Here is a 55,785-nt window from a genome sequence, read left to right as displayed (position 1 = left end):
GCTGTCGTCCTGGGTGCGGTCGGTGATCGAGCGCAGGTTGGCGCCGAAGCCGGTGCCGCCCTTGCCCACCCGGGCCTGGACGATCCGGTCGAGCCCCGCGAACGCGCCACCGCAGATGAACAACACGTTGGACGTGTCGATCTGGATGAACTCCTGGTGCGGGTGCTTGCGGCCGCCCTGCGGCGGCACGTTGGCGACCGTGCCCTCGATGATCTTCAGCAGCGCCTGCTGCACGCCCTCGCCGGACACGTCCCGGGTGATGCTCGGGTTCTCCGACTTGCGGGCGATCTTGTCGACCTCGTCGATGTAGACGATGCCGGTCTCGGCGCGGCGGATGTCGTAGTCCGCGGCCTGGATCAGCTTCAGCAGGATGTTCTCGACGTCCTCGCCGACATAGCCGGCCTCGGTGAGCGCCGTGGCGTCCGCGATTGCGAACGGCACGTTGAGCATCCGCGCGAGGGTCTGCGCCAGGTGCGTCTTGCCGCAGCCGGTCGGGCCGATCAGCAGGATGTTGGACTTGGCCAGCTCCACGCCGTCGCTGCCCGAGTTGCCGCCGGACTCCGCCTGGACCCGCTTGTAGTGGTTGTACACCGCCACCGCGAGGGCCTTCTTCGCCTGGTCCTGACCCACGACGTACTGGTCCAGGAAGGCGCAGATCTCCATCGGCTTGGGCAGCTCGTCGAACTTGACGTCACCGGACTCGGCGAGCTCTTCCTCGATGATCTCGTTGCAGAGATCGATGCACTCGTCGCAGATGTAGACGCCGGGGCCGGCGATCAGTTTCTTCACCTGCTTCTGCGACTTGCCGCAGAAGGAGCATTTCAGTAGGTCGCCGCCGTCGCCGATCCGTGCCACCTACGATCTCCCTGCCTTCAGCCGGACTGACTGCCCGGATCGCATCGTGCTGTCGCCGCCTCGCGGCGCTGCGCGTGTGACGCCCGCTGCCGCGTGCGTCCTGCTTCGTGCGTGTTGCTTGGTGCTGCCTCGACGTTACCTGGTGGTCGGCAGTATTCCGACCCCCTGAGCGGTGGTGTCTTTCCGGAGGGCCACATCGGCCCGCCAAACCGTGAAGTGAGGCGGGCCGAGCGGCAATCTTGTGGGCTACGCCCCGGAAGCGACGAGCGCCGACTTCTTGCGGCTGACGAGGATGTTGTCGACCAGGCCGTACTCCTTGGCCTCATCGGCCGTCAGAATCTTGTCGCGGTCGATGTCCTTGCGGACCTTCTCGATCGGCTGCCCGGTGTGGCGGGACACCATCTCCTCGAGATTCGTGCGCATCCGCATGATCTCGCGAGCCTGGATCTCGATGTCGGATCCCTGTCCGTAACCGCCCTCGGTGGCCGGCTGGTGGATGATGATCCGCGAGTTGGGCAGCGCCAGACGCTTGCCGGGCGTGCCGGCGGCGAGGAGCACCGCGGCGGCGCTGGCCGCCTGGCCCAGGCAGACCGTCATGACGTCGGGCCGCACGTACAGCATCGTGTCGTAGATCGCCGTCATGGCCGTGAACGAGCCGCCGGGCGAGTTGATGTACATGATGATGTCGCGGTCCGGCTCGTTGCTCTCCAGCGTCAGCAGCTGCGCCATCACGTCGTTGGCCGACGCGTCGTCGATCTGCACGCCGAGGAAGATGATCCGGTCCTCGAACAGCTTGTTGTACGGGTTGGTCTCCTTGATCCCATACGACGTGCGCTCCACGTAGGACGGGAGGATGTAACGGTTGTGCACCTCGCGCATCGCCGGGGGCAGGCTCAGATCGGTCATCGCTTCGCTCCTCAAGCCAGGGTTCCGGCGCCTTCCGGAGCCTGCTGGGCTCCGGTGATCACCTTGTCGATGAAGCCGTAGTCGCGCGCCTCTTCGGCGGTGAACCAACGGTCGCGGTCGGAGTCGGACTCGATCTGCTCCAGGCTCTGCCCCGTGTGGAACGACACCCGCTCCTGGAACATCCGCTTGGTGTAGAGCATCTGCTCGGCCTGGATCGCGATGTCCGAGGCCGTGCCGCCGATGCCGCCCGAGGGCTGGTGCATCATGATCCGCGCGTGCGGCAGCGCCATACGCTTGCCGGCCGCGCCGGCGCACAGCAGCAGCTGGCCCATCGACGCCGCCATGCCCATCGCGACGGTCGCCACGTCGTTGGTGACGAACTGCATGATGTCGTAGATCGCCATACCCGAGTAGACGGAGCCACCGGGCGAGTTGATGTAGAGCCAGATGTCGCGCTCCTCGTCCTCGGCGGCAAGGAGGAGCATCTGGGCACAGATCCGGTTGGCGACCTGATCGTTGACCTCGCTACCAAGGAAGATGATGCGTTCCTTGAGCAGCCGGTTGAACACCGAGTCGTCGAGCGTCAGGCTCGAGTCCGCGCCACGACCGCGCCCGGAGGGCGCGGGACTGACTGGCGACGCTGGAATATGCAGGTCGGTCATGGCAGCCCTTCGCAAGAGTCTTGTACTTGCCGACCCTAACCGGTGTGGGGAGCGGGAGCTTCCCATGCTCACCGCATTTCGCTATGAGCGCACCGTGGTCGGCCGGGCCCGCTGCGTTTTCACGGGCCCGGCCGCTCAAGGTCAGTGGTTGTGACCCTCGTGGTCACCGTGGTCGTGACCCTCGTGGTCGTCCGCCGGGCCGCGCAGGTCGTCCAGCGACAGCGCGGTGCCCTCGGAGTCGACGATCTTCACCCGCTCGAGCACCAGACCCAGCGCCTTGCCACGCCGCACGTCACCGAAGACCGCACCGGCGACACCGGCCTGGACCAGCTGGTCGTAGTACTGCTGCGGGCCGACCCCGGCGCGCTGCGCCCGGTGCACGATCTCGTGCCCGAACTCGTCATCGCTGACCTGGATGTCCTCGGCGTCGGCCAGGGTGTCGAGCACCAGCTGCACCTTCACGCCCTCGACGGCCGCCTCGTTGAGCTCGGCGTCCATCTCCTCCTCGGTCTTGCCCTCCGTGGACAGGTAGTCCTCGAAGGAGGCACCGATGCGCTGCAGCTGGTCGTTCATCGACTCCTTGCGCGACTCCACCTCGTCCTTCACCACGCCCTCCGGCGCGGGCACCTCGGTGGCGTCGATGACGGCCTTCAGGGCCAGGTCACGGGCCGAGTAGAGCTGCTCCATCCGCTTGACCCGGCTGAGCCGCGTCCGCAGGTCGTCCTTCAGCTCGTCAAGGGTGTCGAACTCGCTCGCCAGCTGCGCGAACTCGTCGTCGACCGGCGGCAGCTGCTTGTCCTTGACCGACTTGACGGACACCGACACCTCGGCGTCGCGGCCCTCGAAGTCCCCGCCGACCAGCTGCGTGGTGAACGTCGTCGAGTCACCGGCCGACATGCCGGCCAGCACGTCGTCCAGACCCGGCACCAGCTGACCGCTGCCGACCTCGTGGGAGATGTTGTTGGCGCTGCCGCCGGGCACCTCCTCGCCGTCCACGGTCGCGACCAGGTCGATCTGCACGAAGTCACCGACGAGCGCCGGACGCTCCACGGTCTTCAGCGTCGCGAACCGGTCCCGCAGGCCCTTGAGCTGCTCGTCGACGTCGTCCTCGCTCACCACGAGGGCGTCCACGGTCACCTCGATCGCGCTCAGGTCCGGCAGCGTGATCTCCGGCCGCACGTCCACCTCGGCGGTGAACTTCAACGGCTGCCCGTCGGCGAACTCGGTGATCTCCACCTCGGGCCGGCCCAGCGTCTTCACCTCGTGCTCGCGGACCGCGGCGAGGATCTGCGTCGGAATGACCTCCTGCACCGCCTCGTTGAGCACCGCACCCCGGCCGACCCGCTGGTCGATCACGGCGGTCGGCACCTTGCCACGGCGGAACCCGGGAATCACGACCTGCGAGCCGATCTCCCGGTAGGCCTTCTTCAAGCTGGGCTCCAGCTCGGCGAACGGCACCTCGATTTCGAGCCGCACGCGCGTCGGGCTCAGGGTCTCGACGGTGCTCTTCACAGAACTTCTCCTCATAGGTCGCGGTCAGCCGCTCCAACGGCTGGGTGGACTGGCGGCTGCCTGGTATGTCCCGGTCGGGGTGGCGGGATTTGAACCCACGGCCCCTCGCTCCCAAAGCGAGTGCGCTACCAAACTGCGCTACACCCCGGTGCTGTGCGTCGGCAAGTGTATGCGTTGGGTCCGACAGCCCGCCGCTCGGTATGGCGGTGTCGCACTGCATGGACCCGCCGTCTGTCCTTCGCGACAGGATTCGGTACGCTTGGAGGCGCACCCAGGACGACCGGGCGCACGCGGGCGTAGCTCAATGGCAGAGCTTCAGTCTTCCAAACTGACGGTGTGAGTTCGATTCTCATCGCCCGCTCCACGTTCGATCCGGGATCCGGGTTCCCCCGGATACCTCCATGTCAGCGCGGGAAGGCACGCAGTGCCAACTCGACGACCTCGGCGAGTTCCTCCCGGGTGGCGCCGGCCGACGCGTGCACGGCGAGCCCTTCCGACACCGTCATGACATACCGTGCGAGCCGGCCGGGATCCTCGTCGGCGGCAAGATCACCCTCTCGGATCGCCCGCCGGAACCGCTCCGCCATGGCCAGTTCGCCGCCCTTGCGGGAGGCGGCGAGGGTCTCGCAGACGTCGATGTTGTCCGGCCCGCAGGACAGGCCGCCCTGGATCGAGAAGCATCCGGCCGGCCGGCCGGGGGTGGTGACCGCTGTGACGTTGTCCCGCAGGAAGGTCTCCGCGACCCGGCGGGCTGTCGGCTCGGCCAGCGCCGCGCCGGCATAGGCCATCTCCACCCGGGCATAGCGGGCGAGTGCCTTGTCGAACAGCTCACGCTTGTTGCCGAAGGCCGCATACATGCTGGTCTTGTTGATCCCCATGGCGGCGGTGAGATCGCTGAGCGAGGCGCCCTCGTACCCCTGCCGCCAGAACACGACGAGGGCCCGTTCGAGCGCCTGATCCGCGTCGAATCCGCGCGGCCGGCCGACCGCAGATGTGTTCACGACCTCAAGAGTACCGATCGGTACACAAGTCTCGACGGGCGTGCTACGTTCTCATTCGGTACCGATCGGTACGGAACTAGGGAGGACTCCCATGGCACAACTGGCAGGTAAGACCGCCGTCGTCACCGGCGCCACGAGCGGCATCGGCCTGGCCGCGGCGCGGCGCCTCGCGGATGAGGGCGCCACCGTCTTCATCGCCGGCCGGCGGAAGCCGGAACTGGACGCCGCCGCGATCCACGTCGGCCCGAACGCGATCCCGGTCCAGACCGACGTCTCCGACCTTGACGACCTGGACCGCCTGTACGCCGCGGTCCACCAGCACGGCAAGGGCATCGACGTCCTGTTCGCCAACGCCGGCGGCGGCGAGTTCGCCACCCTGGAGCAGGTCACCGAGCAGCATTTCGACCAGACGTTCGGCACCAACGTCCGCGGCACGCTCTTCACCGTGCAGAAGTCCGTCCCCCTGCTCAATGAGGGTGCCTCGGTCATCCTGACGTCGTCCACGGCCGCCTCGACCGGCAGCGCCGCGTTCGGCGTCTACGCGGCCTCGAAGGCGGCCATCCGCTCCTTCGCCCGCACCTGGGCCACCGAGTTGAAGGATCGCGGCGTACGGGTCAACGCGGTGTCTCCAGGCCCGGTGGACACCCCCGGCCTGACCGGCCTGGCCCCGAGCGCCGATCAGGCCGGCGCCCTGAAGGACTTCCTGGTCAGCACCGTGCCGCTGGGCCGGATGGGTCGCCCGGACGAGATCGCCGACGCGGTCCTGTTCCTGGCCTCGCAGCAGAGCAGCTTCATCACCGGCTCGGAGTTGATGGTCGACGGCGGCCAGAACCAGGTCTGATCGACCGCCGAGTTCTCCACGGTGGGCGCCGCCCCACTGCCGGAGTCTCCGGACGCACCACGCTTCGGACGGCGACCTTCGCGCGGGGCGGCGCGTGGATCGCGCGCCGGCGGAGTGGTCAGTAGTCGATCGCCACCCGCTGGATCGCGCGGGCGAGTCGGGTGAGGTCGACGCCCTCGAGGTGGTCGAGGAAGTGCCGCCGGACGCTGGCCAGGTTGCTCGGCCATGCCTGTTGCAGGCGGGCACTCCCGGCGCCGGTGAGGATGGCGGTCCACCCGCGGGCGTCGTCGTCGCTCCTGACCCGTTCGATCAGCCCCTGGGCCTCTAGGCGGGCGACGATGCGGGTCATGCCGCTCAGTGAGAGTTCGCAGGCGGCGGCGAGCGCGCCCATCCGCATGCGCAGCGACTGCGCTTCGGACAGCCGCATCAGGGCGGTCCACTCGCTGAGCGACAAGTGCTGTTCGCGCATCAGGTCCGCGTCGATGGCGCGGGGGAGCGCGTAGATCAGGCGAGGGAGCGCGCGGACCAGCGCGTCCTCGTCGGGGGTCATCGGCGGCGTCGGGCGCGCTGTTGTCATGGCCACACTCTACTTGCTTCGCGAAGCAAGTTCTCCCGGCTAGGTTGGTACTTGCTTGGCGAAGCAAGCACTTACCTCACAGAAGCGGAGTTCCACCGATGACCAGGATCGGCATCATCCTCGGCAGCACCCGTCCGGGCCGCAACGCAGAGGCCGTCGCCCGCTGGGTGCACCAGGTCGCCGCGCAGCGAACCGACGCGGAGTTCGAGCTCGTCGACCTGCTCGACTACCAGCTCCCCCACCTCGACGAGGTGCTGCCGCCCTCCATGGGCCAGTATGCCCAGCCGCACACCCTGCAGTGGGCGAACACGATCGCCTCCTTCGACGGGTTCGTCATGGTCACCCCGGAGTACAACCACTCCACGTCGGGTGCACTGAAGAACGCCATCGACTTCCTGTACGGCGAATGGAACAACAAGGCCGTCGGATTCGTCAGCTACGGCGCGGCCGGTGGCACCCGGGCCGTGGAGCACCTGCGGCTGATCGCTGGTGAGCTCCAGATGGCCGACGTGCGCGGCCAGGTGGCGCTGTCGCTCTTCACCGACTTCAAGGACTTCAAGGACTTCGTGCCCTCCGATTTCCAGGTCGAGTCGCTCACCGCGATGTTGGGGCAGGTCGTGGCGTGGAGCACCGCACTCGCGCCGATGCGCGCCCACTGAATCGAATCAGGAGGTACTTCCATGGGAACGCTTGACGGGAAAGTCGCGCTGATCACCGGCACCGCGGGCGGCCAGGGTCGCGTCGCGTCGCTGATCTTCACGCGGGAGGGCGCAACGGTCGTCGGGTGTGACATCCAGGCCGCCGCCAACGACGAAACGGTCGAGCTCGTGCGTCGCGCCGGCGGGGAGATGACCGGCATCGCACCGGTCGACCTCACCGATCCGGAGCAGGCGCGGCGGGTCGTCGAGGACACGGTGGCCACCTACGGCCAGCTCGACGTGGTGTACAACAACGCGGCCATCCAACGCTTCGGCCCGATGCCGGACTTCTCGGTCGAGGACTGGCGGACGACCATCGCGGGCGAGCTCGACATCCCCTTCTTCGTGTCGAAGTTCGCGTGGCCACACCTGGTCCGGCGCGGTGGTGGCGTCATCATCAACGTCGCCTCCATGGCCGGCATGATCGGCGGTCAGGTCCCTGCGATGGTCGGGCACAGCGCCGCGAACGCCGGCGTCATCGGCATGACCCGCCAGCTCGCGCTCGAAGGCGCACGCCACGGGATCCGTGCGGTCGCGATCAGCCCCGGGCCGGTCCTGACCCCGGCCAGCGACCGCGATCTCGGTGACAACCAGGCGGCCCGGGACGCGATCACCGGCAAGACGCTCCTCAAGCGCTTCGCGCAACCCGAGGAGATCGTCGAACTCGCGGCGTTCCTCGCCTCCGACCGGGCGTCCTACATCACGGGCGCCAACTACCCGGTCGAGGGCGGCGCGACCGCCTGGTGACGCTACCGGACCTGCGCGCCGGGCCGGCCGGCCCGGCGCGCAGGCATACACCGCAGGACCGCCGCCGAACGACGTCAGACGGTGACGGGGCGGGCGTTGAGGAGGGCGGCGTGTCCGCGCTGGGCGGCGTCCAGCAGGGCCTGCAAGGCGTCGGCGCCGATGGGGAGGCGGGTGGGGCGTTCGTCGGAGGCGATGAGCCGCAGCACCTCGTCGGCGAACAGTGACGGTGGGTTGGCCATCGGCAGCTGCTTCATCGCCCGGGAGCCGGCCAGCATCGGGGCGGTGACGTCGCGGTACGGGTCGAGGTGGCTCGACTCGGTCAGCGTGGTGCCCCACTCGGTGGCGAACACGCCGGGCTCGACCGCCACGACGTGCACGCCGGTGCCGGTCAGCCGCCACGGCGCGAAGAGGTTCGTGGCGAACTGGGCCTCCAGCTCGGCGTCGGTGACCTCCTCGACCGCGCCGAAGTGGCCGTATCCGGCGTTGTTGACCAGGACGTCGATGCCGCCGAAACGGGCGATGGCGGCGTGTACGGCGTTGTGGCAGTGTCCGGGTCCCGCACGTCGAGCGCGCAGGTGGCGAGGGTCTTCGGGTACGTGTCGCGGAGGCTCTCGAGCGTCTCGGGGCGGCGGGCGGTGGCGAGGACCTGCTGGCCGGACGCGGCGACCGCCTCGGCGAGGGCGCGGCCGAGGCCGGTGGAGCATCCGGTGATCAACCAGCGGCGAGTCATGTTCGACATAGTGACTCTCAGTATTCGCGCGAGAACAGGGCGAGAACGTGAGTGACCGTCATTCACCGGCGGAAATCCGCCGTTCGTGGACACGGAAGCGAGACGGAAGCGGGACGGCGCGGGACGGCGCGGGACGGGGCAGGACGGTCGTACAGTTGCGGCATGCGCTCGCTCGCCGAGCTGATCTCCGAGGACCGGTCGGCGTGGGCCGAGGTCGAGGCGGCGGTCAGCGGGTCACCGTTCGCGGTGGAGATCCTGTCGACCGATCCCGATCGGGCGGCCGCCTGTCTGCAACGGCTCCAGGTCACCACGAAGTCGTGGCTCGGCTCCCTGGTGTACCTGTCCGGCGGGCTCGTCGTCGACGACGGCTGGCTCCGGGTGCTCGGCTCCGGCCACCCCCAGCGCCGGCTGCCGGACATCCACACGGTCAACGCCGGGTTCACCGGTGCCGGGCTGGTCGTCGCCCAGGACGTGATGGGCGGCGAGTTCGTGTGGCGGCAGGGTGAGGGGCCGGCGCCGACGATCCACTACTTCGCGCCCGACACGCTCGGCTGGGAGGACCTCGGCCTCGGGTACACCGACTGGCTCTACGGCATGCTCAGCGGCGCGATCGACCAGTTCTACCTGAGCTGGCGCTGGCCGGGCTGGCAGGACGAGGTCGCCGGGATCCCGTTCGACGCGGGGCTGCACACGCTGCCGCCGCTGTTCACCGCGGAGGGCAAGGACATCGCCGAGGTGAGCCGCCGGCCGATCCCGATGACGCAGCTGGTCAGCGTCCTGCACGACTTCGCCGACCAGCTGGGGGCCTGAGTGGCCGTCGCCCTGCACCACCGGGTGGACGGGCCCGCGGACGCGCCGGCCGCGGTCCTGCTGCACGGCGGTGGCAGCCGCGGAGCGACCTGGGACCTGTTCACCCCGGCGCTGGTCTCGGCCGGATACCGGGTCGTGGTGCCGGACCTGCGCGGGCACGCCGGCAGTCCGCGCTGCCGCCCGTACACCTTGGAACACCACCGCGACGATGTCCTCGCGCTGCTCGACCGGCTCGAACTCCACCAGGTGACGCTCATCGGGCATTCGCTCGGCGGGTTCGCCGCGACGCTGGTGGCACAGGAGCAGCCGGAGCGGATCCGCCGGCTGGTGCTGGAGGACCCGCCGGCACCACCGCGACGCAGCGCGGGGAAATTGTCGCTGGGCCGCCTGCTCATGCTGTCGATCGGGACGGCCGACCCGCGCCGCCGGTACGACCGGCTGGCGCTCACCTCCGCGATCACCCAGCTGCGCCAGGCGCACCCCGGGTGGTGGGACGCGCTGCCGGCGATCACGGCGCCGACCCTCCTGCTGTCCGGCGGGCCCGGCAGCCACATCGCCCCGGCCCGACTGGCCGAGGTGGCGGCGCTCATCCCGCGGTGCGACCTGGTCACCGTGCCGGTCGGGCACCGCATCCACAGCACCGCCCCGGAGGACTTCCGCAAGGCGGTGCTGAACTTTCTCGGCGAAGCTGTCCTGGACGGCGACCCCGCTCCGACGTCTCCAGCGGAAGATGCCGTTCGAGAGGGGCAACCGTGAAGTACATGATCCTGAGCTACGCGTCGCAGCGGGACTACGACGAGATGGCCGGCAGGCCCGGGGACGCCCCGGTCTGGTCCGGCGAGGACTTCGCCGCCATGGGCGCGTTCATGACGAAGTTCAACCAGGACCTCGAGGCGTCCGGCGAGCTGGTCGAGACCCGGGCGCTGGGCGCGCCGGTGCACACCCGGCGCATCAGCGGCGCACCGGCGCTGGTCACCGACGGGCCGTACGCGGAGACGCAGGAGGTCCTCGCCGGCTACTGGATCATCGACGTCGACAGCTTCGACCGGGCCACCGAGATCGCCGCCCGCCTCGGCGAGTGCCCGGCGCCGCCGGAGGTGGCGAAGACCGCGTACGCCGACGTCCGGCCGATCATCGAGCACGCGAGTGAGATCGGGCTCTGACGCCCGGCTCGAGGACCTGCTCCGCGAGCTGGCGCCGCAGGTCCTCGGCGCGCTCGTGCGCCGCTACGGGCACTTCGACCACGCCGAGGACGCCGTCCAGGAGGCCCTGATCGCGGCCGCGGCGCAGTGGCCGGCGGCCGGTGTGCCCGACTCGCCCCGCGGCTGGCTGATCACCGTCGCGGCGCGGCGGCTGACGGACCTGCTGCGCAGCGAGTCGGCGAGGCTGCGCCGCGAGGCGGAGTGGGTGCCGCCCCCACCGGCCGACGCCCACCAGGACGACAGCCTCATCCTCCTGGCCATGTGCTGCCACCCGTCGCTGCCGGCACCCGACCAGATCGCGCTGACCCTGCGGGCGGTCGGCGGGCTCAGCACCGCCGAGGTGGCCCGGGCGTTTCTGGTGCCCGAAGCGACGATGGCCCGCCGGATCGGTCGCGCGAAGCAACGGATCAAGAACAGCGGGGTGCCGTTCGCGCTGCCGGTGGCGTACTCCGCCGCCGTGCTGCACGTGCTCTACCTGATGTTCAACGAGGGGTACGCCGCCACCGCCGGGCCCGACCTGCACCGGCCCGACCTCGCGGCGGAGGCGATCCGGCTGGCGCGGCTCGTGCACCGGCTGCTGCCGAACGACAGCGAGGTCGCCGGCCTGCTCGCGCTGATGCTGCTCACCGACGCGCGGCGGGCGGCCCGCACCGCACCGGACGGCACGCCGGTCCCCATGGACGCGCAGGACCGCACGCTGTGGGACGCGGAGCTCATCGCCGAGGGCGTCGCCCTCGTCACGGCGGCGCTGCCCCGCGGGCCGGTCGGCCCGTATCAGCTGCAGGCGGCGATCGCGGCCCTGCACGACGAGGCGCCGTCGGCCGCCGAGACCGACTGGCCGCAGATCGTCGCCCTGTACGAACTGCTGCTGACCCTCACCGACAACCCGATGGTCGCGCTGAACCGCGCGGTGGCGGTGACGATGGCGTCCGGTCCGGCGGCGGGCCTGGCGCTGCTGTCGTCGCTGCCTTTGCACACAGATCACCGTTTCCATGCCGTGCGCGGCCACCTGCTGGAGATGTCGGGCGCGATAGAGGAGGCCGGCGCGGCGTACACGACCGCGGCGGGGCTGACGGGGAGCGTGCCGTTGCAGCGCTACCTGCACGGCCGCGCCGCCCGGCTCCAATCCGGACGCCCGGGCACGTAGCGGACGTTTGCCCAGGTCAATTCCATGATCATGCTGATTTCGAACGCGTGTACGAGTATGGTTCCGGGACATGGAGATCACCTGCGCCGCCGTGAAGCTGACCCCGACCGCCACCGGGGACCTGCCGGTCCGCTGCACGAAACACCCGGACCACGTCAGCGCCGGCGACCCCGTGCACGAGGCGCGGGTCGGTGTCTTCCCGGTCCGGTGGACAGACCCCCGATGACAGCTGCCCGGCGTGTCCGTCCGGACGACGGTGGTCAGGCCACCAGCGCGGCGCGCAGGGCGGACAGGTCGTCGTCCTTCAGGCCGTGCACGTGGGCCCAGTCCTGGATCGAGCCCCACCGGTCCCTCGCCAGGTCCAGGGTCTCCCGCATCATCGCCGCCTGCGGGGTCCAGTCCAGGACGGACGCCGGGCGGGGTGGCAGGCCGAGGCGGTCGACGACCACCGCGACCCGCTCGTGAATCCGGGGCATCGCGGCCGCCGTGGCCGCGTAGTCGGCGGCGATCACCTCGTCCGGCACGCCGAGCAGGCTCAGCACCACCGCGGCGAGCACCCCGGTGCGGTCGCAGCCCGCCTCGCAGTGGAACACCGCGGGCAGGGTCGCGGGGCGGGTCAGGAGCTGGACGGCGCCGGCGAGGACGTCGCCCTTCTCGGCGAGCATCGCGATGTAGTGGCCGACCAGGTCGGTGGCGCCGCTGACGTCGGTGATCGGGGCGGAGACGTAGTCGACCGGGGCCTCGGCGAGGGGGCCGCGGCCGAGCTGGGTGACCTCGTGCTCGCCGCGCAGGTCGATGACGGTCGCCAGGCGGAGGTCCTGGACGAGGTGCGCGGCATCGGACTCCGTCGCGTACGCGAGGGAATCGCTGCGGAACAGGCGACCCGGGCGGATCGCGCCGCCGGCCGCGGGAAGGCCGCCGAGGTCGCGGAAGTTGATGAGCCCTTCCAGGCGACGGCGACGGTGGCGGCGCCAGCGCATCACCCGGACAGGCCCGTCACCCAGTGCCAGAAGTTCATGAACCAGCCGACCTCGCGCAGGTAGGCGATGCCCGCGCCGGCGAGGAAGAGGCCGGTGAGGGCGTGGGCGCCCTTCGCGCTGCGGCGGACCCGGCCGAAGCGCTGCTCCAGGACGAGCCGGCCGACGAGGCGGGTCAGGGCGAAGACGCCGACCGCGACGGCGAGCACGACCAGGAACGCGAAGAACGGGCCGCTGAGGCTGCCGTCGCTGTCCAGGGCCCACAGGCCCCAGCAGATGAAGGCGATGAACGCGCCGGTGCCGGTCAGCTCCCAGCCGATCTTCAGCGTGCGGGCGCGTTCGCCGGGTTCCGGGCGATACACGGGGCGCTCGAACTCCGGCTCGGACGGCATCATGCCGGTCGGGTCGGGAGCGGGACGGTGGATGACCTTCGCCCGGCCGCGCATCTGGGGCACCCCGGTCTCGGAGACCTGCACGGCGGGCGACACGGGCGCGCCGCTGACCGGCGGGGCCGAGACCGGCGGGGTGGCAACCGGCGGGGCCGAGACGGGCACCGAGGTGTAGAAGGCCGTCGGGGCGGAGCTGCCGGCCCTGAGGGCGACAAGCTCCCGTTCCAGGCGTTCGATGCGCTGGTACGCGTCCGTCTCCGTCCCCGTCACCGACGGGCGGGCCCGGCCGATGGCGCGCGACGTCTCCGAGCTCTCGGGCTCGACCCAGTCGCAGCCGACGTCCGGCAGCCCGGACCGGCGGACCAGCTCCGCCAGGTGCGCCAGCCAGGCCGGCAGTTCCCTGGTGTCGGGCCGCTCCGACGGGCGGTCGGCGAGCGGCGCGTGCAGGTGGTCGCGCAGGGCCGGGATGCGCTCCAGCAGCGGGTGGCGGCGCAGCACGTTCCACTGCGGCGGGGACGCCTCCTGCGGGCCGCGCTGGTCGGTGCGGCCGTCGACCCGCGGATAGGCGCCGGTGACCATGAAGTACGCAACGGCGCCGAAGCCGTGGACGTCATACGCGGGTCCGACGTACTTCACGCCGCCGAACGCCTCCGGGCCGCCGGACTCCGGGGTGTACGCGATCTGGGTGATCTCCTCCTCGCGGAAGTAGCGCGCGCCGGTGAAGTCGATCAGCCGCACCTCGCCGGTGGCGAGGACCATGACGTTGGACGGCTTGACGTCCATGTGCAGGACGGCCGTCGCACCCGACTGCTGCGGGTGGTGCAGCGCCTGCAGCACCGAGCTCAGGGTCTTCAGCGCGCCCACGGCGTTGAGCCGGCGTCCGCCGGGTGCCATGCCGGCCCGCTGGGCGATGTACTCGCGCAGGTTGACCCCGTGCAGATAGTCATAGACCTGATAGGGCACGGCGTCACCCGGTGCGGGACGCTCCCCCGGCCGGTGCGGCGGCGGGCCGTAGAAGCCGTCGGCGCGCCGGCAGATGCCGCCGACCCCCCGGTTGTTGAGGTCCATGAGTGCGGCGTCGCCCTTGTCCCAGGAGCGCAGCTCGTCGGCGATCGGGCGTTGCGGGTCGATCCGGAACACCTTCACGGTCATCGGCGCGGAGGTCACCCCACCGCAGATGCGCACCGCCCGATAGACGTCCGCCTGCCCGCCGGAGCCCAGATGGGCAACGAGCCGGTAGCGCTGAAACGTCTCCGGCAAAGGGCTCGCCGGACCACATACCAGGTCCAGCAACGCACCCTGCGTCATCGTGCGACTCCCCCCAGCTGAACTTCCGCCCCCGGACACTTCTGAGAGTAACCAGCCCACGAAATCGGTCGCGCTCAGTGGAGGTCACGAGGTAGACACGACTGCGTGACCGGATACTCGCTGCGTGCCGCCACCACCGCCGACATCGACGCGTTCAGCCGGGTGATCCGCGCCGCGTTCTTCGTGACGAGCGAGCCGGATCCGGGCGACTCGATCCGCACCGTGCTCGATCCCTCCCGATACACCCTCGCCGAGTTCGACGGCCAGATCGTCGGCACCGCCGGCATCTTCACCCGCGATCTCGCCGTGCCGGGCGCCGTCATCCCCGCCGCGCACGTCACCGGCGTGTCGGTGGCCGCCGCGCACACCCGCAAGGGGCTGCTGCGGCGCATGATGACCGACCAGCTGACCAGCGTGCCCGAGGCGATCGCCGTGCTGTGGGCGTCGGAGGGCCGCATCTACCAGCGGTTCGGCTACGGTCTCGCCACGCAGAACGTCACCCTCCGCGCCGATCGCCGCGAGCTGTCGATCCGGGGCACCGTGGGTGGCGACACGGGCACCCTGCGTGCCGCGGTGCCGTCCGAGGTGCTCAAAGAGCTTTCCGAGGTGTACGGGCGGGTCCTCGCCGAACGCCCCGGCTGGTCGAGCCGCGACGACGCGTGGTGGGGCCACCTGACCAGCGATCCGGAGAAGCACCGGGAGGGGTTCACGGCGACCCGCGCCGTGCTGTACGAGAACGCCGCCGGTGTCGTCGAGGGCTTCACGCGGTATCGCGTGCGCAGCGAATGGGACGACAACGGCCCGAAGGGCGAGGTCAACGTCATCGAGCTGGTCGCCGCCACCCCGGACGCGGAGGCCGCACTGTGGCGGTTCCTGCTCCGCGTGGACCTGACCCGCACCGTCGTCAAGGGACTCTCGAGCGTCGACGAGTCGATCTTCCACCTCGTCGACGAGCCCCGCCGGCTCGGCGGCAAGGTCGGCGACGGCCTCTGGGTCCGGATCGTCGACCTGCCGCGGGCACTGGTCTCCCGCCGGTATGCGGCCCCGGTCGACGTCGTCCTCGAGGTCACCGACGAGCTCCTGCCCGCCAACGCGGGCCGCTGGCGCCTGCGCGTCGGCGCCGGCGGCGCCCTGGTCAACTGCTCGCCCACCGACGCGCCGGCCGACCTGAGCTGCGACGTGCTCGAGCTGGGCGCGGCGTATCTCGGCGGCACGAAGCTCGGCGCCCTCGCCGCGACCGGCCGGGTCAGGGAGCACCGTCCCGGCGCCGTGGCCGCGGCCAGCACCGCCTTCGGCTGGCACGTCACCCCGGCGTCGATCGAGATCTTCTGATACCTCGGCTGGCGGGCGTGGAGCGGGTAGGGTCTGGGGTGTGGGTGGGATCCAGCGCCGGCGGCGCCGCATGCGGCATCACCAACCGGTGACCACCGACCTCCAGTCGCCCGGCCAGGACCCGCCCGCCGGCGACCCGGCCGTTGACCCGGTGGCCGACCCGTCCGTCGATCCTGCCGCTGACCCGGCCGCGGTCGCTGCGACCACGGACGAAGTGACCGGGGACGCGGCGGTGGCCGAGGCGGTCGACCCGGTCGCGGCGAAGCCCCATCCGCCGGTCCCGCGGCCACCGATCCATCCGCCGGTCAGCACCCAGCCGGCGTCAGGCCCTCCGGCGGCGCCGGGCGCGTTTCCCCGCGACGCCGACCCAGAGCCCGCGGTGCCCGCGCCGGCATCGCTGAGCGCGCCGCCGACCAGCCCCACACCGGCCGTGGTGTCTCCGCCGAGCGCCGCGCCGACCAGTCCGGCGCCGCCGAGTCCCGCGCAGCTGGCGGAGCTGTCAGGGGCGTTCGCGATGACCGCCAACGTCCACGACCCCGAGGCGGCGGAGGCGGAGACCCCCGCGGGCGAGCGCCCCGGCGGGCACGCCAAGGACGACCACGACCATGACCACGATCACCACCACCACGACGCCCACCATCACCATCACCACCACGACGAGGTCGTGTCCGAGCGCGGCCTGCGCGGTCTCGTCGGCGGCGGCGCCTCGCAGGTGAGCGTCTCGGCCGCGATGCGCGCCCGGGACGCGGCCCGCCCCAGCGACGACGACCTGGCGGCGGCCGACCGTGACCTGCAGATCGTCCGGCGCGGCTGGGTGCCCCGCGAGGAGCTGACCCGACCGGGCCACCGCCCGCGCACCTGACCACCGGCGCCGCCCGCGCCGCCGGGCGGGCGCGGGATCAGGCGTCGGGCAGCGGCGGCAGGACGCGGGTCGTGTCGTACTCCAGGACCTGCGCGATGCGCCGGGCATGCCGTTCGTTGCCGGAGAAGGCCGTCGACAGGAACGCCGTCACGAGCGCCGTGGCCTCGTCGAGGGTGTGCTGGCGGGCCCCGACGGCGACGATGTTCGCGTCGTTGTGCTCGCGGCCGAGCCGGGCCGTGTCCAGGTTCCACGCGAGCGCGGCCCTGACCCCGGGCACCTTGTTGGCCGCGATCTGCTCCCCGTTGCCGGAGCCGCCGATGACGACGCCGAGGCTGCCCGGGTCGGCGACGACGCGGGCGCCGGTGTGGAAACAGAAGACCGGGTAGTCGTCGTCGGGGTCGAACTTCGCCGGGCCGACGTCGACGACCTCGTATCCCTGCAGCCCCAGGGCGCCGGCCAGGTGCACTTTCAGCTCATAGCCGGCGTGATCCGAACCAAGATAGACGCGCATACCGGAAAGTCTGTCAGAACTGGATCAGGCCCAGGCAGGAACCCACCACCAACGCGAGCCCCACGAACAGCAGCCCGGACACCCACCCGGCGGTGGCGCCCCCGGTGAGGCGCCAGTGCCGCCGCCGGTCCCAGACGAGGGCGGCGGCAGCGAAGGCGCCGATGCCGAAGGCGGCCACCATGGCCGCGATGAAGATCCGCATGTGCACACCCCAGGCCGTAGACGAAGCGGCCTAGTGTCTACCACGATCGGGTGAAACTACGACAGTTGGGCGACGACCAGTCCCGCGCGGGCCTTCGGGGTGAACCAGGTGCTCTTGCGGGGCATCTTCTGCCGGGCGAGATTGACCGCGACGAAGTCCTCGACGGTGACGGGGGCGATGAGCACCGCCAGTTCGGCCCGGCCCGCGTCGACCTCGTCACGCAGCCACGACGCGGGGTAGTCGCCACCGACGTACGTGATGCGCTTGTCGCCGGGCTCCAGTCCGAGGGTCTCGGCGAAGAGGCGGCGCTCGACGAGGGCGTGGTCGAGGTTGTCGATGACGCCGCCGGCGGCGTCGCGGGGCAGCTCGACCGACCAGGCGCCGCCGCGGGTGTAGAGGTGGACCCGGCCGCCGGTCGCCGGGATCTCCGCGCCGTCCAGCTCGGCACCGGTGAAGGAGACGCCGTCGGGCAGCTCGGAGACCAGGCGGTTGTAGGGCTGGATCGCCACTGACTCGGGTGTGGTGACCACGGCGAGGAAGCGCGGGTAGCCGGCGGTCTGCGCGGCGAGGCTGCGGTGGTTGCCGTCGGCGACGACCAGCTCACCGCCGCCGGCGAGGGCGAGGATCCGGTCGCGGGTGGTGCCGGCGGAGACGGGCCAGATCTCGTGGGTGCGCCCGGCCGGGTCGGTGTCGGTGACCACGGGCGTGCCGGCGTCGGCGCTGGCGTGGGCGAGGGCCGCGTGCAGGGCCTCGCCGTGCGCGGTCTGCAGCAGCAGCACCGGCGACAGCAGGTGCTGGGTGGCCTCGGCGAGGGCGACCCGCTCGCGGACCTTCTCGATGAAGACGTCCTCGTTGCGGATGACGGCGCCGGGCTCGTCGGCGCTGGTGGAGATCTGGTCGGTGGCGACCATGCACCACAGCCCGTACGCGCGGGCACCGTCGGGCGCGGTGATCCGGTAGAGCACCACCACGTCGGCGGCGGCGGCGTAGTGCCCGTCGTCCTTGGCCGCCTGGAGGCGGGTCACGGCGTCGGGGAGGCTGTCGCGGAAGGAGCGGCCGACATTGTCCGGCGCCCGGTGGGGCATCTCGATGGCGAGGGCGCTGGACGGGTTCGCCGCGATGATCGCGGTGATCTCCGCGTCGTCGGCGAACTCGTCGTAGTTCTGCGCGCCGGTGCCTCCGGTGGAGAGCCAGGCGTGGGCGATCGGGTACGCAACCGTCATGGACGAAACGGTATAGCTCAGACGGCCTGTGGCACGGCACGGGGGACGGCGCGTCCCGCGATGGTGGACGCGAGCACCACGACCGGCGGGGCGAGCAGCGCGATCACGTCGTCGGGCAGGTCGGGCAGTTCCTGCTTCCAGGCGCGTTCCTGCACGGTCCAGCAGGTGTCGGCGGAGTCGTCGAGCTCGGCCGGGAGAGTGGCGGTGGTCATGATTCGGAATTCCTCCGGTGTAGCAGGGTGACGTCGCACACTGCGCAACGGCTCCCAGGTGTGCGGGAGTCGCACCGGCTGTGCGGATCCATTGCAAACCCACGAAGGAATTGACGGCACGGTTCTGTCGAGAAATCACCAGGACGTGCTCAGGCGGTCGCCGTCGTCACCCTGGTCAGCATCTTCACGATCCGCAGCGCCACCCCGTGGGGTTGGTGCCGGCGGAACTCGACCATGTCGGCGAGCGCATGGATGATGCGCAGCCCCCGGCCGCTCTCGGCGTCGATCGCGGCGTGTGCGTCGGCGTCGGCGCCGGTCACGGCATCCATGCCGATCCCCTCGTCGACCACATCGATCACGCAGCGGTCCTCATGGATGGTGACCGTGACCTGGTAGTCGGCGCCGAGGTCGGCGTGCTGGACGGCGTTGGCGCAGGCCTCCCCGACGGCGAGACCGATGTCGTCGCGGCAGTCCCGGGTGACGGAGAACACCCCGAGGGCGGCGTCGAGAACCCGGCGGGTGAGCGGGACGGTGGACCGGTCGCGTGGCAACGAAAGTGTCAGGCGGATTTCCATGCCCACAGGCCCTGCTCCTTCCTTCGTCACTGCGTGCAACCTCGTACCTGACTAGTGCCCCGGCATACGGTGGCAGAAACGACTGCCGTCATATAGCGAAGTACGCATAAGATGTCGCACATGGGTCACGACCACGATCACGACCACCACCACGCGCCGTCGGCAAACGCCGACCGGCGGCTGCTGGCTGTCGCGCTGGTGCTGATCACCGGGTTCATGGCGGTCGAGGTGACCGTGGGCCTGCTGGTCGACTCCCTGGCACTGCTCTCGGACGCGGCGCACATGCTGTCGGACGCCGCCGCGATCGCGCTGGCGCTGTTCGCAACCCGGCTCGCGGCCCGGCCGCCGTCGGGCGGCTTCACGTTCGGGTTGAAGCGGGCCGAGATCCTCTCCGCGCAGGCCAACGGGTTGACGCTGCTGCTGCTCGCGGCCTGGATCACCTACGAGTCGGTGGTCCGGCTGATCCATCCGCCCGCGGTCGGCGGCGGTGCGGTCCTGGTCACGGCCCTCGCGGGCATCGCCGTCAACCTGCTCGTGGTGTGGGTCCTCGGCCGGGCGGACCGGTCCAGCCTCAACATCGAGGGCGCCTTCCAGCACGTGCTGACGGACCTGTTCGCGTTCGTCGCGGCGGCGGTCTCCGGCCTGGTCGTGCTGCTCACCGGCTTCCACCGGGCGGACGCGATCGCGTCACTGGTGGTGGCCGCGCTCATGGTCCGCTCGGGGGTCGGGCTGGTCCGCGACTCCGGCCGGATCTTCCTGGAGGCGGCGCCGACCGGGATGGACCCGGCGGCGCTCGGCCGCGAGCTGTGCGGCGTGCCGGGCGTGGTCGAGCTGCACGACCTGCACGTCTGGCAGGTCACCTCGGGCTATCCGGCACTGTCCGCGCACGTGCTGGTGGCGCCGTCGCAGGACTGCCACGCGGTGCGCGGGGCGATCGAGGTGCATCTGCGGGAGCGCTACGCGATCGAGCACACCACGCTGCAGGTCGACCACACGCTCGACGCCGAGCACTGCGTGGACTCACACGGCGCTTCCTACAAGGGGTCGGGCTGACTGCACCCGGCGGGTGACGACCCGTTCGGCCACGAAGGACAGGAACGGCACCGTGCCGGCCAGCAGCACCAGGACCGTGAAGCCGAGCTTCCACTTCGCGCGGCGGGCCAGGTCGGCGGCCAGGACCAGGTAGGCCATGTAGAGGAAGCCGTGCGCGGGGCCGACCAGGGCCACGATCGTGTCGTCCTCGGTCGTGTACTTCAGCACGGTGCCGACGGTGAGCACGACCAGCAGGACGCCGACGATCCAGGCGATGACCCGGAAGCGGGTGAGCGCGTTCTTCAGCGGCATGGGGTACCTCATCCGGGGAAGTCGCCAGGGCGGCGGTCAGGGTTGGCGGCGAGCCAGGCCAGCATGCGGTTGTATTCGGCGAGCTCCGGGTCGTCCTCAGCGGCGGCGGGAGCGGCCGGAACAACCCGGGGGCGCAGCGGCTCCTGGGTCTTCACCGGCCGCGGCCCGAGCACATCCCGGATGGCCCGCACCCACAAAAACCCCACGAAAAGCGCAAAAAGCGGCCATTGTACGGTGTATGCCCAGCTCAACATGTTGCCGGCGGTGGCCCGCTGATACTGCCAGCGACCGGCGAGCAGACACACGGCAATCCCGGCGAGCGCCAGGACATGCCAGAGCACCCACCGGGGAGTCAGGAACCGCCGCACAGGTAGGCAGCCTACCGTTAGACCGGTCAGTCGAAGACCGGCCCCACGTCCCGGCTGCGCTTGATCTCGAAGAAGCCCGGTGTCCCGGCCACCAGCAGCGTGCCGTCCCAGAGCCGGCCGGCCGCCTCACCCTTCGGGGCCGGCGTGATGACCGGGCCGAAGAAGGCGATGAGCTTGCCGTCCTCGCCCGGCACGTGGATGACGGGCGTGCCGACGTCCATGCCCACCGGGTTCATCCCGGCGAAGTGGCTCTCCCGCAGCTGCTCGTCGAACTCGGTCGAGTCGGCGTAGTCCGCGAGTTGCGCCGGCAGGCCCGCGTCGGTGAGCACGGTCTCGTACAGCTCCCGCCCGAGTTCCTGCTTCTCGTGGTGGATCCGGGTGCCCAGGGCGGTGTACAGCGGGCGCAGCACCTCGTTGCCGAACTTCTGCTCGGCCGCGATCGCCACCCGGACCGGGCCCCAACCCTTGGCCAGACCCTCTTTGTATCGCTGCGGGATGTCGTCGCGACCCTCGTTGAGGATCGACAGACTCATGACGTGGAACCGCACGTCAACTGGGCGAACCTGCTCCACCTCGAGCAGCCAGCGGGAGGTGATCCAGGCCCACGGGCACCGCGGGTCGAACCACATGTCTGCGATGATGCGCTCTTCTGCCATGGCGGCGACACCTCACTCCAGAGAAGCACTCCGGAAACGCTACTGAAAGAGTCGGAAACCCGGTTCGATCCTTACGCTTCGGGGGCTTCCGGTGCCAGCCGGGCTCGGGGTGACCTGAGCCACTCCCCCGTTGTCCGCCGTGGACGTGGAAGACTCAAGGGTGGCGCCGTCGACGGGGACGGCCACAGCGAACGACAGGAGACGACACGTGGCCGGTGTACGCAACCTACGCCAGGTTGAGGCGGTCGACCGGGCCCGCCTGCTCGACGTTGCGGCGTACGACATCAGTCTCGACCTGACGGACGGCGCCGGCTACCCAGGTGAAGGCACCTTCCGGACGACCACCGAGGTGCGGTTCACCTGCACCGAACCGGGCGCCGACACCTTCATCGAGCTGGCGGTCACGACGGTGCTCAGCGCGACGCTCAACGGCGCCGCCCTCGACACGTCCGACTGGACCCCGCAGACCGGGCTGCGCCTGCCCGGCCTCGCCGCCGACAACCTCCTGGTCGTCGAGGCCGAGGGCACCTACTCCACGACCGGGCAGGGGCTGCACCGCAGCGTCGACCCCGTCGACAAGGAGGTGTATCTCTACAGCCAGTTCGAGACGACCGATGCGCAGCGCGTCTACGCGTGCTTCGACCAGCCCGACCTGAAGGCCAGCTTCACGTTCCACGTGACCGCGCCGGCCCACTGGCGGGTCATCTCCAACATGCCACCGGAGCGGCGCGACGACCTCACCGTGCACTTCCCGCCCACGCCGCGGATGAGCACCTACGTCACGGCGATCTGCGCCGGGCCGTATCACGAGGTCCGGGACAGCCACGACGGCATCGACCTGGGCGTCTTCTGCCGCCAGTCGATGAAGCAGTACCTGGACGCCGACGACATCCTGCTCATCACGAAGCAGGGCTTCGACTTCTTCCACCAGGAGTTCGGCATCCGCTACCCGCTGCCGAAGTACGACCAGGTGTACTCGCCGGAGTTCAACGCCGGCGCGATGGAGAACTTCGGCTGCGTCGTGCACGCCGAGCAGCACTACATCTTCCGCTCCCCGGTCACCGACTTCGAATACGAGCAGCGCGCCAACACGATCCTGCACGAGCTCGCCCACATGTGGTTCGGCGACCTCGTCACCATGCGCTGGTGGGATGACCTGTGGCTGAACGAGTCGTTCGCGGAGTGGGCGAGCCACTGGTGCAACACCCGCGCGACCCGCTTCACCGACGCGTGGACGACGTTCCTGTCGATCCGCAAGAACTGGGGCTACCGGCAGGACCAGCTGTCCTCCACCCACCCCGTCTACTGCGAGATGCCCGACGTCGAGGCGGTCGAGGTCAACTTCGACGGCATCACCTACGCCAAGGGCGCCAGCGTCGTCAAGCAGCTGGTGGCCTATGTGGGGATCGACCCGTTCCTCACCGGCCTGCGCGCCTACTTCCAGCAGCACCAGTGGGGCAACGCCACGTTCGACGACCTGCTGTCGGCGCTGGAGTCCGCCTCGGGCAAGGAGCTGCGCAAGTTCGCGGCGCAGTGGCTGGAGACCGCCCAGGTCAACACGCTGCGGCCCGAGCTGACCATCGCCGCCGACGGCACGTATGAGCAGGTCGTCGTCCTGCAGGAGGCCCCCGCCGCGTATCCGACGCTGCGCACCCACCGCATCGGCATCGGCCTGTATGACGTCGTCGACGGCGCCCTGATCCGCCGCGAGCTCATCGAGGCCGACGTCGACGGCGAGCGCACCGAGATCACCACCCTCGCCGGGCGCCGCGCCGCGGACGTCCTGCTGCTCAACGACGACGACCTGACCTACGCGAAGCTGCGCCTCGACGCCCGCTCCATGGACACCGTCGGCGACCACATCCTCGGCATGGACAACTCCCTCGCCCGGGCGCTGGTCTGGACCGCGGCGTGGGACATGGTCCGCGACGCCGAGCTCGCCGTCCGCGACTACATCAAGCTGATCGCGTCCGGCCTGCCCGCCGAGCGCGACATCAACCTGGTCACCGCCACCATCCGGCAGGCCCAGTCGGCCCTGGTCTTCTACGCCGACCCGGCGTGGGCGCCCGAGGGCTGGCGCGTCCTGGCCGCGACCGCCCGCGACGCGCTGCGCGACGCGATCCCCGGCAGCGGCTTCCAGCTGGCGTGGGCGCGTTCGTTCGCGGCGGCCGCCCGCACACCCGACGACCTCGCGGTCCTGACGGGCTGGCTGAACGGGGTCGACGTGCCCTCGGGCCTGACGATCCAGGCGGACCTGCGCTGGGGCATCCTGCACGCCCTGATCGCCAACGGTGCCGCCGACCCGGCCGAGATCGAGTCCGAGCTCGACCGGGACCGCACCGCGAGCGGCGAGCGCCAGGCGGCCCTCGCCCGCGCCCTGGTCCCCACCGCCGAGTCGAAGGCCGAGACGTGGCGCCGCCTCGTCGAGGACCACCACCTGCCGAACTGGTTGCAGCGCTCGCTGCTGCAGGGCTTCCAGCACTCGGCGCAGGTTCCGCTGACGGCGGCGTTCCTGCCCGCGTTCTTCGACGCTCTCATGCCCGTGTGGGAGCACCGCGACTCGGAGCCGGCCGCCGAGTTCGTCGAGCTCGGCTACCCGTCGTTCCAGGTCAGCGAGGACACGGTGGCCCGGACCGAGGCGTGGCTCGCCGAGCCCGGCCGCCCGGCCCCGCTGCGCCGCCTGGTCGGCGAGGGCCGCGACGGCATCGTCCGCGCCCTGAAGGCCCGGGCCAAGGACGCCGCCGCAAGCTGACGCCGCAACACGCCGAAGGGCGGGCGCTGGTCACACCGACCAGCCCCGCCCTTCCCTGTCCCACCCCTTCACGACCCGAAGCCCTTGTACACCCCTGGCAACACAGAGCCTTCCGGATCACGAAAGCCCGAGCGGCGCGGAAACAGCCACCCCCATGATCCCGAAGAGCTTGTGCACCTCTGGGTACACAGGGTCTTCCGGATCACGGAAAGCCCGAACCCAGCGCCGAGGCGGCCAACCTCGTGATCCAGAAGAGCTTGTGCACCCCTGGGTACACAGAGTCTTCGGGATCATGGGAACAGCGGGCCCGGCGCGGAAGCGGCCGACCTCGTGATCCAGAAGAGCTTGTGCACCTCTGGGTACACAGGGTCTTCGGGATCATGGGAAGTGCGGGCCGGCATCGAAGCGGCCGATCTCGTGATCCGGAAGGGGTTGTGCACCTCTGGGTACACGGGGTCTTCGGGATCACGGGGAAGACGACGGCGCGCCGGTTCCCTGGGCGGGAAGCGGCGCGCCGTCGGACAAACGGTGGGCGGCTGCGGTCAGTGCCGGCCGGCGTGGTCGGCGAGCTGGGACAGCCCGGCCACGAGGCCGCCGGCGAGGTCGCCGCCGCCGAAGGCCGCCGCCATCGACAGGGCGGCCAGCTTCGCCGCGCGGTCGGGCAGCCGGCGGCGGGCCTCGCCACCGGTGATGATCTCGAGGGTCCGCTGGTTGGGCGAGACCGCGATGAGCACCGAGTGCGGTGGGTCGGCGAGCTGACCGTGCAGCTCCTCGGCGTAGGCCCGCATCGGCTCGGCGAGGTCGCCGACGTAGATGCTGAAGGTCAGGCCGGTCGACGAGTCGGCCAGCCGCAGTGCCTCGTCGAGGCGGAGCAGCTGGCGCGTGGTGAACGGCCCGTTGAGGACGTCGGGCTGGCCCTTCAGGCCAGCTCCGTTACCACCGGTCACTTGCGCCTCCCATGACGTGCGGCTGCGCCCGGTCGCCGGACCATTCGGTCACGGCCGGCGCACCGGTGGTCAGTTCGGCCCGCCGCGCGCCGGTGAGCTCACGGGCATTCGCCGTCTGGGTCACCTGCTCGGGCACGGACAGGAACCAGACCGGCGTGAAGTCGAACGGCCGGCCGGGCCGGTAACGCTTGCTGCGCCGGGCGCTCCCGGCATAGCTGGCGCCCGCGATGAGCACGATGACCGCTGCCGGAATGCCGGCGAAGATCAGCGTCGTCTCGATGATGGACAAGCTCAACGCCCCCAGGCGTCGAAGGGACTAAAAGACCGGCTTCACGTTAGCGGGCCATGATGACCAGCGCGTTGCCGGGGGGTATTGCCGATCTTCGGACGATACCGTCAGCTCCATGGACCTCAGCCGCCAGTATGCCGAAACTCGTGACGCACAGGACCCGATCGGTCACTTCCGCACGCGTTTCCACATCCCGGACGAGCGCCTCGTGTACTTCGACGGCAACTCGCTCGGCCGGCTGCCGCTCACCACGCGTGACCGGCTGCACGACGCGATCGACCGGGAGTGGGGCGGCGAGCTCATCCGCGGCTGGGACACGTGGATCGACCTGGCCGGACGGGCCGGTGACGTGATCGCCGAGGGGGTGCTGGGCGTCTCCAGGGGCGAGGTGATCCTGTCGGATTCGTCCAGCGTCAACCTGTTCAAGCTGGCGTCGGCGGCGCTGGACGCCAGCCCGGGGCGGCGCGTCATCGTGACCGACGACGACAACTTTCCTACCGACCGTTACGTCCTGGAGGGCCTGGCCCAGGCCCGGGGACTGGAGCTGCGGATCGTGGCGACCGACATCGACGCGGGCGTCGACCCGGCGCGGATCGCGGCCGCCCTCGACGACGACGTCGCCCTGGTGTGCCTGTCGCACGTGGCGTACCGGTCCGGCGCGCTCGCCGACATGGTGGCGATCACCACTGCCGCGCACCGGGTGGGGGCCCTCACACTGTGGGATCTGTGCCACTCTGCCGGCTCGGTGCCGGTGCCGTTGCGGGAGTCGGGGGCGGACCTGGCGGTCGGCTGCACGTACAAGTACCTCAACGCGGGGCCGGGCGCGCCGGCGTTCCTGTTCGTCCGCCGCGACCTGCAGGCCAGGCTGCGGCAGCCGATCTGGGGCTGGTTCGGCCAGCGGGACCAGTTCGCGATGGACGCCGGCTACGACCCGGTCGAGTCGATCGAGCGCTTCCAGGTCGGCACGCCACCGGTGCTGGGCGGATACGCGGTGCTCGAAGGGGCCCGGATCACCGCCGAGGCCGGAGTACCGCGCCTGTACGACAAGAGCGCCGAGCTCACCTCGTACACCATCCAACTCGGCGACGCCTGGCTCGGCGACCGTCTCGCGCTGGCCTCGCCCAGTGACCCCGGGCAGCGGGGATCCCATGTGACGTTCCGCCACCCGCAGGCCTGGCAGATCTGCCAGGCGCTGAAGGCCGCCATGGTCATCCCGGACTTCCGGACCCCGGAGCGGCTGCGGATCGGGCTGGCACCGCTCTACACCCGGTTTGTGGACGTGTGGGAGGGCATGGCGCGGCTGCGCGACATCATGACCAGCGGGTCCTACCGCGAGTTCGAGGCGGCGCCGGGGCGGGTGACCTGAGCCACCCGCCCGCTCAGGCCGCCACCTCCGCTGCGCTCCGGCATCGACCTGAGCCAAACCTGTCATCCTGATTCGCGGCCGCTCCGCTGCGCTGCGCGCCGCTCACGCCGCGAGTTGCTGACCGTCCAACGGCACGTCGAGCCAGTCCGCCCAGCGCGGGTCGGGGGTGCGGTGGCCGAGGACCCGCCACGCGACACCCTTCGGCGCATGAGGGGTGGCAAGCAAACGCCAGCCGAGTTCGGCTGGCGTTTTGTCACCTTTGGTGTGGTTGCAGCGGGCGCAGGCGGCGACGACGTTCTCCCATGCGTGCCGCCCACCGCGGCTGCGTGGCATCACGTGGTCGATGGTCTCCGCCGGGCCTCGGCAGTAGGCGCACCGCCAGCCGTCGCGGGCGAAGATGCCTCGGCGGGACAGGCCTATGTGCGTGCGGTACGGCACTCGGACGTAGCGCGTGAGCCGGACCACAGAGGGGACCGGGAGCTCATTCATCGCACTGTGCAGGATGCCCTCACCGTCCGCGACGGTAACCGCCTTCGCGGTGAGGACCAGGATGGTGGCACGTCTGACAGACACGACACACAGCGGCTCGTAGGTGGCATTCAGAACCAGCGCACCCGATACTCGTGCGGGTCGTATGTCAGGCATCGCCGTCCCCCTAGTGCGTGAAGGAAACTCCCTGGAGAAGGTCTATGTAGCGGGCCGCCGAGGTGGCGGTCCGTGCGCTAATCGTCCCTGATAGATCCTCGGATTGCACGTACTATTTGCGGCCGGCGGGTGAACCTTCGCCCGCCCGCAAGAGCGTTTGTGCGGACTTCCCCCCGTTCGCACCGGTTTGCCAAGGAGTGCTTGTTGAGCAGCGTGCTCGCCCTGTCGCCCACCCCGGCGCCCGACCCTACCCCGAGCTGCTCCAACAACGGGTTCTGCGAGTTCGTGTACGAGCAGACGAAGATCCCCTGGCTGGCCGAAAGCAGCTACTGGGTGCTGGTCAAACCGCTGACGATCGTCATGATCATCGTTCTGGCGTTCCTGATCCGGGCGATCGTCCACCGGGCGATCGACCGCCTGATCAAGCACACCGTGTCGGACAACGAGACCGGCGGCTCGCTGCTGCGCCCGCTGCGCCGGCGGCTGCCCAACTCGCTCACCGCGCCGTGGGAGCGGCGCAACCAGCGGGCCCGCGCGCTCGGCTCGGTGCTGCGCAGCATCGCCTCGGCGGTGGTGTTCAGCATCTCCGCCATGCTGGTGCTCGGCGAGATCGGCCTCAACCTGGGGCCACTGCTGGCCAGTGCGGGCATCGCCGGCCTGGCGATCGGTTTCGGCGCGCAGAACCTCGTCAAGGACTTCATCGCCGGGCTGTTCATGCTGCTCGAGGACCAGTACGGGATCGGCGACGTGGTCGACATCGGTGAGACGGTCGGCACCGTCGAGGCGGTCGGGCTGCGGATCACCACCATCCGCGACGCCTCCGGCGTCGTCTGGTACGTGCGCAACGGCGAGATCGTCCGGGTCGGCAACAAGAGCCAGGGCTGGGCCGTGGTCAACATCGACGTGCCCGTCGGGTTCGTCGCGGTCGACCAGGCCACCGCGGTGCTGCGCGAGGCGGCCGAGGCGGTCGCCGAGGACCCCGACTTCGTCGACGACTTCATCGACCCGCCGAAGGTCCTGGGCGTCGAGCAGCTCACCGCCGAGGGTGCGGTGCTGCGCACGACGGTGAAGACGTCGACCGAGGCGCAGTGGCGGGTCGGCCGCGAACTGCGCCGGCGGTTGACCGACGCATTGGAGAAGGCCGGGATCGCCGCGCAGATCACCGCGTCGCGGATGTTCATCCGGCCGCCCGCCGACACTGGCGCCGGCTCGGACACCGGCCAGGGGGGCCCGACCTGAGGTTCCTTCGGGCGACGCGCTGACGACACATTTGTCCGATCTTGCGGTTAGTTGCGGCCAGCCCGATGGGTAGGGTCGCGCATCGGGTGGCTAGTCGGTTATCGTCCGTTCGTTCAGGTGCATCGCTGCACGATGTTCCGGTCCGGCGCCGTTGACCCCTCCGACGCCGGAGCAGACCGGTCCGGCCGCGCCCGCGAACGTTCGACGCCGCTGTCGCGACCGATGGAAAGGGGGCTCCGCCGGTGTCCGATCCCGACGAGTCCACCGACGGCCCGGCCAGCGCGCGGGAGGTCCTCACCGACCGCGAATACCTGGCGGTCTTCGCCGCAAGCGCGCTGTCGTGGTTCGGTGACAGCGCCGCGCGCGCGGCCGTCATCGCACTGGTCTACCTGCGCACCGAGTCACCGATCGCGTCGGCCGCGGCGTTCGCGATCAGCTACCTGCCGTGGCTCGGCATCGGCGCGGTGCTCTCCGCGATCACCGAGCGGCACTCGTACCGCAAAATCATGATCCTCTCGGACCTGATCCGGATGGGCATCATGGTCGCGCTCGCGGTCTTCGGCGGCCTGCCGGTCGCCGGGCTGATCGGGCTGCTCTTCGTCAGCGCACTGCTGAGCCCGCCGTTCGACAGCGCCCGCTCGGCCCTGCTCCCCCGGATCCTGCAGGGCGAGCGGTATGTCACCGCCCTGACCCTGCAGCGCACCGCCGGCCAGTTCGCCCTGATCGCCGGCTACGCGGTGGGCGCGGCACTGACGGCGGTCGACGCCAGGTATGCACTGCTGCTCAACGCCGCCACCTTCGGTGTCTCCGCGCTGCTGGTGACGCTGCGGGTCAAGGAGCGCACGCCGAGCCTCACCGCCGACAAGCGCAGCAATCTCATGCGGGAGACCGTCGAGGGCTACACCGTGGTGTTCCGCTCCCCCGTGATGCGCTCGATCGCCCTCGTCGTGTTCTGCGGGGTCTGCTTCGGCGTGGTCCCGGAGGGTCTCGCCGCGGCCTGGTCCGCCGATCTCGCCGACGGCCCCAACGCCGTCTACCTCGGCACCATCATGGTCGCCTCGGCGGTCGGCTTCCTCGCCGGCAGCATCGTGATGACCTGGCTGGTCAAACCGCAGCGGCGCAACGCGTACATCCGGCCGTTCGCGCTCATCACCCCCCTGGCGCTGGTGCCCGCGCTGTTCGACCTCAACATCTACGGCGTCGTCGCGATGACCCTGATCTCCGGCGGGGCGCTGGCCGGCACGCTGCCCGCCACGAACGGGCTGTTCGTGCAGGTGCTGCCGCCGGCGTACCGGGCGCGCGCGTTCGGCGTGATGCAGAGCGGCGTCCACCTCGTCCAGGGCGGCTCGATCCTCTTCACCGGCTGGCTCGCCAGCCACAACCCGCTGCCGCAGGTCGTCGGATACTTCGCGATCGCCGGCGTGGTCATCATGGCGGGCATCGTCGCCACCTGGCCGGCGCAGGCCACCGTCGCCGACGCGATCGCCGCCAACAAGGTGCGGGTCGCCGCCGACGAGCACGCCGGCACCCCCGGCACCGACGAGCAGTTCGGCGAGGTCACCATCGACCTCGGCCGCGCGCCGCTGCCCACCCGCCGCCCCCGGCCCAGCCCCGGGCCGTCGCAACGCCGGATGCCGGCCGTCGACCCGTCGGAACGCACGGTCGACCTCAGCGAGCGCACGGCGGAGCTCGGCGCGCTCCCGCCGCGCTCACTGAGCCGCGGGCGCGGCATAGTTGACGGGTGACGTCCTCCCCGAACTTCTACGAGCTCGTCGGCGGCGAGCCGACGTTCCGCAAGCTGGTCGACGAGTTCTACGCCGGCGTGGCTGACGACCCGATCCTGCGGCCCCTGTATCCGGAGGAGGACCTGGGGCCGGCCAACGAGCGGTTCCGGCTCTTCCTGATCCAGTACTGGGGCGGCCCCACCACCTACTCGGACACCCGCGGCCACCCGCGCCTGCGGATGCGCCACGCGCCGTTCGTGATCGGCCCGGTGGAGCGGGACGCGTGGCTGCGGCAGATGCGCCGGGCGGTCGACGCGATCGCCCTGCAGCCGGAGGCCGAGGCCGTGCTGTGGGAGTACCTGGAACGCGCCGCCCACTTCATGGTCAACGCCCCTGAGAGTGGTCATATCGGACACATAGTGTCTTAGGTAACTTTCCTTCGTTAGTGGGGTATGCGCCCCATGTTGGGCGCATCCCCCTGAACTGACGAAGGAGTCGCACGTATGCGCCGACGATTGCTCGCCGCCGCAACCGCACTGGCCGCGATCGCGGTCGCCATCCCCGCCTCCGCGGCGCTGAACCATGCCGCGACCGTGTCGACGAATCCCGTCGACTACACCCCGAACGTCCTGGACGGCGAGGTGCGCGCGTTCGCGCTCGTGGGCGACGTGGTCGTGGTCGGCGGCGACTTCACCACCGTCGTGCCGGCCGGCAAGAAGGCCAAGCTCAAACGCAAGAACATCTTCGCGTACCGGGCGACGACCGGCGAGATCCTGCCCTTCGCCCCGGAGGCCGACGACGTGGTGCTCACGCTCGCCGCCGGGCCGAACAACACCGTCTACGCGGGTGGCGCGTTCCAGAAGATCGGCGGCGGCGCCCAGCGCGGGATCGCGCAGCTCAGCCTCGCCGACGGTCGCCGCGTGCCGGCCTTCACCGGCGAGATCAACTGGGGCGACACCCGCAGCATCGTCGCGTTCGGCCCGTGGCTGTACGCCGCCGGCTCGTTCACCAGCATCGGCGGGCAGAAGCGCGCCGGCCTGGCCCGCCTCAACGCCACCAGCGGCTGGGCCGACACCACGTTCGACGCGAAGCTCGCCGCGCCGAACCTGACCCGGGTCAAGCTTGAGGACCTGGCGATCAGCCCCGACGGCAACCGACTCGCCGCGGTCGGCGCCGTCGAGCAGGCATTCGGCCAGTACCGCGCCCAGGTCGTCGTGATCGAGAACGCGGCCAATGCGGCGCGGCTCGCCGACTGGTACACCGACGTGTACACCAAGCCCTGCCGCGCCGGGTTCGAGACGTACCTGCGCGGCATCGACTTCGACCCGACCGGCACCTACGCGACGATCGTCTCCACCGGCCGCAAGTGGGGCGACCACCTCATGTGCGACACGGCGTCCCGCTTCGACCTGCGCGGCGCCGGGCTGCACAAGCCGCTCTGGACCAACTGGACCGGCGGGGACTCGCTGTACTCGGTCGCGGACACCGGCGCCGCCATCTACGTCGGCGGCCACCAGCGCTGGATGGACAACCCGTTCGGCAAGGAGACCGCCGGCAAGGGCGCGGTCAGCCGGCCCGGCATCGCCGCCATCAGCCCGACCACCGGCAAGGCCACCGCGTTCAACCCCAAGCGGGAGCCGCGCGGCGTCGGCGCCAGGGCGCTGCTCGCGACGCCTTACGGCCTGCTGGTCGGCTCGGACACCGAGAAGATCGGTGGCGAGTGGCACGCCCGGTTGGCGATGCTGCCCCTGTAACGCCGCTGTGCCGAAGGCCCCCCGCTGCGCTTTGCGACGGGGGGCCTTCTTGTGGACTTCTTGTGGGAAACAGTTCAGCCCCGGTCCTCGGACCGGGGCTGAACTTTCCTGCATGGGGTGACTGATGGGATTTGAACCCACGACACCCGGGACCACAACCCGGTGCTCTGCCAACTGAGCTACAGCCACCATGAACGTGCTCGCCAATAATAGGGCATGAGCACGGGGATCCGTCGACTGGGTTAGCGCGTACGGGTGTCGGTTTCCCGGCTCAGCTCCGCGCCGATGGCCTTGGCCGCCTCCACGTCCGGTCCCGGCAGCGGGACGAACAGCGTCCGGCGGTAATACTCCAGCTCACGGATGCTCTCCCGGATGTCCGCGAGCGCCCGGTGCGCAAGACCCTTCGGTGGCTGGCCGAAGTAGACCCGCGGATACCACCGGCGGCACAGCTCCTTGATCGAGGAGACGTCGATCATCCGGTAGTGCAGGTGGTTGTCGAGCCGCGGCATGTCCCGCGCCAGGAACCCCCGGTCGGTGGCGATCGAGTTGCCGCACAGCGGCGCCGTGCGCGGATCGGGCACGTGGGTGGTGATGTAGGACATGACGAGATCCTCGGCCTCGGCCACGGTGACCGCCGACGCCCGCACCGCGTCGGTCAGCCCCGACTTGGCGTGCATGTCGCGCACCACGTCGAGCATCCCGTCCAGCAGCGCGTCCTCGGCGTGGATCACCACGTCGACGCCCTCACCCAGCACGTTGAGATCCGGGTCCGTGACCAGCGCCGCCACTTCGATCAGCGCGTCCTTACCCAGATCAAGCCCTGTCATCTCACAGTCGATCCAGACCAAAAGATCACCCACATCCCACAGCCTAGTGTTCATCTGGCCGACTTCTCGCACTCAATGACGCCTCGTTACCTTTATCCGTCGCTCGGGACTTCCCGGGCGCGTCCACCGCGGCCCGTCATCACCGCAGGTGTGCCCGCCGGCGGCCTGCTCGGCGCTGCTCCGGCCACGGATCACGGCCGATGAACCCCGCGTTCGGCGGCACGGTCCGACCGCCGGCGGAGTGGCGCGGCTCACGTTCGGTGACGCCCTGCCGGCCATCCCGGCGGTGACGGTCTGCGACGGTGCCGGCACTGTGGTCGACGGCGGGCCGTCGAGCGCTCAGCGGGTGGTGGCGGCCTTCTGCAGCTCGACCTTCTGCGGCTCGGCTTTCTGCGGCTCGCCAGCCCGCTCGTCCGCCCGCTCGTCCGCCCGTTCGCCGACCTGCTCGCCGACCTGCTCGTTCACCTGCTCGTTCACCGCTACGGGTGCCCAGGTGAACTGGAGCTCGATCGCCGGCAGTTTCGGCAGCGGCGGCAGGGTCAACGGACCGGGACCGTCGTCGTCGATGTCGAGGGCGGGACGGTCCAACTCGGACTCGGCGAATGCGGCGCTCTGCACGGGGCGGGTCGGGTCGGCAGCGGTTTGGTCGGCTGCGTCCTGCGGCTCTGGTACGCCCACCGCCGCGCTCGTAGTACCGGCCGCTTCCGCGGTAGCGGGCTCGGCGGGGCTCTCCTTCGTCACCACCACGGCGCTCTCGCCCGTCACCACGACTGCGCTCTCGTCGGTCACTGCGACTGCGCTCTCGTCGGTCACTGCGACGGCGGTCGCGCTCTCGTCGGTCACGACGCGTTCTTCGGTCACCACGACGCCGACGGTGGTGGTCTGGCGGTCGTCCTCGACGTCGGCCTGGCTCGTCACCGCGATCGTCACCGCCGGCTCCGCCTCGCGGTTCTTCGGCACGACCGGATTGAGCAGCGCCGCGATCGGGTCCGACAGCGTGCGCCGCAGGCTCAGCCGGCTCCTGGTCGGCTGGGTCGGCAGCGCCGGCAGCACGAGCCGCGCCTCGGCGCGGCGCTGGGGCCACGCGAGGATCAGCAACGCCAACAGGAACAACGCCGTGCCGAGCATGAGCAGCCCCCCGGCCGTCGGCCCGATCCATGCCGGCTCCAGCCGGGCCGTCACCGTCGCGTTGATCCCGGCGGTGCCGTCCGCGTTCATGACCACGAGCGCCAGGTGCCTCCCCCGCAGCGCCGACGGCGACCAGGTCAGCTGCGCCATCCCGCCCACCGCGACACTCTTCGCCAGCCAGAACTCCTGCCCTGCCGGCGCGCCGAAGTCCGCACTCGGTGCACTGGTGCTCGGGGCACCGCTGCTCGGGTCGACGGCGTTCGGGTTCATTGCGCCCGGGTCCGCGGGGTTCACGTTCGTGGCGCCGGGGTCGGCGGGGTTCGCGTTCGGGTCGATGACCGTGGCGTTCGGGTCGGCGGGGGGCGCGGTCCCATCGCCGACCGCCGCACCCGGGTCGGCGGTCGTCGCGCCCGGGTCGGTGGCGGTCGCCGCGTCGGGGTTGCTTGCGTTCGGGTCGCCGGTGCCGGCCGTCCCGGGACCCGCGGTTCCGGCGCCGGAGCCCGGGTCGATGCCGGGACCTGCCACCGCCGCACCGCCACCCTGCACCGGGCCGGCGTCCTGCGATCTGACACCCGGCCGGCCGGCACTGGCGGCCGCGGCGCGGGTCTCGATCTCGGTGAACTCGACCGGCAGCGGACCACGCGCGAGGCGGACCCGCGACACCCGAGCCTGGACGAGCCCGTCGAGGTACCGCTGCACCGCCGTGTCCGGAGCCAACCCGATGAACAGGGGGCCGCTGGAGCCGACCGCCGACAGGTTGAGCGTCGTCTGCCCACCCCGCGCGAACGGCGCGTCGGCTCGCAGCAACGCGTCGATGTCAGGCACAACCACCGCGCGGCCCCCGGAGCTCAGCCGCTCCAGCCGCGCCGTAAAGGTGTCATCGACGGCGCGATGCTCCATGGCCACCAAGAGTCCGCCACCGGCAAGCGCCAGCGGCACCGCGATGAGCAGCAGCAGCGCGCCGACACCTGCCCGAACCAGACGCACGACCATGGCAGCGGCCCCTTCCCCCAGCGATCCGAAGCCGACAATACCGTCAAAAACCCTGCGAATTGCCCTCTTTTGACCAAACCCGCTGATCGGCTCCGAATTGCCTCGCCACACCCTCGCCGCCCCGCACACCTCACACCTCCGAACCCGACGCCACCCCTCCCCGCGATCCAGAAGCCCGCGCCCTCCCGATGGCGCAGGTTCGCATCAAGGCCCATTGGGGCGTACGCCAAAGCCAAAAGCGTCCGACTCCCACCGCCGACGTCCAGAAATCAGCGCATTGCCCAGCTGCCCCGCCCCAGAAGTAGATCTTCATGGTGATCAATGCCGCAGGCTGTCCATCCACGAGCCGTTACCGATTGACGTCGGTGGCGGGTTTGGCGGTAGTCCCGCGCTCTCGGTCGTCGCCAGCTTCAAGAACCGAGGGACCTATACGGCCGAAACGGGTCGCCGCAGGGAGCGGGTGCGCCACCGCTCCGCGATCATGGCCGCCGGACAGGGGACCCGGCGGGACGCACACCACGCCGGCGGACATGACCTGTGCCTCCGTCGGCGCCAACCGGTCGAAAATCCGGGAACGGCACAGCCCTGCTCCCGGCCAACCCACCAAAGCCGCAGCCCCACCAAGCCGCAGCCCACCAAGCCGGCCAACCGCCAACCCGCCCAAGCCGGCCAACCCCGCAAATCCGACCAACCCGCAACCGGCCGAGCCAGCCAGCCCACCAAGCCAGGCAACCGCGAAGAACACCAAGCCGCGAGCCCGCAACCCACCAACCCGCGAAGCCCTCAACCCGCCGAGCAACCAGACCGCGGTGCCCGGCCACCTGAAGCCGGTCAAGCGCAGAACCAGCCGCCCCCTAGCCGGTCAACCGCAGCACCGACCTCCCCCGGAAGCCGGTCAGCTGCGGATCGGGACCTGCACGGCGATCGTGGTCTGGTTCAGGTCGTCGACACGGACGGTGAACTTCAGCTCCCACGTGCCCGCCGGCGTGAGCGTCACCGTCCCATAAGCGTGGTCAGGCGTGATCCCCAGCGTCGGCAGCACGATCGGCTCGATGCCCTTGGCCGGCAGCGCCGCCGTCGCCTTCCACTCCGCGACCGACAGCGGCCCCGACCCGTCCGGCTTGAGCGCATACAGGTGCACGGTGTTCGGCCCGACCTTGCCCGGCGAGACGTCGACCTCCAGCTTCACCAGGTTGGTCGTGACCGTCGTGCTGAACGGCCCCGTCGCCGCGTTGTCACCCGCCTGCGCACTGCGGGCAGGGCTCGTCTGGACCAGCACCGACGTGAAGCCCAGCACGACGACGGCGATCAACACCTCGATCATCACCGCCCGGCGCAGCCGGGTCCGGTCGGCCGGCTCGGCCGCCGCGTCCAGCGGGGCCGGTTCGTCGTCCGGCTCATCCGACACCTCATCGGACGGCACAGTGGACGCGGGCGTGAAGCGCCGGTTGGTGATCCGGCGGGAGTAGGCCGCCACGCCGAGGACGACGGCCAGGAGCGCGACCTTCACCATCACGAGCCGGCCATAGGTGGTGCCGGTCAGGGCGTCGACGGTGCCGATCTCGACCAGCGCCTGCGCGGTGCCGGCCAGGACCAGCACCGTGATCGCCAGCAGCGCCCACCCGGACCAGACCGGCACGATGGCCGTCAGCTCGCGGGTGTTGGCCCGGGGCAGCAGGAACGCAAACAGCATCACCAGCCCGCCGAGCCACACCGCCATCGACGCGAGGTGCGCGACGTCGGCGACGACGGTGAGGGTCGGCACCGGCGAGGCGCTCGGGTGGCCGGAGATCGGCCAGGTGGCGAGCCCGACCACGCCCAGGATGATCAGCAGGGTCTGGTCGATCTTGCCGGCGCGACCGGCGATCAGGGGGCGGAGCAGCACCGCGACGGCGATCGCGACCGCGATGCGGATCAGGTGGGCGGCGCCGAACGGGGTCCCGAGCACCTCACGCGCGGCCGCCGAGGACACGTCGAACAATGTGGTGCCGGAGGTATACGGAACCTGCAGGTACAACTCGAGCACCGCGCTGAACGCGAGCAGGCCGGCGCCCGTCAACGCCACCCTGCCCGGATCGCGGGCGGAGAGCCGGCGGGGCCACAGGGCGAACAGGACGAGGGCCGGGCCGACCAGCAGGACCAGGCCGGCGAAGCCGATGAAGCGGGCGACGGACATCGCGTTCTTCACCAGGGCGTCGGTCTTGACGTCGGCGCCGGCGTCACCGGCGTTGGGCACGGCGGAGACCTGGCCGTAGGAGAAGCTGTAGCCACCGCTCACGGGGTGGCTGTCGGCGGAGATGACCCGGTAGCTGACCAGGTAGGTGCCCTTCGGCCCGCCGGGTTTGATAGGGATGACGAGCTCTGCGTCGCGGGCGACGGGCTTGCCGGTGTCGGCGCGGCTGCCGTCGGGCGCGGTGACCCGGATCTTGTCCGCGACGATCCGCACCGGCTCACTGAATGTGAGCGTGATCTCGCCGGGCAACTGGTCCACGACACTGCCGGCGACCGGAGCCGTGCGCTCCACCAGCGCGTGCGCGCTGGCGGGCGCGGCGGGCAGCACCAGGATCAGCAGTGCCCCGAAGAGCGTCGCCAGGGGGATGGACCATACGCGGCGGGTCATGCCGACCATGATTTCGCGCTTTCGCGTTTGATGCCGCTGCGGGGGTCGAGTTTATACGATGCGTCACGACACGCGGACGTAACGCTATCCGCCGCCGTGGATGTCACCGGCACGCGATAGAGTCCCGGACCATGACGACGACACGCTTGGAGCCGGGTGACACGGCTCCCGAGTTCACGCTGCAGACGGATCGCGACGAGCCCCTGTCGCTCGCCGACCTCCGGGGGCGCAAGGTCGTCCTCTATGCCTACCCGGCGGCGATGACGCCCGGCTGCACGAAGCAGGCGTGCGATTTCCGTGACAATCTCGCCTCGCTGAAGGCCGCCGGCTATGAGGTGATCGGCATCTCGCCGGACTCCCCGGCGAAGCTCGCCCAGTTCCGCGAGCGCGACGCGATCACGTTCCCGCTCGTGTCGGACCCCGACCGGGCCGTCTTAAAGGCCTACGGCGCGTTCGGCGAGAAGCAGAACTACGGGCGCACCGTGCTGGGCGTGATCCGCTCGACCTTCGTCATCGACGAGAAGGGACAGATCGAGCGCGCTCTCTACAACGTCAAGGCGACGGGGCACGTGGCGAAGCTCCGACGCGACCTTGGCCTGGACTAACAGCAAGATCGGCGGCGAAAACACACAGGTAATGCGGTTGAAACGGTTCGTGCCTAGGCTCTCGTCATGGCGGACATCTTCGACGACTACTCGATGTCCGGGGCCATGTTCGAAGCGTGGGACGAGATGTTCGAGCGCCCCGGGCAACCGCGCTCGCCCTATCGTTCGCTGTTCGCCGCGCTGCAGCCGCTCGCCCCGGCCGATCTGCGGTTCCGTGCCGACCAACTGGCCCGGGTCTTCACCGACCGGGGGGTCACGTTCGCCTACGCGGGCGAGGAGCGTCCCTTCCCGCTGGACCTGATCCCCCGCATCCTCGACGCCAACGAGTGGGACCTGCTGACGGCCGCCGTCCAGCAGCGGGTCAAGGCGCTCGAGGCGTTCCTCGCCGACATCTACGGCGCCGGGCGCGTGTTCGCCGACGGCGTCGTGCCCCGCAAGCTCATCACCACCAGCGCGCACTTCCATCGGCAGGCGCACGGCATCGAGCCCGCCAACGGGGTGCGGGTGCACATCAGCGGCGTCGACCTGATCCGGGACGAGGAGGGCAGGTTCCGCGTCCTGGAGGACAACCTGCGCATCCCCTCCGGCGTGTCCTACGTGATCGAGAACCGGCGGGCCCTGACCCACACCATGCCGGCGCTGTTCGCCGAGGCGCGGGTCAGGCCGGTCGACGACTACCCGGCCCGGCTCCTCGCCGCGCTGCGGGCCGCGGCGCCGGAGGGCGTCGAGGATCCCACGGTCGTCGTGCTCACCCCGGGCGTCTACAACGCGGCCTACTTCGAGCACGCGCTGCTCGCCCGGCTCATGGGCGTGGAGCTGGTCGAGGGCCGCGACCTGGTCTGCAGCGGCAACCGGGTGCGGATGCGCACCACCCAGGGCGAGCGCCCGGTGCACGTGGTGTATCGGCGGGTCGACGACGACTTCATCGACCCGCTGCATTTCCGGCCCGACTCGGTGATCGGCTGTCCCGGCATCGTCAACGCGGCCCGCGCCGGACAGGTCACCCTCGCCAACGCGGTCGGCAACGGCGTCGCCGACGACAAGCTCGTCTACACGTACGTGCCGGACCTGATCCGGTACTACCTGTCGGAGGAGCCGCTCATCGACAACGTGGAGACGTACCGGCTCGACGACCGCGACCCCGAGGTCCTCCACGACGTGCTCGGCCGGCTCGACCAGCTCGTGCTCAAACCGGTCGACGGCGCCGGCGGCAAGGGCATCGTGATCGGCCCGCAGGCGTCGGAGGAGACCCTGACGAACCTGAGGAAACAGGTCGAGAAGGACCCGCGGGGCTGGATCGCGCAGCGGCCCGTGGCCCTGTCGACGTCGCCGACGCTGCTCGGTGACCGGGTCGCGCCGCGCCACATCGACCTTCGGCCGTTCGCGGTCAACGACGGCAACGAGATCTGGCTGGTGCCCGGCGGGCTGACCCGGGTGGCGCTGCCGGAAGGAGCGTTGGTCGTCAACTCCAGCCAGGGCGGCGGCTCGAAGGACACCTGGGTGCTCGCGCACCACAGCGAGCCAGCGCCGTCGGCCCCGCGGACGAAGATCGTGCCGGAGCCGCGGGAGGCCGGTGGCAGCCCCCGCGACAGCGGACCGGCCGCCGCGCAGCTCGCCGGACAGCAGCAGCAGTAGGAGGGGCCCGTGCTCAGTCGCATCGCAGAGTCCCTGTTCTGGATCGGCCGCTACATCGAGCGCGCCGACGACACCGCCCGCATCCTCGACGCGTTCCTCGGCCGGCTCCTGGAGGACCCGTGGGCCGACGAGGACGCCGCGTGCCGGACGTTGATGTCGGTGCTCGGCGCGCCGGCGCCGCAGGACCGGCGGATCACCACCGGTGACGTGCTGGAGCTGCTCGCGTTCGACGCCGAGGACCCCAGCGCCATCTCGGGGGCGATCGTCGCCGCGCGGGACAATGCGCGTGGGGTACGCGAGACGATCTCCAGCGAAATGTGGGAGTGCCTCAACGTCACGTGGCACACCCTCGCGTCGCGCCGGGTCGCCGCCGAACGTCTCGGTCCGACCGTCTTCCTCAGTTATGTCCGGGAACGCGCCGCCGTCCTGGCCGGGCTCGCGGAATCGACGATGAGCCGCGACGACGGCTGGCGGTTCCTGGTGCTGGGCCGCAGCCTTGAACGCGTCGACATGACCGCCCGCCTGCTGTCGATCCAGACCAACACCACCGACGAGATCACCGGCTGGCGGACCGTCCTGCGCTCCTGCGGTGCCGACGAGGCGTTCCTGCGCACCCACGGCGGCACGTTCGATCCGCAGCGGGTCACGGAGTTCCTGCTGCTGGACCGGTTGTTCCCCAGGTCCGCGCTGCACGCGCTGGGCACCGCCGAGCAATGTCTGCGCGAGCTGGCGCCGACGATGGAGCGGGCCGGCGTGACCGATGCCGCCCGCCGCCCGATCGGGCAGATCAGGACGCGCCTCGAGTACGCCGACACCACCACCCTCCTGGCCGAGCTGCCGCAACACCTGCGGGCGCTGCAGCAGACGTGCGCCACGGCGAGCGCGGCGATCACGGCCCGCTACTTCCCGCAGTCCACGCCCGTCACCTGGGGCACCGTCGCATGGGGTGGATCATGAGCTGGCGTCTCAAAATCCGGCACGTGACCGGGTACAAGTACGCGGGCAGCGTCTCGGCGTCCTACAACGAGGCCCGGCTGACCCCGCTCACGCTGCCGTGGCAGACCACGCTGTTCAGCCAGGTCGAGGTGACACCCGGCGCGACCACCTACCGGTACTACGACTACTGGGCGACCCAGGTCACCGCGTTCGACCTGCACCGGCCGCACCAGCAGCTGCGGGTCGTGTCCAGCAGCCTGGTCGAGGTGTCGCCGCCGCCGCTGCCCGTCGTCAATCTCTCCTGGTCCGAACTGACCGGCGACACGGTGCTGGACGCGCATGCGGAGCTGCTGACCGAGAGCCCGCTGACGGCCGTCGACGACGCTCTGGTCGACGAGGCATGGGACGCGATCGCCGGCAGGTCTCCACAGGCTTCTGCCGAGGCGTTGTCGCATTGGGTACGGGAGCACGTCGACTACGTTCCAGGGTCCACGGGTGTGCAGACGAGTGCGCAGGAGGCGTGGAAACTGCGCAAGGGTGTCTGCCAGGACATCGCGCACCTGACCGTCGGGCTGCTGCGGGCCCGTGGGATCCCGGCCCGGTACGTGTCCGGCTATCTGCACCCCAAGGTCGAGGCCGAGGTCGGCGAGACGGTCGCCGGGCAGAGCCACGCCTGGGTCGAATGGTGGGCCGGAGAATGGACTGGCTTCGATCCAACGAACGGCGTCCCGGTCGGCCCCCGGCACGTCGTGGTGGCCCGTGGGCGCGACTACGACGACGTCCCGCCCCTGCGCGGGGTCTATCACGGCGCGCCGAGCAAGCACCTCGGGGTCACCGTAGAGATCACCCGCCTGGCGTGAGTAAAGTGAGGCCCGGTCATAGCGGTGGGGCCGTAGCCCAATGGCAGAGGCACACGGTTTAGGTCCGTGCCAGTGTGAGTTCGACTCTCACCGGCCCCACGTTTTCTCGGATGATTTTCGTCGTACCCGGCTCGTACACTCGGCGCATTATGACGAAGCTCAATCAGATCATCGCAGTGGAGAAGGGCGTCAAGTCGCGCTCCTTCCAGGAACTGACCGACGCGCACCACGTGCTGCAGAAGCCCGCCCTGCTGGCCGGCATCGCCCGCACCTATCGCCCGAAGGACGAGGAGGGCGAGCAGCTGCCGCCCGAGTCGACCCGCGTGCAGGTCAAGGCCGACGAGGTCATGCGCCAGACCGCCACCATCCTGACCCGGCTCTTCGACGTGACCGCGACGAAGGACTGGACCAACTGCGTCGCCCGTGCCGACGTCGTCGTGGACGGCACGCCGTTGCTGCGCGACGTGCCGGTGTCCTACCTGCTGTTCCTGGAGAAGCAGCTGGTCGACCTGCTGACGTTCGTCCGGAAGCTGCCGGTCCTCGACGCCGCCGAGTCGTGGGTGTATGACGCGTCCGCCGACTGTTTCGCGACCGAGCCGACGCAGACGACCCGCACCAAGCGGATCCCCCGCAACCACGTCAAGGCCGAGGCCACGGAGAAGCACCCGGCGCAGGTCGAGGTGTATTACGAGGACGTCGTCATCGGCTACTGGAAGACGGTGAAGTTCTCCGGCGCGCTGCCCGCGCAGCGGATCAACGAGCTGGTCGAGCGGGTCGAGAAGCTCCAGTCCGCGGTGAAGTTCGCCCGCGAGGAGGCCAACTCCGCCGAGGTCGTGCAGCAGGAGGCCGGCGAGAAAGTGTTTCGCTTCCTCTTCGCCTGACGGCTAGGATCGGTGGTGCGCAAGGAGCGCAGACTGAACCTGAGGCTCAGTTTGACAGGTGCGCGCGGTGTCAATGTGGAGGTTCAATTCCTTCCGCCGTCATCCGTGACGGCGTAGCCCAATGGCAGAGGCGGCCGCGGGAGCCGAAACACAAACTCAACTTCTCGCTCCAGTCTGAGCATTCGCCGCTCAACACCGGATCGACCGATCACAGACCTCGTCGTCGAGGCTACGGGTTCAACTCCCGTTCGGGCCTCCAACACGGTCCGATAGCTCAATCGCAGAGCGCGACGCATTCAAGCTGATCTGTGACCTTAAACGTGCCGGTGTGTGCAAGTGGGCGGCAAACCGAGGCCCGGGGATGGACACTCCCCGGGCTTCACCATTTCCCGGGTCAGCGGGCCGGGCTGCGCATCCGGTTGAGGGCGGCCTCGGCCTCGTCGGGGTCGTCGACGCTGACCGTGAACTGCCGGCCGGCGAAGTCGAACAGCAGGGCCGGCCCCGACCGCACGATGACCGCGCGGCCCCGCCCGGGCACCCAGGTCCATCCCCACCGCTGGGCGAGGTTGGACTGCACGTCGACGGCGCGCATGCTGGTGACCATCCGCAGCGGCACCGTGATCGGCGGCATCGGCAGCAGCCCGTGGCGGATGCGCACGTTGTACATGCTGATCTGCACGCCGACGTGTGCCATCGCAGCGGCCCAGACCAGGGCGGCGAGACCTGCCACGCCCAGCAGTGCGGCGGCGGCCAGGGCGTTGGGCTGGTCGAGGGGATGCTCCGGGAACAGCTTCACCGCGGCAGCGGCGCAGGCCACACCGACGACGAGCCCGACACCGGCACGGCGGTGCCCGACGGCCTGCCCCGACCACAGGAGAAATGACACGCGGGTTGTTCTACCAGAGCGACGCGCACCGATGCTGTGACCATCCACACGCCCGCTGTTATGCGACGCGGGCCCTGACCGCGTCGGCGAGGTGGACCAGGGACTGCACGACGGCGTTGCTGCCCTCGCCTCCGTGCAGCATCTTTCGCGGCTCGCGGAGGCGCTCGACGCCGATGGCATGGGCGCCGGCCCGCTGGGTCGCGGACATGGCCGAGAACGTCGCACAGACCACCGCGGTCTCGCCCGGCAGCGCGCCGATCGACTCGATGACCGGACCCATCGTGCGCACCGCCGGGTGCCGCATGGCGAAGCCCCGGCCCAGCGCCGGCCCGACCAGCGGGCGCAGCCCGTGGCGGTGCAGGAAGCGCCCCACCGCGGACTCGCTGTGCGGGGCGTAGACGGTGACGGTGCGGCCGGTGGCCCGGCACGCGTCGAGGAGCGCGGGAGCCCCGTTCGTGATCGGCGTCCAGCCGGCGGCGTCGAGCTCCGCGTCATGGACGAGCTGCTCGGCGCGCCTGCCCAGGTCCTCGCCCGCCGCGTACGCCTCGGCCAGCATGTCGAACGGGTTGCCGCTCGCGCTGACGAGGATCGACATCTGGTGACCGGTGTCGAGCAGCATGTCACGGATCTGTCCGGCAACCGCCTCGGGCTCGGGCAGCAGGTTGCCGAGCACGCTGAACGTCAGCACCACGTGCCGGGTCCGGTCGAGGATCTCGGCGAGGTGGGGCCGGACCCGCAGGGGCGTCACCCCTTGATCATGACGCGCCACCCGTCTCCCCGGGTCCGTTATGCCACGATCACCTCGTCTCCCACGGCGATCTTTCCCCGCCCGTCGAACCCCTCCAGGTCCGGGATCAGGTTGACGCCGAACAGCAGCCCCTCGGGGAACCGGCGGCGCTGCCCCAGGACGCGCAGCGGCTGCCGGCCCTTCTCCTGGGTCTCGGGGTCGATGGTGGTCAGGACGCACCGGCTGCACGCCTTCGGCACCCGGAACGACACGTCACCGATGACGACGCGGCCGCCGATCCACCCGTCCTCCGCCCACGCGGGCGCCCCGCTGACGACCACGTTGGGCCGGAACCGGGTCATCTCGACCGGCTCGTCACCGCCCTCGACCAGCCAGTCGTTGACGGCGTCGAGCGAGGCCGAGTTGACCAGCAGCAGCGGATAGCCGTCGGCGAAGCTGACCCGGTCGCCCGGCTCGCCGTATTCGGGGTCGACCGGCCGGCGGGTCGGGTCGTCCAGGTGGACCAGCGTGACGGGGCGGCCGATCACGTCCGAGACCCACCGGTCGGCGTCCTGCCCGGCGGGGGCGGCGGCGACCCAGAGAAAGAAGTGCCGGACGTCGATGGTTTCCCCTGATGGATTGGGTACCCACAGATCCTGCGCGCCGGACGCCCGCAGCAGCAGGCCGCCGTCGCGGGGCTCGGGGTGGATGCGTCCCAGCTCAGGCGTGTCCCGCTGGGTGACCAGCTTCGCGTCGCCGTCAACGATCAGCCAGCGCCGGTCGCCGGCCAGCCCCCACGGCTCCACCTCCGCGGCGTCGGCCTCCACCCGGTAGCAGCTCTTGACGGGATATGTAGCCAGATAGGTCAACCGCACGCCGCGAGGGTCGCACGCGGACCCCCAGGTTAGGCAACACTATGAATGTCCTCATGCACTTGACTTGATTTTGAATGGAGTCTTACATTCGGAGTGTGACGACGGAGATGGAGCGGCGACTGCTGGAGCTGTTCGACGGGCAGCGGCTCACGCCCGCCCAGCGGCGCATCGCCCGCTGCCTGGTCGACAACGCCGGCCAGGCCGGCTACCTCTCCAGCGGCGACCTGGCGAGCCTCGCCGGAGTGAGCCAGCCGTCGGTCACCCGCTTCGCGACCGCGCTCGGCTTCGACGGCTACCACTCGCTCCGCGACGAGATCCGGGTCACCTTCGACGGCTATTCGCACCGACCGCCCCGCGACGACGAGCCCGCCGAGGCCGGGACCAACCAGTTCCAGCAGGCGCTGGTCGCCGAGATCACCAACCTGCAGCGCCTCGCCGACGCGCTCGCCGACCCCGGGCCGCTCGCCGAGGCGGGCCGGCTGTTGATCGGCAGCAGGCCGCTGCCCGTGTTCGGCATGCGGGCGGCCCGCGCGCTCGCGACCGCGTTCAGCTATTTCGCCGCGAAGGTCCACCCCGACGTGCGGCTGCTGCACGAGCACGGCAGCCTGCTGGCGGATCGGCTGGATCAGGCACGCGCGGCGGGCGCAGTTGCGATGCTGGCGTTTGTGCTGCCCCGGTATCCGCGAGAGGCGGTCGACGCGCTGCGGGAGGCACGCGCCGCCGGTCTGACCGTCGTGACCGTCACCGACTCGCCCGTCAGCCCGGCCGCCGCCGAGTCCGACCTGATCCTGCCGGCGCCGGTGGGGTCACGACTGGTGTTCGACTCCCACAGCGCCCCGACGGCGATGGTGACGATGCTGCTGCAGGCCATGTGCGACGCGGCGCCGACCGAGACCCAGGCCCGCCTCGAGTCGTTCGAGCGCGCCGCCGCCACCCGCCAGGTCTTCCTGCCCTAACCCGAGGAGTTCCATGGAGACGGTCCGTGCCCCTCGCGGCACCACGCTGACGGCCCGTGGCTGGCAGCAGGAAGCCGCGCTGCGCATGCTGATGAACAACCTCGATCCCGACGTCGCCGAGCGACCGCAAGACCTGGTCGTCTATGGCGGCACGGGCAAGGCGGCGCGCGACTGGCCGTCCTTCCGGGCGCTGGTGCGCACCCTCACCACGCTCGGCCCCGACGAGACGATGCTGGTGCAGTCCGGCCGCCCGGTCGGTGTGCTGCAGACCCACGAGTGGGCGCCGCGGGTGCTGATCGCCAACTCCAACCTCGTCGGCGACTGGGCGACCTGGCCCGAGTTCCGCCGCCTCGAGGCACTCGGCCTGACCATGTATGGGCAGATGACCGCCGGGTCCTGGATCTACATCGGCACGCAGGGCATCCTGCAGGGCACCTATGAGACGTTCGCCGCGGTGGCGGAGAAGCGGTTCGGCGGCACCCTCGCCGGCACGCTGACGCTCACCGCCGGCTGCGGTGGCATGGGCGGCGCCCAGCCTCTCGCCGTCACCATGAACGGTGGGGCCTGCCTGATCATCGACGTCGACCGGTCCCGCCTGGAGCGGCGGGTCGCGACCCGCTACCTCGACGTCGTCGCCGACTCCCTCGAAGAAGGGGTGCGGCTCGCGGTCGAGGCCCAGACCGCCCGCCGCGCGCTGTCCGTCGGTGTCGTCGGCAACGCCGCCCTGCTGCTGCCCGAGCTGCTGCGCATGGGCGTGCCGGTCGACATCGTCACCGACCAGACCTCCGCACACGACCCGCTGTCATACGTGCCGAGCGGAGTCGAGCCCGGTGACGCCGCCGACTACGCCGCGACGAAGCCCGAGGAGTACACCGACCGTGCCCGCCACTCGATGGCCCGGCACGTGGAGGCCATGGTCGGGTTCCTCGACCGGGGCGCCGAGGTCTTCGACTACGGCAACTCGATCCGCGGCGAGGCGCAGCTGGGCGGGTTCGACCGGGCGTTCGCGTTCCCCGGGTTCGTCCCCGCCTACATCCGGCCGCTGTTCTGCGAGGGCAAGGGACCGTTCCGCTGGGCCGCGCTGTCGGGCAACCCGGCCGACATCGCCGCCACCGACCGGGCCGTGCTCGACCTGTTCCCCGACAACGACTCGCTGCACCGTTGGATCCGCATGGCCGGCGAGCGGGTCGCGTTCCAGGGGCTGCCGGCCAGGATCTGCTGGCTCGGGCAGGGCGAGCGGGACAAGGCCGGGCTCAGGTTCAACGAGATGGTCGCCGATGGCACCGTCGAGGCGCCGCTCGTGATCGGCCGCGACCACCTGGACACCGGCTCGGTCGCCTCGCCCTACCGGGAGACCGAGGCGATGCGCGACGGCTCCGACGCGATCGCCGACTGGCCCCTGCTCAACGCGCTGGTCAACACCGCCTCGGGCGCATCGTGGGTGTCGATCCACCACGGCGGCGGCGTCGGGATCGGCCGGTCGATCCACGCCGGGCAGGTCTCGGTCGCCGACGGCACCGAGCTCGCGGCGCAGAAGCTGGCCCGGGTGCTGTCCAACGACCCGGCGATGGGCGTGCTGCGCCACGTCGACGCGGGCTACGACGAAGCCGCCGAGGTCGCCGATCAGACCGGGCTGCGCGTGCCGATGCGGGAGACGTCGTGACGCGGGCGCGGCGCGGCCACGGAGACGGCGGGGCAGTACTGCAGGGGCGCTGCCGCTCAGGCCGGCGCCGGAGCGTGGCGGAGGTGGCGGCATGACGATGACCGGTGAGCGGTTCGCGGCGCTGTGGGGTTCGCTCAGCCCCATCGGCAGGGCCGGCGGCGACGGCGGCTATCTGCGGCACTCCTGGACCGACGCCGACCTGGTCTGCCGGGAGTGGTTCGTCGAGGAGGCCCTCGACCGCGACCTCGAGGTTGAGGTCGACCGCAACGGCAACCTGTGGGCGTGGTGGGGCTCCCCCGAGGGCGACGGGGCGGTCGTCACCGGCAGCCACCTCGACTCGGTGCCGCACGGCGGCGGCTATGACGGGCCGCTCGGCGTCGTCTCCGGGCTGCTCGCCGTCGACCGGCTCCGCGAGCGCGGCGTGACACCGTCCCGGCCGATCGCCGTCGTCGTCTTCACCGAGGAGGAGGGCGCCCGGTTCGGCGTGCCGTGCCTCGGGTCCCGCCTGCTCACCGGCGCGTTCGACCCGGCGCAGGCGCTGCGGCTGCAGGACCGCGACGGGATCTTCCTGGCCGAGGCGATGGGCAAGGCCGGGCTCGACGTCGACGCGCTCGGCCCCGACCCTTCCCGACTGGCCCGCATCGGTGCGTTCGTCGAGCTGCACGTCGAGCAGGGCCGCGCCCTGGACGTGCTCGACGCACCCGTCGGCGTGGCGAGCGGGATCTGGCCGCACGGCCGGTATCGGCTCGACTTCTCCGGCGAGGGCAACCACGCCGGCACGACCAGGATGCGCGACCGGCACGACCCGATGCTGACCCTGGCGCACACCGTCCTCGCCGCCGACGAGGCCGCGCGGGCGCACGGGGCGCACGCCACCGTCGGCCGGGTCGACGTCGCCCCCAACGCCACCAACGCCATCGCCGCCCGGGCCTCCGCGTGGCTGGACGCGAGGGCCGCCGACGGGGACACCCTCGACCGGCTCGTCGGCGCGATCCAGCAGCGGGCGGAGGAGCGGGCCCGGCACGACGGCACCCGGGTCACCCTCGCAGCGGAGTCCGTGACCGGGGAGGTCGCGTTCGCCGGTGACGTCAGCCGGCTGGCCGCCCTGGAGCTCGGCGCCCCGGTCCTGCCGACCGGCGCCGGCCACGACGCCGGGGTCCTGTCGAAGCACGTCGACACGGGCATGCTGTTCGTGCGCAACCCGACCGGCATCTCGCACGCACCGCAGGAGTCGGCGTCCGACGCGGACTGTGCGGTCGGCGTCGAGAAGCTCACCGACCTGCTTGCCCGGCTGAGTCAATGACCTCCGTCCGGTTCCATTGTGAGTGGGCGTGGCTGCCGGGAGGTGTCGCGGCCGACGTGCTGATCGAGGTGGTGGACGGCAGGTTCGCCACGATCACCCCCGGCACGCCGGCCGGCGCGGCACCGGACGTGGTGCGGCTGCCCGGGGTGACGCTGCCGGGGTTCGCCGACGCGCACTCGCACGCGTTCCACCGGGCGCTGCGCGGGCGGACCCAGGGCGGGAAGGGCACGTTCTGGACCTGGCGCGAGCAGATGTATTCCGTCGCAGGTGCCCTCGACCCCGACTCCTACCATCGCCTCGCCACGGCCGTCTACGCCGAGATGGCCCTCGCCGGCATCACCTGCGTCGGCGAGTTCCACTACCTGCACCACGGTCCCGGCGGCACGCCGTATGCGGACCCCAACGCGATGGGTGAGGCCCTGATCGCCGCCGCATCCGCCGCCGGCATCCGGATCACGCTGCTCAACACGCTGTACCTGACCTCGACCGTCGACGGCAGACCGCTCGAAGGAGTCCAGCGCCGCTTCGGCGACACCGGCGTCGAGGGCTGGGCGGACCGGGTCGCACGGCTCACCCCCCGGCCGCACGCGAAGATCGGCGCAGCTGCGCACAGCGTCCGGGCCGTCCCCGCCGCCGCGCTCGGCGAGTTCGCGCGGCACACGGAGGGCCGGCCGACGCACGTGCACCTCTCGGAGCAACGCGCCGAAAACGACGCCTGCCTTGCGGTGCACGGCCGCACCCCGACGCAGCTGCTCGCCGACCGCGGGCTGACCGGCCCGACCGTGACCGCCGTGCACGCGACCCACCTCACCGACACCGACCGCACCGAGCTCGGCGACTCCGGCACCGGTGTGTGCTTCTGCCCCACCACCGAACGCGACCTGGCCGACGGCATCGGCCACGCGAGGGCCCTGGTCGACGCCGGCAGCCCGCTGTCCCTCGGCAGCGACAGCCACGCCGTCATCGACCTGTTCGAGGAGGCCCGCGGCGTCGAGATGCACGAGCGCCTGCACACCGAGCACCGCGGCCACTTCACCGCCGCCGAGCTGCTCACCGCCGCGACCACCACTGGTCACGCCTCCCTCGGCTGGACCGACGCGGGCGGCATCACCCCCGGCGCCCGCGCCGACCTCGTCACGGTCAGCCTCACCTCGCCCCGCACCGCCGGCTGCACCCCCGCGTCGATCCTGTTCACCGCGACCGCCGCCGACATCCAGCACGTCGTCATCGACGGCCGCGTCACCGTCCGCGACGGCATCCACGTCACGGTGCCCGACGTCGGCGCCGCCCTGACGGCCGCCCTGCACGCCGTCGACCCGTCCACCGCTCCACCGCAGCCCTCAACCCCGCTCACCCCACGGCCGGCCGGACCACCCCAAGCCACAACACCAGCCATGACACCGCCAGCCCTCGCGGCACCCCAGGCTGCGGAGCCACTCCAGGCCACGACACCAGGCACCACGCCGCCAGCCCCCGCAGCACCCCAGGCCGCCCCACCACTCCAAGCCACGACACCAGGCACCACGCCGCCAGCCCCCGCAGCACCCCAGGCCGCCGAGCCACTCCAAGCCACGACACCAGGCACCACGCCGCCAGCCCCCGCAGCACCCCAGGCCGCCCCACCACTCCAAGCCACGACACCAGGCACCACGCCTCCGTCCGAGGCAGGACCGCAGGCCGCCCCACCACAGACCTCAACGCCCTTCACAGCACCGGCAGCCACCGCCGGACCACCATCCACCACACCACCCCAAGCCCCGACACCAGGCACGACGACGCCGCCGTCCCCAGCGGCACCCCTGGCCGTCCCGCGAGTCGCAGGACCGTCCTCCCCCGCTGATCCGCAGGCCGCGACCCCGCCGGGCCCGGCAACGCCCCCCACCGGACCCTTGACCGCCACGCAAGCCACACACCTGTCGGCGGCGCAGCCCACGGCCCCGGTCACGGGCCTGGTCACGGGGGCGCGGGACGCGGCAGTGCGGGCGACGGCGGGTGGCGGATCGCTGATCGGTGGGCAGCGATGAGGTCAATGCTGATCACCAACATCGGCGAGCTGGTCACGTGCGTGCCGGGGCTCGGTGACGGGCCGCTGGGCATCCGCCGGCAGGCGGCGCTCGTCGTCGACGACCGCAAGGTGGCGTGGATCGGCCGGGCCGCGGACGCGCCGCCGGCCGACGCGCGGGTCGACGCCGGCGGGGGTGCGGTCCTGCCGGGGTTCGTCGACAGCCATGCGCACCTGGTGTTCGCCGGGGACCGGGCTGCGGAGTTCGCCGCTCGGATGGCGGGCGAGGCGTACACGGGCGGGGGAATCCGCACGACGGTGGGCGCGACCAGGGCGGCCGACGACGAGCAGCTCCGGACCAACGTGGCGCGGCTGCGGCGGGAGGCGCTGCGGCAGGGCACCACGACCATGGAGATCAAGTCCGGATACGGGCTGACCGTGGCGGACGAGGCCCGGTCGTTGCGGATCGCGCGGGAGTTCAGCGCCGAGACGACGTTCCTCGGGGCGCACGTCGTTCCCGCCGAGTACGCCGGGCGCACCGACGACTACGTGAGCCTCGTCTGCGGTCCGATGCTGTCGGCGGCGAGGTCTGCCGGGGCGCGGTGGATTGACGTGTTCTGCGAGCAGGGCGCGTTCGACGCCGATCACTCCCGCGCCATCCTGACCGTCGGCGCCGCCGCCGGGCTCGGCACCCGGATCCATGCCAACCAGCTGACGGCCGGGCCGGGGGTGCGGCTCGCCGTCGAGCTCGGCGCGGCGTCCGCGGACCACTGCACGCACCTGACCCCGGCCGACGTCGACGCGCTCGCCGGGTCCGCGACCGTGGCGACGCTGCTGCCCGGCGCCGAGTTCTCGACCCGCTCGCCGTATCCACCGGCGCGGGCGCTGCTCGACGCCGGCGCGACCGTCGCACTCGCGACCGACTGCAACCCGGGCTCGTCGTACACGACGTCGATGCCGTTCTGCGTGGCGCTCGCGGTCCGCGAGATGGCCATGACACCGGCGGAGGCGGTGCTCGCGGCCACGACCGGCGGCGCCGCCGCACTGCGCCGCGACGACATCGGGCGGCTGCGGCTCGGCTCGCGGGCCGACCTCGCGATCCTTGACGCACCGTCGTATCTGCACCTGGCGTACCGGCCGGGCGTACCCCTGATATCCACCGTCATGCTCAATGGGGAGCTGGTTTGATCACCGTCACCGCTTCAGGCATCACCCCCGCCGACCTCATCGCGGTCGCCCGGGGCAACGCGCGGGTGACCCTCGCGCAGGACGCGCTCGACGCGATGCGCACCAGCCGGTCGATCGTCGACGCCATCGAGCGCGACGGCCGGCCGGTCTACGGCGTGTCCACCGGCTTCGGCGCCCTGGCCAACACCTTCATCGCACCGCAACGGCGCGCCGAGCTGCAGCACGCGCTGATCCGCTCGCACGCGGCCGGCATCGGCGCGCCCATGCCGCGGGAGGTGGTCCGGGCGATGATGCTGCTGCGGATCAGGTCCCTGGCCATGGGTCGTTCCGGGGTACGCCCGGAGATCGCCACCGGCCTCGCCAACCTGCTGAACGCGGACATCACGCCCTGGGTGCCGGAGCACGGCTCGCTCGGGGCGTCCGGGGACCTGGCCCCGCTCGCGCACTGCGCGCTCGTGCTCATCGGCGAGGGCTGGGTCCTCGCCAAGGACGGCACCCGCATCAGCGCCGCCGACGCCGGGGTCAGCCCCCTGCAGCTGTCGTCGAAGGAGGGTCTCGCGCTGATCAACGGCACCGACGGCATGCTCGGCATGCTGCTGCTGGCGATCGCCGACGCGGCACACCTGTTCACGATGGCCGACGTCACCGCCGCGCTGTCGATCGAGGCGATGCTCGGCTCCGACCGGCCGTTCATGCCGGAGCTGCACACCATCCGGCCCCACCCCGGCCAGGCCGCCTCCGCGGCGAACCTGCACCGCCTGCTGCAGGGGTCCCCGATCATGGACTCGCACCGCGACGACCTCGAGCACGCCGTGCAGGACGCGTACTCGATGCGCTGCGCACCGCAGGTCGCCGGCGCCGCCCGGGACACGCTCGAGTTCGCGACCACCGTCGCGGCCCGGGAGCTGCTGTCGATCGTCGACAACCCGGTCGTGCTCCCCGACGGGCGGGTCGAGTCGACCGGCAACTTCCACGGCGCGCCGCTGGGGTTCGCCGCCGACTACCTCGCGATCGCCGCGGCGGAGGTCGGCGCGATCGCAGAACGCCGCGTCGACCGGATGCTCGACGTGTGCCGGTCACGGGACCTGCCGCCGTTCCTCACCCCCGACGCCGGGGTCAACTCGGGGCTGATGATCGCGCAGTACACGGCCGCGGGCATCGTCGCGGAGAACCGGCGCCTCGCGTCACCGGCCAGCGTCGACTCGCTGCCGACGTCGGGCATGCAGGAGGACCACGTCTCGATGGGCTGGGCCGCGACCCGCAAGCTGCGCACCGTCCTGGACAACCTGTGCAGCATCCTCGCGGTCGAGCTGCTCTCCGCGGTACGGGGCATCCAACTCCGCGCCCCGCTCACCCCGTCCGTCGCCGGGCGCATCGCGATGGCTGCCGTCGAGCAGCACGCGGGCCAGCCGGGTCCGGACGTCTTCCTCGCCCCGGTGCTGGAGTCGATGCGCGCCACGGTCTCCGGCCGCGACCTGCTGACCGCCATCGAACGGGAGGTCGGCACCCTGGCCTGATCCCCCACGCCCAGCCGCGCCCTTCCGGGAACCGGAACTCGGCCGCAGGCTCAGGCCGCTGTTGATCCGCAGTCGGGATCGAGGGACGGCTCCGGTTGTCCACGCGGCCGGAGCCGTCCCTCATCCCCAGCGCGCGGACGGCCGGACGGACAGCATCACCGGCCTGCGGACAAGCGACCGGGGCGGAGCCGTCCCTCCGACCACCAGCACACGAACGAGCGACGGACGGACAGCATCTCCAGCACCCGGAAGCGCGACCGGGGGCAGGAGGTGTCAGAGCGTGGCGGCCAGGGCGCGGAAGGCCTTGCCGCGGTGGCTGATGGCGTCCTTCTCCGCGGGTGGGAGTTCGGCGGTGGTCAGTTCGTAGCCCTCGGCGACGAAGATCGGGTCGTAGCCGAACCCGCCGTCACCCCGGGGGGCTCTGATCAGGCGGCCGCGCATCTCGCCGCGGTGGACCGCCTCGCGGCCGTCGGGCCAGACGATGGCGGCGGCGCAGACGAAGGCGCCGCCCAGGTGCTCGTCGGGGACGTCGGCGATCTGGGCGAGGACGAGGCGGAGGTTGGCGCCGTCGCGGTCGGGGGTGCCGCTGGGCAGGCCGGACCAGCGGGCGCTGAAGACGCCGGGCATGCCGTTGAGGGCGTCGACCGCGAGCCCCGAATCGTCGCCGACGCTGGGCAGGCCGGTGATGGACGCCGCCTCGCGGGCCTTGAGCAGCGCGTTGTCCTCGAAGGTGAGGCCGGTCTCCGGCGACTCGGGGTAGGTCGGCACGTCGTCGAGGCCGAGCAGTTCGACATGCGGGGCCGACTCGGCAAGGACGCGGCGCAGCTCGACGAGCTTCTTCTGGTTGCGGGTCGCGAGCAGCAGCTTCATCCCGCGATCGCCTTCTGCTGGAGGGTGGTCAGCTCCGCGCAGCCGAGGGCACCGAGGTCGACGAGCAGGTCGAGCTCGGCGCGGGAGAAGACGGCCTGCTCGCCGGTGCCCTGGACCTCGACGAAGTCGCCGGTGCCGGTGCAGACGACGTTCATGTCGACGTCGGCGATGACGTCTTCCTCGTAGCAGAGGTCGAGGCGGGGCTCGCCGGCGATGATGCCGACGCTGACCGCGGCGACGGAGCGGTGCAGGACCTGCGCGGGCTTGCCGGCGAGCTTCTTGTTGGCGGCCAGGTAGCCGACGGCGTCGGCGAGGGCGACGTAGGCGCCGGTGATGGCCGCGGTGCGGGTGCCGCCGTCGGCCTGCAGGACGTCGCAGTCCAGGACGATCGAGTTCTCGCCGAGCGCCTTGAGGTCGATGCAGGCGCGGAGGCTGCGGCCGATGAGGCGGGAGATCTCGTGGGTGCGCCCGCCGATCTTGCCCTTGACGCTCTCCCGGTCGTTGCGGGTGGTCGTGGCGCGGGGCAGCATCGCGTATTCGGCGGTGAGCCAGCCCAGGCCGGAGCCCTTGCGCCAGCGGGGTACCCCCTCGGTGACACTGGCCGTGCACAGCACCCGGGTGTTGCCGAACTCGACGAGCACGGACCCCTCCGGGTGCATGCTCCACTGGCGGGTGATCGATACGGGTCGAAGTTGATCTGCTGCGCGAGCATCCGGTCGAGCCATGCCGTCCAGCCTAGTCAAGCGACCCGGTCCGGCAGCGGCAGGCCCGGGGCAAGGTCGCCGGGGGCGCGACGGTCAGCGGCGGGAGTGCGCAGTTCGGCGTACGCAAGGTCGAGCAGTCCCGGCAGCAGGTCCGTCGAGCGGCGGATCATCCAGCGGGTGCCCTGGGTCGCCATCCACCAGGCCTGCGCGGCGCGGGTCGGGGGTGGGCTGCTCGGCGACGGGTCG

Annotated in this window: 55 protein-coding genes, 5 tRNA genes and 2 pseudogenes (2 of these 62 running past the window's edge); 31 read left to right on the top strand and 31 right to left on the bottom strand. The window is 71.1% G+C overall.

Annotated features, from left to right (window positions below):
• From clpX to ACFPIJ_RS55745, 5 genes are all read right to left on the bottom strand, one after another.
• On the bottom strand, positions 1-855 hold the 5' portion of the coding sequence (gene clpX / locus ACFPIJ_RS55765) for an ATP-dependent Clp protease ATP-binding subunit ClpX (protein ID WP_203845514.1). It extends 444 nt beyond the left edge of the window; only the first 855 of its 1,299 coding nucleotides appear in the window; it begins with the start codon at positions 853-855; the stop codon falls past the left edge of the window.
• A gap of 246 nt (positions 856-1,101) precedes the next feature.
• Positions 1,102-1,761, bottom strand: coding sequence for an ATP-dependent Clp protease proteolytic subunit (locus ACFPIJ_RS55760; RefSeq protein WP_203845513.1), 660 nt, complete (start codon positions 1,759-1,761; stop codon positions 1,102-1,104).
• An 11-nt stretch (positions 1,762-1,772) separates the two neighbouring features.
• Positions 1,773-2,423: an ATP-dependent Clp protease proteolytic subunit gene (locus tag ACFPIJ_RS55755; protein ID WP_380127685.1), complete on the bottom strand. Its 651-nt coding sequence runs from the start codon at positions 2,421-2,423 to the stop codon at positions 1,773-1,775.
• A 141-nt stretch (positions 2,424-2,564) separates the two neighbouring features.
• Complete coding sequence (tig, locus tag ACFPIJ_RS55750; RefSeq protein ID WP_380127684.1) at positions 2,565-3,935, bottom strand: trigger factor; 1,371 nt, start codon at positions 3,933-3,935, stop codon at positions 2,565-2,567.
• 74 nt (positions 3,936-4,009) lie between these two features.
• Positions 4,010-4,083 (bottom strand) — tRNA-Pro (locus ACFPIJ_RS55745).
• 142 nt (positions 4,084-4,225) lie between these two features.
• On the opposite strand from ACFPIJ_RS55745, the gene ACFPIJ_RS55740 reads away from it, so the two are divergent.
• A tRNA-Gly gene (locus tag ACFPIJ_RS55740) sits at positions 4,226-4,299 on the top strand.
• Between the two features lie 40 nt (positions 4,300-4,339).
• Here ACFPIJ_RS55740 and ACFPIJ_RS55735 read toward each other — a convergent pair.
• Positions 4,340-4,936, bottom strand: a complete 597-nt coding sequence (locus ACFPIJ_RS55735) for a TetR/AcrR family transcriptional regulator (protein ID WP_380127683.1) — start codon at positions 4,934-4,936, stop codon at positions 4,340-4,342.
• 91 nt (positions 4,937-5,027) lie between these two features.
• Here ACFPIJ_RS55735 and ACFPIJ_RS55730 point away from each other — a divergent pair, with 91 nt between their 5' ends.
• Positions 5,028-5,777: an SDR family NAD(P)-dependent oxidoreductase gene (locus ACFPIJ_RS55730; protein WP_380127682.1), complete on the top strand. Its 750-nt coding sequence runs from the start codon at positions 5,028-5,030 to the stop codon at positions 5,775-5,777.
• Positions 5,778-5,895: 118 nt separating this feature from the next.
• Here ACFPIJ_RS55730 and ACFPIJ_RS55725 read toward each other — a convergent pair whose 3' ends face one another.
• Positions 5,896-6,354 (bottom strand): MarR family winged helix-turn-helix transcriptional regulator, encoded by a 459-nt coding sequence (locus tag ACFPIJ_RS55725; RefSeq protein ID WP_380127681.1) that lies wholly within the window; start codon positions 6,352-6,354, stop codon positions 5,896-5,898.
• A 98-nt stretch (positions 6,355-6,452) separates the two neighbouring features.
• On the opposite strand from ACFPIJ_RS55725, the gene ACFPIJ_RS55720 reads away from it, so the two are divergent.
• Both ACFPIJ_RS55720 and ACFPIJ_RS55715 read left to right on the top strand, forming a co-directional pair.
• A complete protein-coding gene (locus ACFPIJ_RS55720) occupies positions 6,453-7,013 on the top strand; it encodes an NADPH-dependent FMN reductase (RefSeq protein ID WP_380127680.1) in 561 nt (186 codons plus the stop codon).
• Between the two features lie 21 nt (positions 7,014-7,034).
• Positions 7,035-7,799, top strand: coding sequence for an SDR family NAD(P)-dependent oxidoreductase (locus ACFPIJ_RS55715; protein ID WP_380127679.1), 765 nt, complete (start codon positions 7,035-7,037; stop codon positions 7,797-7,799).
• Positions 7,800-7,873: 74 nt separating this feature from the next.
• On the opposite strand, the pseudogene ACFPIJ_RS55710 reads toward ACFPIJ_RS55715, so the two are convergent.
• Positions 7,874-8,529: pseudogene (locus tag ACFPIJ_RS55710) on the bottom strand (SDR family NAD(P)-dependent oxidoreductase).
• A 162-nt stretch (positions 8,530-8,691) separates the two neighbouring features.
• Here ACFPIJ_RS55710 and ACFPIJ_RS55705 point away from each other — a divergent pair.
• The 5 genes from ACFPIJ_RS55705 (at position 8,692) to ACFPIJ_RS55685 (ending at position 11,914) form a co-directional block, all read left to right on the top strand.
• Positions 8,692-9,339, top strand: a complete 648-nt coding sequence (locus tag ACFPIJ_RS55705; RefSeq protein ID WP_380127678.1) for a DUF2625 family protein — start codon at positions 8,692-8,694, stop codon at positions 9,337-9,339.
• A complete protein-coding gene (locus tag ACFPIJ_RS55700) occupies positions 9,340-10,095 on the top strand; it encodes an alpha/beta fold hydrolase (protein ID WP_380127677.1) in 756 nt (251 codons plus the stop codon).
• Between the two features lie 5 nt (positions 10,096-10,100).
• Entirely contained in the window at positions 10,101-10,502 is a 402-nt protein-coding gene (locus tag ACFPIJ_RS55695; protein ID WP_380127708.1) for a YciI family protein, read from the top strand.
• Positions 10,486-11,688: an RNA polymerase sigma factor gene (locus ACFPIJ_RS55690; RefSeq protein WP_380127676.1), complete on the top strand. Its 1,203-nt coding sequence runs from the start codon at positions 10,486-10,488 to the stop codon at positions 11,686-11,688. The genes ACFPIJ_RS55695 and ACFPIJ_RS55690 overlap by 17 nt, the downstream gene beginning before the upstream one ends.
• A 70-nt stretch (positions 11,689-11,758) precedes the next feature.
• Complete coding sequence (locus tag ACFPIJ_RS55685; RefSeq protein ID WP_380127675.1) at positions 11,759-11,914, top strand: hypothetical protein; 156 nt, start codon at positions 11,759-11,761, stop codon at positions 11,912-11,914.
• 34 nt (positions 11,915-11,948) lie between these two features.
• Here ACFPIJ_RS55685 and ACFPIJ_RS55680 read toward each other — a convergent pair whose 3' ends face one another.
• A complete protein-coding gene (locus ACFPIJ_RS55680; RefSeq protein ID WP_380127674.1) occupies positions 11,949-12,668 on the bottom strand; it encodes a tyrosine-protein phosphatase in 720 nt (239 codons plus the stop codon).
• Positions 12,668-14,362 (bottom strand): serine/threonine protein kinase, encoded by a 1,695-nt coding sequence (locus ACFPIJ_RS55675; protein ID WP_380127673.1) that lies wholly within the window; start codon positions 14,360-14,362, stop codon positions 12,668-12,670. The genes ACFPIJ_RS55680 and ACFPIJ_RS55675 overlap by 1 nt, the downstream gene beginning before the upstream one ends.
• Positions 14,363-14,467: 105 nt before the next feature.
• On the opposite strand from ACFPIJ_RS55675, the gene ACFPIJ_RS55670 reads away from it, so the two are divergent.
• Complete coding sequence (locus tag ACFPIJ_RS55670) at positions 14,468-15,694, top strand: GNAT family N-acetyltransferase (protein ID WP_380127672.1); 1,227 nt, start codon at positions 14,468-14,470, stop codon at positions 15,692-15,694.
• A gap of 514 nt (positions 15,695-16,208) precedes the next feature.
• Positions 16,209-16,556, top strand: a complete 348-nt coding sequence (locus ACFPIJ_RS55665) for a hypothetical protein (RefSeq protein WP_380127707.1) — start codon at positions 16,209-16,211, stop codon at positions 16,554-16,556.
• Positions 16,557-16,593: 37 nt separating this feature from the next.
• On the opposite strand, the gene ACFPIJ_RS55660 is transcribed toward ACFPIJ_RS55665, so the two are convergent.
• From ACFPIJ_RS55660 to ACFPIJ_RS55640, 5 genes are all read right to left on the bottom strand, one after another.
• Entirely contained in the window at positions 16,594-17,067 is a 474-nt protein-coding gene (locus ACFPIJ_RS55660) for a ribose-5-phosphate isomerase (protein ID WP_380127671.1), read from the bottom strand.
• Positions 17,068-17,080: 13 nt separating this feature from the next.
• Positions 17,081-17,269: a hypothetical protein gene (locus ACFPIJ_RS55655; RefSeq protein WP_327008518.1), complete on the bottom strand. Its 189-nt coding sequence runs from the start codon at positions 17,267-17,269 to the stop codon at positions 17,081-17,083.
• A 56-nt stretch (positions 17,270-17,325) separates the two neighbouring features.
• Positions 17,326-18,492 (bottom strand): DUF1015 family protein, encoded by a 1,167-nt coding sequence (locus ACFPIJ_RS55650; RefSeq protein ID WP_380127670.1) that lies wholly within the window; start codon positions 18,490-18,492, stop codon positions 17,326-17,328.
• Positions 18,493-18,509: 17 nt separating this feature from the next.
• Positions 18,510-18,704, bottom strand: a complete 195-nt coding sequence (locus tag ACFPIJ_RS55645; RefSeq protein ID WP_380127669.1) for a hypothetical protein — start codon at positions 18,702-18,704, stop codon at positions 18,510-18,512.
• A gap of 149 nt (positions 18,705-18,853) precedes the next feature.
• Positions 18,854-19,279 carry an ATP-binding protein gene (locus ACFPIJ_RS55640; protein WP_380127668.1) on the bottom strand — a complete coding sequence of 142 codons (426 nt, stop codon included), beginning with the start codon at positions 19,277-19,279 and terminating at the stop codon, positions 18,854-18,856.
• A gap of 120 nt (positions 19,280-19,399) precedes the next feature.
• On the opposite strand from ACFPIJ_RS55640, the gene ACFPIJ_RS55635 reads away from it, so the two are divergent.
• A complete protein-coding gene (locus ACFPIJ_RS55635) occupies positions 19,400-20,332 on the top strand; it encodes a cation diffusion facilitator family transporter (RefSeq protein WP_380127667.1) in 933 nt (310 codons plus the stop codon).
• On the opposite strand, the gene ACFPIJ_RS55630 is transcribed toward ACFPIJ_RS55635, so the two are convergent.
• From ACFPIJ_RS55630 to ACFPIJ_RS55620, 3 genes are read right to left on the bottom strand one after another with little or no spacing between them, the layout of a single operon-like run.
• Positions 20,300-20,617 carry a DUF3817 domain-containing protein gene (locus ACFPIJ_RS55630; RefSeq protein ID WP_380127706.1) on the bottom strand — a complete coding sequence of 106 codons (318 nt, stop codon included), beginning with the start codon at positions 20,615-20,617 and terminating at the stop codon, positions 20,300-20,302. The two genes, ACFPIJ_RS55635 and ACFPIJ_RS55630, sit on opposite strands and share 33 nt — an antisense overlap.
• A 14-nt stretch (positions 20,618-20,631) precedes the next feature.
• The gene (locus tag ACFPIJ_RS55625; protein WP_380127666.1) at positions 20,632-20,991 is read right to left on the bottom strand and encodes a hypothetical protein; all 360 of its coding nucleotides are present in this window, start codon (positions 20,989-20,991) and stop codon (positions 20,632-20,634) included.
• Positions 20,992-21,017: 26 nt separating this feature from the next.
• Positions 21,018-21,647 (bottom strand): mycothiol-dependent nitroreductase Rv2466c family protein, encoded by a 630-nt coding sequence (locus ACFPIJ_RS55620; RefSeq protein ID WP_380127665.1) that lies wholly within the window; start codon positions 21,645-21,647, stop codon positions 21,018-21,020.
• 208 nt (positions 21,648-21,855) lie between these two features.
• Between ACFPIJ_RS55620 and pepN the strand changes: the two genes are divergently transcribed.
• A complete protein-coding gene (pepN, locus tag ACFPIJ_RS55615; RefSeq protein ID WP_380127664.1) occupies positions 21,856-24,399 on the top strand; it encodes an aminopeptidase N in 2,544 nt (847 codons plus the stop codon).
• 542 nt (positions 24,400-24,941) lie between these two features.
• Here pepN and ACFPIJ_RS55610 read toward each other — a convergent pair.
• Both ACFPIJ_RS55610 and ctaJ read right to left on the bottom strand, forming a co-directional pair.
• Entirely contained in the window at positions 24,942-25,346 is a 405-nt protein-coding gene (locus ACFPIJ_RS55610) for a DUF5130 family protein (RefSeq protein ID WP_380127663.1), read from the bottom strand.
• Positions 25,333-25,635, bottom strand: coding sequence for an aa3-type cytochrome oxidase subunit CtaJ (gene ctaJ, locus ACFPIJ_RS55605; protein WP_380127662.1), 303 nt, complete (start codon positions 25,633-25,635; stop codon positions 25,333-25,335). Before ctaJ ends, ACFPIJ_RS55610 begins: the two co-directional genes overlap by 14 nt.
• A gap of 115 nt (positions 25,636-25,750) precedes the next feature.
• Here ctaJ and kynU point away from each other — a divergent pair, with 115 nt between their 5' ends.
• Positions 25,751-27,001: a kynureninase gene (gene kynU, locus ACFPIJ_RS55600; protein ID WP_380127661.1), complete on the top strand. Its 1,251-nt coding sequence runs from the start codon at positions 25,751-25,753 to the stop codon at positions 26,999-27,001.
• Between the two features lie 102 nt (positions 27,002-27,103).
• Here the strand turns inward: kynU and ACFPIJ_RS55595 are convergent, their stop codons facing one another.
• Complete coding sequence (locus ACFPIJ_RS55595; RefSeq protein ID WP_203845489.1) at positions 27,104-27,646, bottom strand: HNH endonuclease; 543 nt, start codon at positions 27,644-27,646, stop codon at positions 27,104-27,106.
• Between the two features lie 201 nt (positions 27,647-27,847).
• Here ACFPIJ_RS55595 and ACFPIJ_RS55590 point away from each other — a divergent pair, with 201 nt between their 5' ends.
• From ACFPIJ_RS55590 to ACFPIJ_RS55575, 4 genes are all read left to right on the top strand, one after another.
• Positions 27,848-28,885 (top strand): mechanosensitive ion channel family protein, encoded by a 1,038-nt coding sequence (locus tag ACFPIJ_RS55590; protein WP_380127660.1) that lies wholly within the window; start codon positions 27,848-27,850, stop codon positions 28,883-28,885.
• A 242-nt stretch (positions 28,886-29,127) separates the two neighbouring features.
• Positions 29,128-30,630, top strand: a complete 1,503-nt coding sequence (locus ACFPIJ_RS55585) for an MFS transporter (RefSeq protein WP_380127659.1) — start codon at positions 29,128-29,130, stop codon at positions 30,628-30,630.
• Positions 30,627-31,037: a globin gene (locus tag ACFPIJ_RS55580; protein WP_380127658.1), complete on the top strand. Its 411-nt coding sequence runs from the start codon at positions 30,627-30,629 to the stop codon at positions 31,035-31,037. Before ACFPIJ_RS55585 ends, ACFPIJ_RS55580 begins: the two co-directional genes overlap by 4 nt.
• Before the next feature lie 75 nt (positions 31,038-31,112).
• Positions 31,113-32,363: a delta-60 repeat domain-containing protein gene (locus ACFPIJ_RS55575; RefSeq protein WP_380127657.1), complete on the top strand. Its 1,251-nt coding sequence runs from the start codon at positions 31,113-31,115 to the stop codon at positions 32,361-32,363.
• A 113-nt stretch (positions 32,364-32,476) separates the two neighbouring features.
• On the opposite strand, the gene ACFPIJ_RS55570 is transcribed toward ACFPIJ_RS55575, so the two are convergent.
• From ACFPIJ_RS55570 to ACFPIJ_RS55555, 4 genes are all read right to left on the bottom strand, one after another.
• Positions 32,477-32,552: transfer RNA gene (locus tag ACFPIJ_RS55570), tRNA-His, on the bottom strand.
• Positions 32,553-32,605: 53 nt separating this feature from the next.
• Complete coding sequence (orn, locus tag ACFPIJ_RS55565) at positions 32,606-33,244, bottom strand: oligoribonuclease (protein WP_380127705.1); 639 nt, start codon at positions 33,242-33,244, stop codon at positions 32,606-32,608.
• A gap of 285 nt (positions 33,245-33,529) precedes the next feature.
• Positions 33,530-35,311, bottom strand: coding sequence for a hypothetical protein (locus ACFPIJ_RS55560; RefSeq protein WP_380127656.1), 1,782 nt, complete (start codon positions 35,309-35,311; stop codon positions 33,530-33,532).
• 895 nt (positions 35,312-36,206) lie between these two features.
• Positions 36,207-37,940 carry a copper resistance CopC/CopD family protein gene (locus tag ACFPIJ_RS55555; RefSeq protein ID WP_380127655.1) on the bottom strand — a complete coding sequence of 578 codons (1,734 nt, stop codon included), beginning with the start codon at positions 37,938-37,940 and terminating at the stop codon, positions 36,207-36,209.
• A gap of 122 nt (positions 37,941-38,062) precedes the next feature.
• Between ACFPIJ_RS55555 and bcp the strand changes: the two genes are divergently transcribed.
• From bcp to ACFPIJ_RS55520, 7 genes are all read left to right on the top strand, one after another.
• Entirely contained in the window at positions 38,063-38,536 is a 474-nt protein-coding gene (gene bcp / locus ACFPIJ_RS55550; protein WP_380127654.1) for a thioredoxin-dependent thiol peroxidase, read from the top strand.
• Between the two features lie 66 nt (positions 38,537-38,602).
• A complete protein-coding gene (locus ACFPIJ_RS55545; protein WP_380127653.1) occupies positions 38,603-40,171 on the top strand; it encodes a circularly permuted type 2 ATP-grasp protein in 1,569 nt (522 codons plus the stop codon).
• Positions 40,172-40,180: 9 nt separating this feature from the next.
• Positions 40,181-41,128, top strand: coding sequence for an alpha-E domain-containing protein (locus ACFPIJ_RS55540; protein WP_203845481.1), 948 nt, complete (start codon positions 40,181-40,183; stop codon positions 41,126-41,128).
• Entirely contained in the window at positions 41,125-41,967 is an 843-nt protein-coding gene (locus tag ACFPIJ_RS55535; protein WP_380127652.1) for a transglutaminase family protein, read from the top strand. The genes ACFPIJ_RS55540 and ACFPIJ_RS55535 overlap by 4 nt, the downstream gene beginning before the upstream one ends.
• A gap of 26 nt (positions 41,968-41,993) precedes the next feature.
• Positions 41,994-42,066 (top strand) — tRNA-Leu (locus tag ACFPIJ_RS55530).
• Positions 42,067-42,116: 50 nt separating this feature from the next.
• Positions 42,117-42,848, top strand: coding sequence for a DUF7873 family protein (locus ACFPIJ_RS55525; protein ID WP_380127651.1), 732 nt, complete (start codon positions 42,117-42,119; stop codon positions 42,846-42,848).
• 110 nt (positions 42,849-42,958) lie between these two features.
• Positions 42,959-43,107 (top strand) — tRNA-OTHER (locus ACFPIJ_RS55520).
• Positions 43,108-43,242: 135 nt separating this feature from the next.
• Here the strand turns inward: ACFPIJ_RS55520 and ACFPIJ_RS55515 are convergent.
• From ACFPIJ_RS55515 to ACFPIJ_RS55505, 3 genes are read right to left on the bottom strand one after another with little or no spacing between them, the layout of a single operon-like run.
• Positions 43,243-43,734 (bottom strand): hypothetical protein, encoded by a 492-nt coding sequence (locus ACFPIJ_RS55515; protein ID WP_380127650.1) that lies wholly within the window; start codon positions 43,732-43,734, stop codon positions 43,243-43,245.
• A gap of 58 nt (positions 43,735-43,792) precedes the next feature.
• Entirely contained in the window at positions 43,793-44,482 is a 690-nt protein-coding gene (locus ACFPIJ_RS55510; protein ID WP_380127649.1) for a hypothetical protein, read from the bottom strand.
• A 38-nt stretch (positions 44,483-44,520) separates the two neighbouring features.
• Positions 44,521-45,336, bottom strand: a complete 816-nt coding sequence (locus tag ACFPIJ_RS55505) for an MOSC domain-containing protein (protein WP_380127648.1) — start codon at positions 45,334-45,336, stop codon at positions 44,521-44,523.
• A 107-nt stretch (positions 45,337-45,443) separates the two neighbouring features.
• On the opposite strand from ACFPIJ_RS55505, the gene ACFPIJ_RS55500 reads away from it, so the two are divergent.
• The 6 genes and pseudogenes from ACFPIJ_RS55500 to hutH all read left to right on the top strand — a co-directional run bounded on the left by ACFPIJ_RS55500 (position 45,444) and on the right by hutH (position 53,965).
• Entirely contained in the window at positions 45,444-46,292 is an 849-nt protein-coding gene (locus tag ACFPIJ_RS55500) for a MurR/RpiR family transcriptional regulator (protein ID WP_380127704.1), read from the top strand.
• A 13-nt stretch (positions 46,293-46,305) separates the two neighbouring features.
• A complete protein-coding gene (gene hutU / locus ACFPIJ_RS55495) occupies positions 46,306-47,955 on the top strand; it encodes a urocanate hydratase (protein WP_380127647.1) in 1,650 nt (549 codons plus the stop codon).
• 97 nt (positions 47,956-48,052) lie between these two features.
• A complete protein-coding gene (locus ACFPIJ_RS55490; RefSeq protein ID WP_380127703.1) occupies positions 48,053-49,258 on the top strand; it encodes an allantoate amidohydrolase in 1,206 nt (401 codons plus the stop codon).
• Positions 49,255-50,571: pseudogene (locus ACFPIJ_RS55485) on the top strand (formimidoylglutamate deiminase); the annotation flags it as partial. The gene ACFPIJ_RS55490 and the pseudogene ACFPIJ_RS55485, both read left to right, overlap by 4 nt.
• 707 nt (positions 50,572-51,278) lie before the next feature.
• The gene (gene hutI, locus ACFPIJ_RS55480; protein ID WP_380127646.1) at positions 51,279-52,448 is read left to right on the top strand and encodes an imidazolonepropionase; all 1,170 of its coding nucleotides are present in this window, start codon (positions 51,279-51,281) and stop codon (positions 52,446-52,448) included.
• Entirely contained in the window at positions 52,445-53,965 is a 1,521-nt protein-coding gene (gene hutH / locus ACFPIJ_RS55475; RefSeq protein WP_380127645.1) for a histidine ammonia-lyase, read from the top strand. Before hutI ends, hutH begins: the two co-directional genes overlap by 4 nt.
• A 273-nt stretch (positions 53,966-54,238) precedes the next feature.
• Here the strand turns inward: hutH and rdgB are convergent, their stop codons facing one another.
• The 3 genes in view from rdgB to ACFPIJ_RS55460 are tightly spaced (at most 14 nt apart) and all read right to left on the bottom strand, a layout consistent with a single transcriptional unit that may run on beyond the window.
• A complete protein-coding gene (gene rdgB / locus ACFPIJ_RS55470; RefSeq protein ID WP_380127644.1) occupies positions 54,239-54,835 on the bottom strand; it encodes an RdgB/HAM1 family non-canonical purine NTP pyrophosphatase in 597 nt (198 codons plus the stop codon).
• Positions 54,832-55,560, bottom strand: a complete 729-nt coding sequence (gene rph, locus ACFPIJ_RS55465; RefSeq protein ID WP_380127643.1) for a ribonuclease PH — start codon at positions 55,558-55,560, stop codon at positions 54,832-54,834. Before rph ends, rdgB begins: the two co-directional genes overlap by 4 nt.
• Positions 55,561-55,574: 14 nt before the next feature.
• A protein-coding gene (locus tag ACFPIJ_RS55460; protein WP_380127642.1) for an SGNH/GDSL hydrolase family protein crosses the window boundary here: on the bottom strand, positions 55,575-55,785 show its final stretch. It continues 596 nt past the right edge of the window; the window shows 211 of its 807 coding nt (coding positions 597-807); its start codon lies beyond the right edge, outside the window — the gene reads right to left on this strand; the stop codon is at positions 55,575-55,577.

Origin of the sequence: Dactylosporangium cerinum (genome assembly GCF_042653625.1) — a bacterium.
Classification (GTDB): Bacteria; Actinomycetota; Actinomycetes; order Mycobacteriales; family Micromonosporaceae; genus Dactylosporangium; species Dactylosporangium cerinum.
This window is presented reverse-complemented; position numbering and strand designations above follow the sequence as displayed.

Coding starts and splice junctions, on each gene's coding strand:
- ACFPIJ_RS55695 (WP_380127708.1), top strand. CDS start 10,101: ATGATCCTGAGCTACGCGTCGCAGCGGGACTACGACGAGATGGCCGGC.
- ACFPIJ_RS55595 (WP_203845489.1), bottom strand. CDS start 27,646: ATGCCTGACATACGACCCGCACGAGTATCGGGTGCGCTGGTTCTGAAT.
- ACFPIJ_RS55635 (WP_380127667.1), top strand. CDS start 19,400: ATGGGTCACGACCACGATCACGACCACCACCACGCGCCGTCGGCAAAC.
- rph (WP_380127643.1), bottom strand. CDS start 55,560: ATGGCTCGACCGGATGCTCGCGCAGCAGATCAACTTCGACCCGTATCG.
- ACFPIJ_RS55500 (WP_380127704.1), top strand. CDS start 45,444: ATGGAGCGGCGACTGCTGGAGCTGTTCGACGGGCAGCGGCTCACGCCC.
- kynU (WP_380127661.1), top strand. CDS start 25,751: ATGGACCTCAGCCGCCAGTATGCCGAAACTCGTGACGCACAGGACCCG.
- ACFPIJ_RS55525 (WP_380127651.1), top strand. CDS start 42,117: ATGACGAAGCTCAATCAGATCATCGCAGTGGAGAAGGGCGTCAAGTCG.
- ACFPIJ_RS55725 (WP_380127681.1), bottom strand. CDS start 6,354: ATGACAACAGCGCGCCCGACGCCGCCGATGACCCCCGACGAGGACGCG.
- ACFPIJ_RS55755 (WP_380127685.1), bottom strand. CDS start 2,423: ATGACCGACCTGCATATTCCAGCGTCGCCAGTCAGTCCCGCGCCCTCC.
- ACFPIJ_RS55730 (WP_380127682.1), top strand. CDS start 5,028: ATGGCACAACTGGCAGGTAAGACCGCCGTCGTCACCGGCGCCACGAGC.
- ACFPIJ_RS55675 (WP_380127673.1), bottom strand. CDS start 14,362: ATGACGCAGGGTGCGTTGCTGGACCTGGTATGTGGTCCGGCGAGCCCT.
- ACFPIJ_RS55705 (WP_380127678.1), top strand. CDS start 8,692: ATGCGCTCGCTCGCCGAGCTGATCTCCGAGGACCGGTCGGCGTGGGCC.
- orn (WP_380127705.1), bottom strand. CDS start 33,244: ATGAACACTAGGCTGTGGGATGTGGGTGATCTTTTGGTCTGGATCGAC.
- ACFPIJ_RS55650 (WP_380127670.1), bottom strand. CDS start 18,492: ATGACGGTTGCGTACCCGATCGCCCACGCCTGGCTCTCCACCGGAGGC.
- ACFPIJ_RS55665 (WP_380127707.1), top strand. CDS start 16,209: ATGACCGCCAACGTCCACGACCCCGAGGCGGCGGAGGCGGAGACCCCC.
- ACFPIJ_RS55760 (WP_203845513.1), bottom strand. CDS start 1,761: ATGACCGATCTGAGCCTGCCCCCGGCGATGCGCGAGGTGCACAACCGT.
- ACFPIJ_RS55645 (WP_380127669.1), bottom strand. CDS start 18,704: ATGACCACCGCCACTCTCCCGGCCGAGCTCGACGACTCCGCCGACACC.
- ACFPIJ_RS55535 (WP_380127652.1), top strand. CDS start 41,125: ATGAGCTGGCGTCTCAAAATCCGGCACGTGACCGGGTACAAGTACGCG.
- hutU (WP_380127647.1), top strand. CDS start 46,306: ATGGAGACGGTCCGTGCCCCTCGCGGCACCACGCTGACGGCCCGTGGC.
- ACFPIJ_RS55555 (WP_380127655.1), bottom strand. CDS start 37,940: ATGGTCGGCATGACCCGCCGCGTATGGTCCATCCCCCTGGCGACGCTC.
- ACFPIJ_RS55560 (WP_380127656.1), bottom strand. CDS start 35,311: ATGGTCGTGCGTCTGGTTCGGGCAGGTGTCGGCGCGCTGCTGCTGCTC.
- rdgB (WP_380127644.1), bottom strand. CDS start 54,835: ATGAAGCTGCTGCTCGCGACCCGCAACCAGAAGAAGCTCGTCGAGCTG.
- ACFPIJ_RS55640 (WP_380127668.1), bottom strand. CDS start 19,279: ATGGAAATCCGCCTGACACTTTCGTTGCCACGCGACCGGTCCACCGTC.
- ACFPIJ_RS55490 (WP_380127703.1), top strand. CDS start 48,053: ATGACCGGTGAGCGGTTCGCGGCGCTGTGGGGTTCGCTCAGCCCCATC.
- ACFPIJ_RS55680 (WP_380127674.1), bottom strand. CDS start 12,668: ATGCGCTGGCGCCGCCACCGTCGCCGTCGCCTGGAAGGGCTCATCAAC.
- ACFPIJ_RS55685 (WP_380127675.1), top strand. CDS start 11,759: ATGGAGATCACCTGCGCCGCCGTGAAGCTGACCCCGACCGCCACCGGG.
- hutI (WP_380127646.1), top strand. CDS start 51,279: ATGAGGTCAATGCTGATCACCAACATCGGCGAGCTGGTCACGTGCGTG.
- ACFPIJ_RS55620 (WP_380127665.1), bottom strand. CDS start 21,647: ATGGCAGAAGAGCGCATCATCGCAGACATGTGGTTCGACCCGCGGTGC.
- ACFPIJ_RS55660 (WP_380127671.1), bottom strand. CDS start 17,067: ATGCGCGTCTATCTTGGTTCGGATCACGCCGGCTATGAGCTGAAAGTG.
- ACFPIJ_RS55655 (WP_327008518.1), bottom strand. CDS start 17,269: ATGCGGATCTTCATCGCGGCCATGGTGGCCGCCTTCGGCATCGGCGCC.
- ACFPIJ_RS55575 (WP_380127657.1), top strand. CDS start 31,113: ATGCGCCGACGATTGCTCGCCGCCGCAACCGCACTGGCCGCGATCGCG.
- ACFPIJ_RS55545 (WP_380127653.1), top strand. CDS start 38,603: ATGGCGGACATCTTCGACGACTACTCGATGTCCGGGGCCATGTTCGAA.
- bcp (WP_380127654.1), top strand. CDS start 38,063: ATGACGACGACACGCTTGGAGCCGGGTGACACGGCTCCCGAGTTCACG.
- ACFPIJ_RS55720 (WP_380127680.1), top strand. CDS start 6,453: ATGACCAGGATCGGCATCATCCTCGGCAGCACCCGTCCGGGCCGCAAC.
- ACFPIJ_RS55715 (WP_380127679.1), top strand. CDS start 7,035: ATGGGAACGCTTGACGGGAAAGTCGCGCTGATCACCGGCACCGCGGGC.